Origin of the sequence: Listeria sp. LM90SB2, from assembly GCF_028867355.1 — a bacterium.
GTDB classification, from domain to species: Bacteria; Bacillota; Bacilli; order Lactobacillales; family Listeriaceae; genus Listeria; species Listeria monocytogenes_B.
This window is the reverse complement of record NZ_CP046449.1, coordinates 1,324,264-1,381,934: the sequence shown is the minus strand read 5'-3', so window position 1 is coordinate 1,381,934 and position 57,671 is coordinate 1,324,264. Positions and strand designations below refer to the sequence as shown.

Annotated in this window: 63 protein-coding genes and 1 riboswitch (2 of these 64 only partly in view); of the genes, 20 read left to right on the top strand and 43 right to left on the bottom strand. The window is 37.1% G+C overall.

Translation table 11 applies throughout. The annotated features are described in order from the left end of the window. From xseA to GL301_RS06875, 8 genes are all read right to left on the bottom strand, one after another. Window positions 1-869, bottom strand: partial view of an exodeoxyribonuclease VII large subunit gene (gene xseA / locus GL301_RS06910; protein ID WP_003727476.1) — the 5' portion only. 484 nt of this gene lie to the left of the window's left edge; only the first 869 of its 1,353 coding nucleotides appear in the window; its start codon is at window positions 867-869; its stop codon lies off the left edge, out of view. 18 nt (window positions 870-887) lie between these two features. Then, window positions 888-1,742: a bifunctional methylenetetrahydrofolate dehydrogenase/methenyltetrahydrofolate cyclohydrolase FolD gene (gene folD / locus GL301_RS06905; RefSeq protein WP_010958891.1), complete on the bottom strand. Its 855-nt coding sequence runs from the start codon at window positions 1,740-1,742 to the stop codon at window positions 888-890. Between the two features lie 96 nt (window positions 1,743-1,838). Next, window positions 1,839-2,225 (bottom strand): transcription antitermination factor NusB, encoded by a 387-nt coding sequence (nusB, locus tag GL301_RS06900; RefSeq protein WP_003722486.1) that lies wholly within the window; start codon window positions 2,223-2,225, stop codon window positions 1,839-1,841. A gap of 30 nt (window positions 2,226-2,255) precedes the next feature. Continuing rightward, window positions 2,256-2,663 carry an Asp23/Gls24 family envelope stress response protein gene (locus GL301_RS06895; protein WP_003722485.1) on the bottom strand — a complete coding sequence of 136 codons (408 nt, stop codon included), beginning with the start codon at window positions 2,661-2,663 and terminating at the stop codon, window positions 2,256-2,258. Window positions 2,664-2,666: 3 nt separating this feature from the next. Further along, window positions 2,667-4,031: an acetyl-CoA carboxylase biotin carboxylase subunit gene (accC, locus tag GL301_RS06890; RefSeq protein WP_003727477.1), complete on the bottom strand. Its 1,365-nt coding sequence runs from the start codon at window positions 4,029-4,031 to the stop codon at window positions 2,667-2,669. A 13-nt stretch (window positions 4,032-4,044) separates the two neighbouring features. After that, the gene (accB, locus tag GL301_RS06885) at window positions 4,045-4,524 is read right to left on the bottom strand and encodes an acetyl-CoA carboxylase biotin carboxyl carrier protein (RefSeq protein WP_003734506.1); all 480 of its coding nucleotides are present in this window, start codon (window positions 4,522-4,524) and stop codon (window positions 4,045-4,047) included. 158 nt (window positions 4,525-4,682) lie between these two features. Further along, on the bottom strand, window positions 4,683-5,240 hold the full coding sequence (gene efp, locus GL301_RS06880; RefSeq protein ID WP_003722482.1) for an elongation factor P: 558 nt from the start codon (window positions 5,238-5,240) through the stop codon (window positions 4,683-4,685). Between the two features lie 102 nt (window positions 5,241-5,342). Continuing rightward, window positions 5,343-6,404, bottom strand: coding sequence for a M24 family metallopeptidase (locus tag GL301_RS06875; RefSeq protein WP_003727480.1), 1,062 nt, complete (start codon window positions 6,402-6,404; stop codon window positions 5,343-5,345). Between the two features lie 179 nt (window positions 6,405-6,583). On the opposite strand from GL301_RS06875, the gene GL301_RS06870 reads away from it, so the two are divergent. The 3 genes from GL301_RS06870 (at window position 6,584) to GL301_RS06860 (ending at window position 8,276) form a co-directional block, all read left to right on the top strand. After that, window positions 6,584-7,549 carry a DUF1385 domain-containing protein gene (locus tag GL301_RS06870; RefSeq protein ID WP_003727481.1) on the top strand — a complete coding sequence of 322 codons (966 nt, stop codon included), beginning with the start codon at window positions 6,584-6,586 and terminating at the stop codon, window positions 7,547-7,549. 12 nt (window positions 7,550-7,561) lie between these two features. Then, complete coding sequence (locus GL301_RS06865; protein ID WP_003726159.1) at window positions 7,562-7,834, top strand: SA1362 family protein; 273 nt, start codon at window positions 7,562-7,564, stop codon at window positions 7,832-7,834. Window positions 7,835-7,895: 61 nt separating this feature from the next. Beyond that, window positions 7,896-8,276, top strand: coding sequence for a rhodanese-like domain-containing protein (locus GL301_RS06860; protein ID WP_003722478.1), 381 nt, complete (start codon window positions 7,896-7,898; stop codon window positions 8,274-8,276). A gap of 38 nt (window positions 8,277-8,314) precedes the next feature. Here GL301_RS06860 and gcvPB read toward each other — a convergent pair whose 3' ends face one another. Genes gcvPB through gcvT form a run of 3 tightly spaced genes read right to left on the bottom strand, consistent with a single transcriptional unit; the run spans window position 8,315 to window position 12,228 of the window. Then, a complete protein-coding gene (gene gcvPB, locus GL301_RS06855; RefSeq protein ID WP_003726158.1) occupies window positions 8,315-9,781 on the bottom strand; it encodes an aminomethyl-transferring glycine dehydrogenase subunit GcvPB in 1,467 nt (488 codons plus the stop codon). Beyond that, window positions 9,778-11,124 (bottom strand): aminomethyl-transferring glycine dehydrogenase subunit GcvPA, encoded by a 1,347-nt coding sequence (gene gcvPA / locus GL301_RS06850; protein WP_003726157.1) that lies wholly within the window; start codon window positions 11,122-11,124, stop codon window positions 9,778-9,780. Before gcvPA ends, gcvPB begins: the two co-directional genes overlap by 4 nt. A 15-nt stretch (window positions 11,125-11,139) precedes the next feature. Continuing rightward, the gene (gene gcvT / locus GL301_RS06845; RefSeq protein ID WP_003726156.1) at window positions 11,140-12,228 is read right to left on the bottom strand and encodes a glycine cleavage system aminomethyltransferase GcvT; all 1,089 of its coding nucleotides are present in this window, start codon (window positions 12,226-12,228) and stop codon (window positions 11,140-11,142) included. Window positions 12,229-12,311: 83 nt separating this feature from the next. Further along, window positions 12,312-12,403: riboswitch (glycine riboswitch) on the bottom strand. Window positions 12,404-12,766: 363 nt separating this feature from the next. Here gcvT and comGA point away from each other — a divergent pair. Genes comGA through GL301_RS06810 form a run of 7 tightly spaced genes read left to right on the top strand, consistent with a single transcriptional unit; the run spans window position 12,767 to window position 16,576 of the window. Next, window positions 12,767-13,789 carry a competence type IV pilus ATPase ComGA gene (gene comGA, locus GL301_RS06840; RefSeq protein ID WP_003726155.1) on the top strand — a complete coding sequence of 341 codons (1,023 nt, stop codon included), beginning with the start codon at window positions 12,767-12,769 and terminating at the stop codon, window positions 13,787-13,789. Continuing rightward, entirely contained in the window at window positions 13,767-14,798 is a 1,032-nt protein-coding gene (comGB, locus tag GL301_RS06835; RefSeq protein ID WP_003726154.1) for a competence type IV pilus assembly protein ComGB, read from the top strand. The genes comGA and comGB overlap by 23 nt, the downstream gene beginning before the upstream one ends. A gap of 14 nt (window positions 14,799-14,812) precedes the next feature. After that, complete coding sequence (gene comGC / locus GL301_RS06830; protein ID WP_003727484.1) at window positions 14,813-15,136, top strand: competence type IV pilus major pilin ComGC; 324 nt, start codon at window positions 14,813-14,815, stop codon at window positions 15,134-15,136. Beyond that, window positions 15,133-15,555 (top strand): competence type IV pilus minor pilin ComGD, encoded by a 423-nt coding sequence (gene comGD / locus GL301_RS06825; protein WP_003726153.1) that lies wholly within the window; start codon window positions 15,133-15,135, stop codon window positions 15,553-15,555. Before comGC ends, comGD begins: the two co-directional genes overlap by 4 nt. Further along, a complete protein-coding gene (comGE, locus tag GL301_RS06820; RefSeq protein ID WP_003726152.1) occupies window positions 15,548-15,832 on the top strand; it encodes a competence type IV pilus minor pilin ComGE in 285 nt (94 codons plus the stop codon). Before comGD ends, comGE begins: the two co-directional genes overlap by 8 nt. Then, window positions 15,795-16,262: a competence type IV pilus minor pilin ComGF gene (gene comGF / locus GL301_RS06815; protein ID WP_003727486.1), complete on the top strand. Its 468-nt coding sequence runs from the start codon at window positions 15,795-15,797 to the stop codon at window positions 16,260-16,262. The genes comGE and comGF overlap by 38 nt, the downstream gene beginning before the upstream one ends. After that, window positions 16,259-16,576: a hypothetical protein gene (locus GL301_RS06810; RefSeq protein WP_003726151.1), complete on the top strand. Its 318-nt coding sequence runs from the start codon at window positions 16,259-16,261 to the stop codon at window positions 16,574-16,576. Before comGF ends, GL301_RS06810 begins: the two co-directional genes overlap by 4 nt. A gap of 17 nt (window positions 16,577-16,593) precedes the next feature. On the opposite strand, the gene GL301_RS06805 is transcribed toward GL301_RS06810, so the two are convergent. The 6 genes from GL301_RS06805 to rpmG form a co-directional block, all read right to left on the bottom strand. Beyond that, on the bottom strand, window positions 16,594-17,685 hold the full coding sequence (locus tag GL301_RS06805; protein WP_003726150.1) for a YqgU-like beta propeller domain-containing protein: 1,092 nt from the start codon (window positions 17,683-17,685) through the stop codon (window positions 16,594-16,596). 145 nt (window positions 17,686-17,830) lie between these two features. Continuing rightward, entirely contained in the window at window positions 17,831-18,799 is a 969-nt protein-coding gene (locus GL301_RS06800) for an ROK family glucokinase (protein ID WP_003726149.1), read from the bottom strand. A gap of 24 nt (window positions 18,800-18,823) precedes the next feature. Further along, on the bottom strand, window positions 18,824-19,036 hold the full coding sequence (locus GL301_RS06795; protein WP_003726148.1) for a YqgQ family protein: 213 nt from the start codon (window positions 19,034-19,036) through the stop codon (window positions 18,824-18,826). Between the two features lie 12 nt (window positions 19,037-19,048). Continuing rightward, entirely contained in the window at window positions 19,049-20,587 is a 1,539-nt protein-coding gene (locus tag GL301_RS06790) for a rhomboid family protein (protein WP_012681278.1), read from the bottom strand. Between the two features lie 98 nt (window positions 20,588-20,685). Next, entirely contained in the window at window positions 20,686-21,225 is a 540-nt protein-coding gene (locus GL301_RS06785) for a 5-formyltetrahydrofolate cyclo-ligase (RefSeq protein WP_003726146.1), read from the bottom strand. Between the two features lie 55 nt (window positions 21,226-21,280). Next, window positions 21,281-21,430 (bottom strand): 50S ribosomal protein L33, encoded by a 150-nt coding sequence (gene rpmG / locus GL301_RS06780; RefSeq protein ID WP_003719608.1) that lies wholly within the window; start codon window positions 21,428-21,430, stop codon window positions 21,281-21,283. A gap of 197 nt (window positions 21,431-21,627) precedes the next feature. Here rpmG and GL301_RS06775 point away from each other — a divergent pair, with 197 nt between their 5' ends. From GL301_RS06775 to rsgA, 3 genes are all read left to right on the top strand, one after another. Continuing rightward, a complete protein-coding gene (locus GL301_RS06775; protein ID WP_003740295.1) occupies window positions 21,628-21,984 on the top strand; it encodes a hypothetical protein in 357 nt (118 codons plus the stop codon). A 27-nt stretch (window positions 21,985-22,011) separates the two neighbouring features. Then, complete coding sequence (locus tag GL301_RS06770) at window positions 22,012-22,491, top strand: endolytic transglycosylase MltG (protein ID WP_009917549.1); 480 nt, start codon at window positions 22,012-22,014, stop codon at window positions 22,489-22,491. A 162-nt stretch (window positions 22,492-22,653) separates the two neighbouring features. Continuing rightward, the gene (gene rsgA / locus GL301_RS06765; RefSeq protein WP_070298280.1) at window positions 22,654-23,694 is read left to right on the top strand and encodes a ribosome small subunit-dependent GTPase A; all 1,041 of its coding nucleotides are present in this window, start codon (window positions 22,654-22,656) and stop codon (window positions 23,692-23,694) included. A 38-nt stretch (window positions 23,695-23,732) separates the two neighbouring features. Here the strand turns inward: rsgA and pnp are convergent, their stop codons facing one another. The 19 genes from pnp to pyrH all read right to left on the bottom strand — a co-directional run bounded on the left by pnp (window position 23,733) and on the right by pyrH (window position 45,673). Then, window positions 23,733-25,904 (bottom strand): polyribonucleotide nucleotidyltransferase, encoded by a 2,172-nt coding sequence (pnp, locus tag GL301_RS06760; RefSeq protein ID WP_021496020.1) that lies wholly within the window; start codon window positions 25,902-25,904, stop codon window positions 23,733-23,735. 247 nt (window positions 25,905-26,151) lie between these two features. Next, complete coding sequence (gene rpsO, locus GL301_RS06755; protein ID WP_003719603.1) at window positions 26,152-26,421, bottom strand: 30S ribosomal protein S15; 270 nt, start codon at window positions 26,419-26,421, stop codon at window positions 26,152-26,154. 136 nt (window positions 26,422-26,557) lie between these two features. Then, a complete protein-coding gene (locus GL301_RS06750) occupies window positions 26,558-27,502 on the bottom strand; it encodes a bifunctional riboflavin kinase/FAD synthetase (RefSeq protein ID WP_003726540.1) in 945 nt (314 codons plus the stop codon). Window positions 27,503-27,571: 69 nt separating this feature from the next. Then, a complete protein-coding gene (truB, locus tag GL301_RS06745) occupies window positions 27,572-28,486 on the bottom strand; it encodes a tRNA pseudouridine(55) synthase TruB (protein ID WP_003726539.1) in 915 nt (304 codons plus the stop codon). 95 nt (window positions 28,487-28,581) lie between these two features. After that, complete coding sequence (rbfA, locus tag GL301_RS06740) at window positions 28,582-28,926, bottom strand: 30S ribosome-binding factor RbfA (protein ID WP_003719600.1); 345 nt, start codon at window positions 28,924-28,926, stop codon at window positions 28,582-28,584. A 16-nt stretch (window positions 28,927-28,942) separates the two neighbouring features. Beyond that, complete coding sequence (locus GL301_RS06735) at window positions 28,943-29,221, bottom strand: DUF503 domain-containing protein (RefSeq protein ID WP_003726538.1); 279 nt, start codon at window positions 29,219-29,221, stop codon at window positions 28,943-28,945. Further along, window positions 29,218-31,566, bottom strand: a complete 2,349-nt coding sequence (infB, locus tag GL301_RS06730) for a translation initiation factor IF-2 (RefSeq protein WP_003727494.1) — start codon at window positions 31,564-31,566, stop codon at window positions 29,218-29,220. Before infB ends, GL301_RS06735 begins: the two co-directional genes overlap by 4 nt. A gap of 22 nt (window positions 31,567-31,588) precedes the next feature. Then, window positions 31,589-31,888, bottom strand: coding sequence for a YlxQ family RNA-binding protein (locus tag GL301_RS06725; RefSeq protein ID WP_003722455.1), 300 nt, complete (start codon window positions 31,886-31,888; stop codon window positions 31,589-31,591). Then, window positions 31,881-32,165 (bottom strand): RNase P modulator RnpM, encoded by a 285-nt coding sequence (rnpM, locus tag GL301_RS06720; protein WP_003726536.1) that lies wholly within the window; start codon window positions 32,163-32,165, stop codon window positions 31,881-31,883. Before rnpM ends, GL301_RS06725 begins: the two co-directional genes overlap by 8 nt. Window positions 32,166-32,179: 14 nt before the next feature. Then, window positions 32,180-33,298: a transcription termination factor NusA gene (gene nusA / locus GL301_RS06715; RefSeq protein ID WP_003727495.1), complete on the bottom strand. Its 1,119-nt coding sequence runs from the start codon at window positions 33,296-33,298 to the stop codon at window positions 32,180-32,182. A gap of 29 nt (window positions 33,299-33,327) precedes the next feature. Continuing rightward, complete coding sequence (gene rimP, locus GL301_RS06710; RefSeq protein WP_003726418.1) at window positions 33,328-33,795, bottom strand: ribosome maturation factor RimP; 468 nt, start codon at window positions 33,793-33,795, stop codon at window positions 33,328-33,330. Between the two features lie 181 nt (window positions 33,796-33,976). Next, window positions 33,977-38,311: a PolC-type DNA polymerase III gene (locus GL301_RS06705; protein WP_003726417.1), complete on the bottom strand. Its 4,335-nt coding sequence runs from the start codon at window positions 38,309-38,311 to the stop codon at window positions 33,977-33,979. 105 nt (window positions 38,312-38,416) lie between these two features. Beyond that, a complete protein-coding gene (locus GL301_RS06700) occupies window positions 38,417-40,123 on the bottom strand; it encodes a proline--tRNA ligase (RefSeq protein ID WP_003726416.1) in 1,707 nt (568 codons plus the stop codon). Window positions 40,124-40,163: 40 nt separating this feature from the next. Further along, window positions 40,164-41,426, bottom strand: a complete 1,263-nt coding sequence (gene rseP, locus GL301_RS06695; RefSeq protein WP_010958886.1) for an RIP metalloprotease RseP — start codon at window positions 41,424-41,426, stop codon at window positions 40,164-40,166. A 13-nt stretch (window positions 41,427-41,439) separates the two neighbouring features. Further along, on the bottom strand, window positions 41,440-42,582 hold the full coding sequence (locus tag GL301_RS06690; RefSeq protein ID WP_003726414.1) for a 1-deoxy-D-xylulose-5-phosphate reductoisomerase: 1,143 nt from the start codon (window positions 42,580-42,582) through the stop codon (window positions 41,440-41,442). A gap of 14 nt (window positions 42,583-42,596) precedes the next feature. After that, complete coding sequence (locus tag GL301_RS06685; RefSeq protein ID WP_003727496.1) at window positions 42,597-43,385, bottom strand: phosphatidate cytidylyltransferase; 789 nt, start codon at window positions 43,383-43,385, stop codon at window positions 42,597-42,599. Between the two features lie 13 nt (window positions 43,386-43,398). Beyond that, on the bottom strand, window positions 43,399-44,157 hold the full coding sequence (locus tag GL301_RS06680; protein ID WP_003727497.1) for an undecaprenyl pyrophosphate synthase: 759 nt from the start codon (window positions 44,155-44,157) through the stop codon (window positions 43,399-43,401). 230 nt (window positions 44,158-44,387) lie between these two features. Continuing rightward, the gene (gene frr / locus GL301_RS06675) at window positions 44,388-44,945 is read right to left on the bottom strand and encodes a ribosome recycling factor (RefSeq protein ID WP_003723450.1); all 558 of its coding nucleotides are present in this window, start codon (window positions 44,943-44,945) and stop codon (window positions 44,388-44,390) included. Further along, complete coding sequence (pyrH, locus tag GL301_RS06670) at window positions 44,945-45,673, bottom strand: UMP kinase (protein WP_003723449.1); 729 nt, start codon at window positions 45,671-45,673, stop codon at window positions 44,945-44,947. Before pyrH ends, frr begins: the two co-directional genes overlap by 1 nt. 292 nt (window positions 45,674-45,965) lie before the next feature. Here pyrH and GL301_RS06665 point away from each other — a divergent pair, with 292 nt between their 5' ends. Genes GL301_RS06665 through GL301_RS06645 form a run of 5 tightly spaced genes read left to right on the top strand, consistent with a single transcriptional unit; the run spans window position 45,966 to window position 50,086 of the window. Next, window positions 45,966-46,340, top strand: coding sequence for a hypothetical protein (locus GL301_RS06665; protein WP_070298281.1), 375 nt, complete (start codon window positions 45,966-45,968; stop codon window positions 46,338-46,340). Next, a complete protein-coding gene (locus GL301_RS06660; protein ID WP_012681273.1) occupies window positions 46,318-47,523 on the top strand; it encodes an SNF2-related protein in 1,206 nt (401 codons plus the stop codon). Before GL301_RS06665 ends, GL301_RS06660 begins: the two co-directional genes overlap by 23 nt. Next, entirely contained in the window at window positions 47,513-48,817 is a 1,305-nt protein-coding gene (locus tag GL301_RS06655; protein WP_003726670.1) for a phosphoadenosine phosphosulfate reductase, read from the top strand. Before GL301_RS06660 ends, GL301_RS06655 begins: the two co-directional genes overlap by 11 nt. A 9-nt stretch (window positions 48,818-48,826) precedes the next feature. Next, window positions 48,827-49,333 (top strand): IbrB-like domain-containing protein, encoded by a 507-nt coding sequence (locus GL301_RS06650; RefSeq protein WP_003726669.1) that lies wholly within the window; start codon window positions 48,827-48,829, stop codon window positions 49,331-49,333. 21 nt (window positions 49,334-49,354) lie between these two features. Continuing rightward, a complete protein-coding gene (locus GL301_RS06645) occupies window positions 49,355-50,086 on the top strand; it encodes a class I SAM-dependent methyltransferase (protein WP_003726668.1) in 732 nt (243 codons plus the stop codon). A 48-nt stretch (window positions 50,087-50,134) separates the two neighbouring features. Here the strand turns inward: GL301_RS06645 and GL301_RS06640 are convergent, their stop codons facing one another. The 4 genes from GL301_RS06640 to yneA all read right to left on the bottom strand — a co-directional run bounded on the left by GL301_RS06640 (window position 50,135) and on the right by yneA (window position 53,386). After that, a complete protein-coding gene (locus tag GL301_RS06640) occupies window positions 50,135-50,374 on the bottom strand; it encodes a YneF family protein (RefSeq protein ID WP_003726667.1) in 240 nt (79 codons plus the stop codon). Window positions 50,375-50,594: 220 nt separating this feature from the next. Further along, the gene (gene tkt / locus GL301_RS06635; protein WP_003734516.1) at window positions 50,595-52,589 is read right to left on the bottom strand and encodes a transketolase; all 1,995 of its coding nucleotides are present in this window, start codon (window positions 52,587-52,589) and stop codon (window positions 50,595-50,597) included. Window positions 52,590-52,735: 146 nt separating this feature from the next. Beyond that, window positions 52,736-52,963: a DUF896 domain-containing protein gene (locus GL301_RS06630; protein ID WP_003734517.1), complete on the bottom strand. Its 228-nt coding sequence runs from the start codon at window positions 52,961-52,963 to the stop codon at window positions 52,736-52,738. A gap of 93 nt (window positions 52,964-53,056) precedes the next feature. Further along, a complete protein-coding gene (gene yneA / locus GL301_RS06625) occupies window positions 53,057-53,386 on the bottom strand; it encodes a cell division suppressor protein YneA (RefSeq protein ID WP_003734518.1) in 330 nt (109 codons plus the stop codon). Window positions 53,387-53,542: 156 nt separating this feature from the next. Between yneA and lexA the strand changes: the two genes are divergently transcribed. Beyond that, on the top strand, window positions 53,543-54,157 hold the full coding sequence (lexA, locus tag GL301_RS06620; RefSeq protein WP_003723438.1) for a transcriptional repressor LexA: 615 nt from the start codon (window positions 53,543-53,545) through the stop codon (window positions 54,155-54,157). A 30-nt stretch (window positions 54,158-54,187) separates the two neighbouring features. Continuing rightward, window positions 54,188-54,712: a GNAT family N-acetyltransferase gene (locus GL301_RS06615; protein WP_003734519.1), complete on the top strand. Its 525-nt coding sequence runs from the start codon at window positions 54,188-54,190 to the stop codon at window positions 54,710-54,712. A gap of 33 nt (window positions 54,713-54,745) precedes the next feature. Here the strand turns inward: GL301_RS06615 and GL301_RS06610 are convergent, their stop codons facing one another. From GL301_RS06610 to GL301_RS06600, 3 genes are all read right to left on the bottom strand, one after another. Beyond that, window positions 54,746-56,041: an arsenic transporter gene (locus tag GL301_RS06610; RefSeq protein ID WP_010958885.1), complete on the bottom strand. Its 1,296-nt coding sequence runs from the start codon at window positions 56,039-56,041 to the stop codon at window positions 54,746-54,748. A gap of 143 nt (window positions 56,042-56,184) precedes the next feature. After that, a complete protein-coding gene (gene glnA, locus GL301_RS06605) occupies window positions 56,185-57,519 on the bottom strand; it encodes a type I glutamate--ammonia ligase (protein WP_003723435.1) in 1,335 nt (444 codons plus the stop codon). A 70-nt stretch (window positions 57,520-57,589) separates the two neighbouring features. Continuing rightward, window positions 57,590-57,671: the final stretch of a MerR family transcriptional regulator gene (locus GL301_RS06600; protein WP_003719570.1), read on the bottom strand. 287 nt of this gene lie beyond the right edge of the window; only the last 82 of its 369 coding nucleotides appear in the window; the start codon falls outside the window, past its right edge — the gene reads right to left on this strand; the stop codon is at window positions 57,590-57,592.

Sequence of the window (57,671 nt, the reverse complement as noted above, 5' to 3'; positions counted from 1 at the left end):
CTTTCTAATGCTTGTCTGGTGACTGCGAGCAAGCGGTATTTACGTTCTGCTAATCGTTCTTCTAAATCGCGATAATCTGGAACAGCAAGTTCTGCCGCCGCAGTTGGCGTTGCGGCTCGTACATCTGCAGAAAAATCACTTAACGCAAAATCAGTTTCATGTCCGACCGCTGAAATTACAGGTACATCGGAATCATATACTGCTCGAACAACAGGTTCTTCATTAAAAGCCCATAGTTCTTCAAGCGAACCACCACCACGCCCAATAATCATAACATCAATATCATTTCGCTGATTAATCTTGCCAATGTTTTCGACAATTTTTTGAGCCGCTTTCTCCCCTTGAACAATAGTTGGATAAACAATCACTTCCACAGAAGGCATTCTTCGATGAATGGTGGTTAGTATATCACGAACAGCCGCACCAGTTTTGGACGTAACGACAGCGACTTTGGACGGGAAAGAAGGAAGCACTTTTTTATGCGTTTCCGCAAAAAGCCCTTCCTTTTCCAATTGCGATTTTAATTGCTCTAATTGAATATAAAGCGCTCCGACGCCATCTGGTTCCATATGTTCTGCATAGAACTGATAGCGACCAGCTTTTGTAAATACGCCAATTCGTCCTGTGATAAGGACATTCATACCATCTTCTGGGACAAAACCAATTTTTTGAACTGCTTTGTGAAACATGACAGAACGAAGCATCGCAAATTCATCTTTTACCGTAAAATATAGATGTCCACTCGCTGGTTGTTTTAAATTAGAAATTTCACCGCGCACAAAAACTTGCTTCATGTAGGGATCTACTTCAAACTTTTTTTCGATATATTTGGTTATTGCTGCTACCGTCAAATATTTATCTTGCTCCATCATTTCACATCCAATTAATCAATTCATTTTCCAAATGCGTTTTGCTGCTTTTAATGTGTTCGCAAGTAGCATTGTGATTGTCATCGGGCCAACGCCACCTGGTACCGGCGTGATAAATCCTGCTTCTTCTACCACATCATCAAAGTCCACATCACCGCATAACTTATTATTTTCGTCGCGATCCATGCCAACATCAATAACAACCGCACCTGGTTTGATATAGTCTTTTTTCACAAATTTAGCTAAACCTGTTGCTACAACAAGAATATCCGCTTCTTTCGCTACTTGTGGTAAATCTTTTGTACGGCTATGCGCAATGGTTACTGTCGCGTTTTCAATTAACAGTAATTGAGCTACTGGTTTCCCTACGATGTTACTTCTACCAATAACAACAGCGCGTTTGCCTTCTATTTGAGTGCCGGTCGATTTTATAAGTTCAATAATTCCTGCTGGTGTACAAGGAACAAAAGAATCTTTTCCGATGAATAAATTACCTACATTCACTGGATGGAAACCGTCAACATCTTTGTCATAGCTAATAGTATCAATTACTTTTTCTTCTGAAATGTGTTCTGGTAGTGGTAACTGCACGAGTATGCCATGAATAGTTTTATCTTCGTTAAGCTCCTCTACAACAGATAGTAATTTTTCTTCTGTTACATTTTCTGGAAGTTCAATTAAAACGGATTTCATCCCCGCTTCTTCTGTCCGTTTTTGTTTATTTCTTACATATGTACGAGATGCTTGATTGTCGCCAACGAGCACAACAGCAAGCCCTGGTTTCTTACCTTCTTTTACTAATTCAGCTACTTCTCTTGTTACTTTTTCTTGAATTTCTTTTGCTAACTTTTTGCCATCAATAATTTCTCCCATGAGTATTGCCCCCTTTAAAAATAAGTTGCACGTAATTATTCTTAAAAAATCACGAAATAAGGGAGTGCAAGAGATTTCCCTTGCACTCAATCAAGCTTATTTATCTTCCGGTGCAATATTAGCAAGTACGCCATTAATAAATTTACTTGATTTTTCATCACTGTAAATTTTTGCAATTTCGATGGATTCATTCAAACTAACTCTATTTGGCACATCATCCAAGTACTTAATTTCATAGACACTTAGTCGAAGTAAGGATAGATCGACTTTACTCAAACGATCCATGCGCCAATTATCTAAATTAGGCTCAATGATAGCATCAATTTCAGCTTTATTCGCCATTACGCCTTCGACTAATTTTTCCATATAGTCGTCTTGCTCGTCTTCCATGATGTTTTTAATAGCTTGATCTAGCGACATTTCGTTTAGCTCTATTTGGAATAGTGCTTGAAGTGCTTTCTCGCGCGCTTCTCTTCTTTTCATGTTAAAGCTGCTCCTTTTGTTCCTTGAATTTTATAGCTCAAAATCATCGAAGGAAAGTGTTTCTGTTTTTTCAAATTGTACACCAACGATATGAACGTTGATTTCAAGTACATTTAAACCAGTCATATTAAAAATGGTATCTCTGACAGCATCTTGAATATTTTGAGCAACAAGTGGAATAGTTGCGCCAAATAAGACTGAACAATAAAGTTCGATTAGAATTCCTTCTTCGGTTAGTTCTACTTTTACGCCCTTACGGTAGTTTACAGCACCACTGAATTTCTCACGCATTTCTGTTGCAAAGCCACCTTGCATATAAGCAACATTTTCAATTTCACTTGCAGCAAGTCCAGCAATTACGCCGATTACTTCAGGTGCAATCTCAATTTTGCCAAGCGGTGCATCATTTTGTTTACGCAAATCTTTTGTATAAGCCATTATTTAGCCCTCCTTAGAAAGATTCATTACATCGTTTTGCTCCAAGAATTTGGTATTGAAGTCGCCTGATAAAAACACATCATTATCTAATACACGTAAATGGAACGGAATCGTTGAAGGAATGCCATCAATGGCAAATTCGGACAACGCACGTTTCATTTTTTGAATCACTTCTTCCCGTGTTTCCGCATAACAGATTACTTTGGCAATCATCGAATCATAGTATGGTGGGATTTTGTAGTTTGGATATGCTGCTGAGTCAATTCGAACACCTAAGCCACCTGGAGGAAGATAAAATTTAATTTCACCTGGAGCTGGCATAAAGTTTTTCTCTGGATTTTCAGCGTTAATTCGACATTCCATCGCCCAACCTGTTAATTTCACATCTGCTTGTTTAATTTGTAGTTCTTCCCCAGAAGCAACTAGAAATTGTTGTTTCACTAAATCAACACCAGTAACAAGCTCGGTTACCGGGTGTTCTACTTGGATACGCGTATTCATTTCCATAAAGTAAAAATTATTTTCATGGTGATCGAAAATGAATTCAATCGTTCCTGCGCCAGAATAATTCACGGCTTTGGCAGCTTTAACAGCAGCTTTTCCCATTTTTTGGCGAGTTTTTTCATCAATGGCAGGTGATGGTGATTCTTCAATTAGCTTTTGTAAGCGACGTTGAATACTACAATCACGTTCTCCTAAATGAATAACGTTACCATGGTTATCAGCAAGCACTTGAATTTCTACATGGCGGAAATCTTGAATATACTTTTCTAAGTAAACGCCAGGATCACCAAATGCGGCTTCGGCTTCTTGTTGGGTAGTTTGAATGCCAGAAATTAATTTTTCTTCATTTTCTGCTACACGGATACCTTTACCGCCACCGCCAGCTGTTGCTTTAATGATAACCGGATAACCGATTTTCTTAGCGATTTTTTTGCCATCTTCTACATCCTTAACGATTCCCTGCGAACCAGGAACGATTGGAACACCTGCTTTACGCATCGTTTCGCGAGCAACATCTTTTGTTCCCATTTGCGAAATAGCGGAAGCACTTGGTCCGATAAAAGTAATATTACAGTCTTCGCATAACTCCGCGAAATCTGCATTTTCGGCTAAGAAACCATAGCCTGGGTGAATAGCATCACAGTTCGTTAAAACTGCAAGACTAATAATGTTGGACATATTTAAATAACTATCTTTTGTTGCTGCGGGACCTACACAATAAGCTTCATCCGCCAGCTGAATATGTAGCGCTTCTTTATCTGCTTCCGAATAAATCGCCACTGTCTCCACTCCAAGTTCTTTTGCAGCGCGAATGATACGGACAGCGATTTCTCCACGGTTCGCTACCAGTACTTTTTTAATCATGTTTTTCGACCCCTTATTTTTTTCTAACTTTGAATAGTGGTTGTCCAAATTCGACTAATTCGCCACTTGAAACAAGAATTTCTGCGATTTCTCCGTCAATATCAGCAGTAATTTCATTGAATAATTTCATTGCTTCTACAATACATACAACAGATTGCGCAGATACTTTAGATCCAACGCTAACAAAATTAGCATCTTCTGGTGAAGCAGACGCATAAAAAGTCCCAACCATTGGCGATGTAATGACTTCTAAACTAGCATCTTCCGCTGTATTTGCTTCTGTTTGAGGAGCAGCTGTTTGAGCTTGTGCTACTGGTGCTGCCTGAGCTGGTGCTTGTGTGATAGCAATTGGTGCTTCTTGAACTGCTGCAGCAACAACTGTTTTATTCTTTTTAAGCAAAATCTTACTATCTTTCGTTTCTAACTCAAATTCATCTAGGGTTGACTCGTCAATCAGCTCGATTAGCTGTTTAATTTCATCTATTGATAACATACCATTTACACTCCTTAATAATACTAAAAATAAAAAATTGCATGAATCACGCATTGTCCTTATTGTACCATACTTTTTATTCAAAAGGTGTACTGGAAGCGCTAAGAAATAGAAAAACAGCTGAAGAATTAACTCCAGCTGTAGTAAACGATTCTTGCTTACGCCCGAGAAACATACGCTGCTTCGGTTGTATTAATTACTAGTTTGTCTCCTTCATTAACGAAAAATGGCACTTGGACAACAAGACCAGTTTCAAGAGTGGCTGGTTTAGAACCGCCTGAAGAAGTATCACCTTTAATTCCAGGATCAGTTGCAGTAACAACTAATTCTACTGTGTTAGGTAAATCAATACCGATTGTTTCGCCTTGATACATGATAATATTAATTTCCATATTTTCTTTTAGGAATTTAAGTTCATGAGCAATTTGGTCTTCTGGAAGCTCAATTTGTTCATAAGACTCATTATCCATGAATACGTGATTTGTGCCGTCAGCATACAAGTAGGCCATTTTACGGTTGTCGATTTGCGCTTTTGCTACTTTTTCGCCACCACGGAATGTTTTTTCTTGGATTGCACCTGTACGAAGGTTACGTAATTTGGAACGAACGAATGCTGCTCCTTTTCCGGGTTTTACATGTTGAAAATCTAGCACACGCCAAATACCATTATCTACTTCTATTGTTAACCCTGTTTTAAAGTCATTTACTGAAATCATGTTTTTCCTCCTGTAATTTGCAAAGTATCTTTATTTGGAGCATATTAAAACTGCTCATTCTTCCTTATTTAACCATAAAACACACAAAGTTACAAAGGAATTTTATAAAATAATTAATTCTTTTGGTGAATGAATTAAAATCTCATTACCTGTTTCTGTAATTAAGAGATCATCTTCAATTCTAACGCCACCGATTCCTGGTAAATAAATTCCTGGTTCATCCGTCACAACATGTCCGACTTCTAGTTTTTGAGGGCTCTTAAAGGATAAATTAGGTCCTTCGTGAATTTCTAGTCCAATACCATGTCCTAAAGAATGTCCAAATGCATCGCCATAGCCAAAAGAAGCAATATAATCACGTGCAATAGCATCTGCTTCAATTCCAGTCATACCTGGTTTTAAGCTATCGATTACTTTTAATTGCGCATCTAACGTAATTTGGTAAATTTCTTTTAATTTTTCAGCAGGTTCACCGACCGCGATAGTTCTTGTCATATCTGAACAATAACCGTCATAGTAACAGCCGTAATCCATTGTAACGAAATCGCCAACTTCGATTTTTTTATCCGAAGCAACACCATGCGGTAACGCAGAACGAACACCAGATGCGACAATTGTATCAAACGACGAGGAAGTAGCTCCCGCACGTCTCATAAAGAATTCTAGTTCATTAGATACTTCGATTTCAGCCATGCCTGGTTTGATAAATTGAATGATATGTGCAAAAGCTGCATCAGCAATATCACAAGCTGTGCGGATTGCTTTTAGTTCACTTGCTGTTTTCACTTTACGCATTTCTTCAAAGAAGCCAGTAAGTGGGATTAATTGACGATTAAATACGCGCTCCATTTGTTTAAATTCAGATACGGTCACATAATCCGCTTCAAAATGTAGTGTTTTTGTATCATTTTTAATTAATAAATCTTCTACTGTATCAAAAATCGGACCAGTATGTTGTACAATTTCGTATCCTTCTGCTTGTTTTGCTGCTTGTTCCGTATATCTGAAATCAGTTACAAAATAAGCTTTTTCAGGTAAAATTAGCGCCACACCACTTGTTCCAGTGAAACCTGATACATACCTTCTATTAAACTCACTTGTGACAAGAACTGCTTCTATCTTTTCCTTGCCCAGCGTTTCTTGAATTTTAGTTAATTTAGACATTTTTATTCCCCCACTTTTATCAAATTTTAGGCGCGCAAAAATCGCATTATTAGACGCGTTCGAAACTATTTTATCACAATTTAGAAAAAATAACTTTTTTTAGGCGTTTTGCGCTATACGAAAAACTATTTTTAGCGTAAAATAACATATTAGTAAACATGAATAGGCTGGTGAAAACTTTGAGCAAACAAAACGTACCATCATATGGCGGTCAAGCTGTAGTTGAAGGCGTCATGTTTGGCGGCAGAAAACAGACCGTAACAGCAATTAGACGTATAGATGGTTCATTAGAATATTTTTATTTAGAAAAAAATAGTCCGGTTTGGGTTATGCGTATGAAGAAAATCCCTTTTTTAAGAGGAATTGTTGCATTAATTGAATCTAGCGCTATCGGTTCCAAACACCTCGCTTTTGCAACAGACCGATATGACGAAGATCCAAATAACCCAGTAGAAGAAGAAAAAATTGAAAAGAAAGAATCGAAAGTCGCGATGTGGCTTGGTGTTGCCGTCATCGGTATTTTATCTTTCGTCTTTGCAAAATTTGTCATGACGCTCATCCCTGTATTTTTAGCGGAATTATTCCGTCCTATCGTACCAGGTGATACGGCGCAAGTATTTTTAGAGAGTCTTTTCAAATTAATTCTTCTATTAACCTATATTTTCGCGGTTTCTCAGACCCCTATTATTAAACGAGTTTTTCAATATCACGGTTCTGAGCATAAGGTAATAAATTGTTACGAAGAAAAATTACCTTTAACGGTTGAAAATGTACAGAAACAATCGCGACTTCATTATCGTTGTGGTAGTAGTTTTATTTTATTTACAGTTATTGTTGGTATGTTTATTTATTTGTTAGTACCAACCGATCCTCTTTGGCTTCGTGTGGTCGACCGGATTTTACTTATTCCTGTTGTGCTTGGTGTAGCTTTTGAAGTACTTCAATTAACTAATAAATGCCGTAATATCCCAGTTCTTAAATATTTAGGTGTCCCGGGTTTATGGCTACAACTTCTTACAACAAAAGAACCGTCTGATGATCAAGTTGAGGTTGCCATTGCATCCTTTAATGAGCTTTTACGAGTGGAAAAAGAAGGTGCACCAGTAGATGTAACTGAGCCAGATAATCTGGAACTTTTAGAATAGGAGTGGATTAATTTGAAGAAGTATCCCCTCATAGTTATTATTTTACTTGCGCTTGTTGGTATTGGGCTTTTAATGGGTGGTTTTAAATCATTTTTCACCTTAATTATTTCCGTATTAATCGGGGCACTTATTTTCACCCTTCTACTGCGGTTTTTCACAAATAGAAAAACTGACAGTAATTACCAAAAAGCAGTAAAACAATCGAAAAATTTACATGATCCGAAGAAAAAAACGAAGAAAAAACGAAAATCTTCTTTCAAAGTGATTGATGGTGGCAAAAAATAAGTTATAATAGAAAAGGATGCTTTAAAAAAAGCAGTTTTCAGGATGAAAGGGGTTTACACAATTGATTAGTTGGATTATAGCAATTATCATTCTGGTTATTCTTCTAGGATACGAAATTTACCAGTTTGTAATGCGTCGCAAAGCAGTAAAAGTTTTAACAGAAGAAGAATTTAAAAAAGGTTATCGTAAAGCACAGTTAATTGATGTTCGCGAGCCAAATGAATTCGATGCTGGACATATTCTTGGAGCTAGAAATATCCCAGTTACACAAATGAAAAACCGGACAACAGAAATTCGTCAAGATTTACCAGTTTACTTATACTGCCAAACAGCACAACGTAGTAACCGTGCAGCAATTATGCTTTATAAACGCGGATACAAACAAGTTTATCAGCTTAAAGGCGGCTACCGTAAATGGACAGGAAAAACTAAATCTAAATAAGAAAAAACCTTGCTGCGGAAATTCACAGCAAGGTTTTTTTATACTTCTTTTTGATAACGTAAAATCGGTTTTCTAGCAGCACGTGTTTCGTCTAGTCGTTTTACATAGGTGCTATGTGGCGCTTCTTGGACGATTTCAGGATTTTCTTCCGCTTCTTTCGCAATTTTTAACATCGTATCAATGAAAGAATCTAGAGTTTCTTTCGATTCTGTTTCAGTCGGTTCAATCATGATTGCTTCACCAACAATTAGCGGAAAATAAACTGTTGGCGGATGGAAATTGTGATCTAGCAATCGTTTCGCAATATCAACAGTTCTTACGCCAAGTTTCTTCTGTCTATTACCACTTAAAACAAATTCGTGTTTACAAACTTGATCAAATGGTAAATCATAGGCTTCTTGCAGTTTACGCATCATATAGTTGGCATTTAAAACGGCATATTCTGTCACCAATTTCAAGCCATCCGGACCCATTGTGCGAATATACGTATACGCGCGAACATTGATGCCGAAGTTGCCATAATAAGGTTTCACTCGTCCAATAGAGTCAGGATAGTTATAATCAAACGTGTATCCTTCTTCTTTTTTCGTAAGGACTGGTGTTGGTAAGAATGGTATTAATTCCTTTTTCACGCCAATTGGGCCAGAACCAGGACCGCCACCACCGTGAGGACCAGTAAATGTTTTGTGTAAATTCAAATGAACAACATCAAAGCCCATGTCTCCTGGTCTAACTTTCGCCATAATAGCATTTAAATTGGCACCATCATAGTACAATTTCCCGCCAGCTTCATGAACAATTTCCGCCATTTCAACAATATCTTTTTCAAAAAGACCAAGTGTATTTGGGTTTGTGAGCATTAGTGCGGCCGTGTCTTCGCCTACTACTTTTTTCAAATCAGCTACATCGACAAGTCCTTTTTCATTCGATTTCACCGTCACAACATCGAAGCCCGCTACTGCTGCAGATGCAGGGTTTGTTCCATGTGCAGAGTCTGGGATGATTACTTTTGTGCGTTTTGTATCCCCATTCTTTTCATGGAATGCACGAATGAGCATTAATCCCGTCCATTCTCCGTGTGCTCCAGCAGCTGGTTGTAGCGTTACTTCATCCATTCCTGTAATTTCAACTAAGCTTGTTTGCAAATCATACAGTAGTTCTAGCGCGCCTTGGACAGAGCTTTCTGGTTGGTTTGGATGGATATTAGCGAAACCAGGAAAGCGTGCAACTTTTTCATTGATTTTTGGGTTATATTTCATCGTACAAGAGCCAAGCGGATAAAAACCAGAATCAACACCAAAGTTATGATTGGATAAATTGGTATAATGACGCATGATTTCAAGCTCGCTTAATTCAGGCAAATCTGCTGGTACAGAACGAATATACGCTTGTTCAAAATAATCACTGGCTTTTGTTTCTGGAACATCGCTTTCTGGTAAACTAAAGCCAATTCTTCCTGGAATAGAACGTTCAAACACTAATGGCATCGTTTCTTCTAAATTCATTTTGCACCCTCCAAGCTCGCCACAAAGGCATCAATTTCCTCTTTTGTCCGCATTTCAGTAACAGCTACAAGCATATGGTTTTCATATTTTTCCTCATAAAAACCAAGGTCATACCCACCAATAATCCCTTCATCTAAAAGTGATTCATTCACTTCTTTGATTGGTTTCGAAAGTTTTACAACAAATTCATTGAAAAAGCCATCTGAAAATAGAACTTCAAAGCCTTTTTCACGGAATTTTTGTTTGGCATAATGAGATTTATCTAAGTTTTGTTTTGCCATTTCTACAAGACCTGTTTTTCCAAGGGTTGCCATTGCGACAGAAGAAGCTAATGCATTCAATGCTTGATTGGAACAAATATTAGACGTCGCTTTATCACGGCGAATATGTTGTTCGCGTGCTTGTAATGTTAGTACATACCCGCGCTTCCCGTTCTCGTCTACGGTTTCCCCAACTAAACGTCCAGGAACTTTACGCATTAATTTATTTGTTACTGCAAAGAATCCACAATGCGGTCCACCAAATGATTCTGGGATACCAAATACTTGCGAATCACCCACAACAATATCTGCACCAAATTCTCCTGGTGGTGTTAACAAACCTAGAGACAACGGATTGCTCGATACAAGTAATAAAGAATTATTTTCATGCACTAATTTTTCAAGTTCAGCCAAAGGTTCCACTTGTCCATAGAAGTTTGGATATTGTACAACAAAACCCGCAATATCATCTGAAAGAGCTTTTTTTAGCGCCTCAATGTCTGTTTTTCCATCTAGTTCTGGAATAACTTCTACTTCAATGTGTTGGCCAGTTGCATAGGTTTTTAAAACATTGCTACTTTCCGGGTGAACAGCTCCGGAAATGAGAATTTTTTTGCGCTTTGTATGTCCACTTGCTAGCATCGCTGCTTCTGCAAGCGCTGTTCCACCATCATACATAGAGGAATTAGCCAAGTCCATTCCAGTAAGTTCCGCAATCATCGTTTGGAATTCAAAGATTGCCTGCAACTCTCCTTGAGAAATTTCAGGTTGATAAGGCGTATATGCTGTATAAAATTCTGAGCGAGAAATAACATGATCGACTACAGTTGGAATGTAATGACTATAAACTCCAGCCCCTAAAAAAGACGCATATTCAGTAGTATTAGCATTTTTAGAAGCAAGTTTCGATAATTCGCGTAAAAGTGCAGGTTCAGATTTTGCTGGTTTTAAATCATAATCTCGTTTAAATCTAATTTTTTCTGGAATATCTTGAAATAAGTCATCAATTGACTTAACCCCTATTACATCAAGCATTTCCTTTTCATCTTGCTCTGTCATTGGTAAATAACGATGTTTTGCCATATTACTTCCTCCTTTTTACTTTGCGCGTTTATAAAATGGTGTTGGTACTATTTTCGCTTTTATTTTTTTGTTTCTTATACCTACTTCTACTTCTTGACCTATTTCTGTGTAAGCTGTATCAATTAGAGCAAGACCAATATTTGTTCCAAGTGTGGGTGATTGGGTACCAGAAGTCACAATGCCAATTTCTTCCTCATTTAGAAATACTGGATAATCGTGACGCGGAATACCTCGTTCAATTAATTCAATACCAACTAGTTTTCTATTCAGCCCTGCTTCTTTTTGTTTAATAAGCGCTTCTTTACCTATAAAATCTGCTTCTTTTTTTAATTTAACAGCAAAATTAAGCCCTGCTTCAAGTGGTGTAATGTCCTTGCTCAATTCTTGCCCATAAAGCGCAAGTACCGCCTCTAAGCGCAATGTATCCCGTGCACCTAAACCAATTGGAGCTACTCCTTCAGCTAAAATTGCCTCAAAAACTTTTCCTGCATCAGCGCTTGGCATATAAATTTCAAATCCATCTTCTCCAGTATAGCCACTTCTTGAAATGATTGTTTTCACTCCTGCTACATCCGCATCCTCCACAAATCCAAAGAAGCTAATCGAACTTAAATCTACATCCGTTAGTTTTGCGAGAATTTTTTCTGCGCTTGGCCCTTGAAGTGCTAATTGTCCATATTCCGAAGATACATTGGTAACAGAAACATCCCCGCGAATATTTTTAACCATCCATTCAAAATCCTTGTCCGTATTTGCTGCATTGACAACAAGTATGTATTCCGTTTCTGATTTCTTGTAAACTACTAAATCGTCCACTGTTCCACCAGTTTCATAGCACATAATATTATATTGTGCTTTTCCGATTTTTATTTTTTCAATGTCATTGGTTAACAAATACTGTAAATAAGAAGTACTATCCGGTCCTTTTACTAGAATTTCTCCCATGTGAGACACATCAAATAGCCCTGCATCAGTTCGCACGGCCTCATGTTCTGCTTTTATACCAGCAAATTGTACCGGTAAATCCCATCCACCAAAATCAATGGTTTTCGCACCATATTTTGCATAAAGTGGATGAATCGGTGTTTTTAGTAACTCTGTCATAATTATATCCTCCTTTTTCACATAACAAAAAGGCTTATATGGTTCATAAGCCCTGTCGTAACACAAAAATGACTCCAGAGTTGCGTCCCGTAAACATCCTTTTGCCTGAGAGTTTCACATAATACATGCTTTCCCCGTCGGCGCCGCTTTTCGCAGTCTCTCTGCTTACATTCACCCGCTAATTCTATTATGTATTTGCCTTTTCTATAGCTTATCATGAGTTGTATTGTTCGGCAAATAATTAGTTTTAAAGCTTAAATTTTCTTTATTTTTGATATTGGTTCGGAATGTAAGGGCTTTATTGCGATATTACCGTTTAATTATACGCTTGTTATTCATTGCACATAGATTGTGAAAATCATCAAAATCGAAAAAAATTTTTTATTCACTTATTTGCTTCTAAAATACCACTTTCAATATTATTTTAGCTTGAAATGCTACTTTTGCATTTAGAAAATACTATTTTCGTTTTTGTGAAAGATTGGGACACAAAGGATTTTGTTTACTTTTGAGGAATATGACTTGTAAGGAGGTTCTTATGCCGCAAAAAATGACAGAACACATCATAACTCAAGCATTACGTGTCCATGCAAGTGATGTTCATATTCATCCACTCTCAAACCGTTACTTACTCCGTCTTCGGGTAAACGGGACATTGATTCCGCTTCTTTACCTTCCAATAGATGTAGGGGAAAAGTTAATATCTTTTCTTAAATTCCAAGCAGCTTTGGATATAAGCGAAAAAAGACGACCTCAATCTGGTAGCTTTGAAAAAAATACAAACACAGAAAAAATTGCTATACGGCTTTCTACTATGCCTAGCAAAGATTTTCATGAAAGCATGGTCATTCGAATTTTTCGTTACAAGTACCCTATCCCATTTTTAAAATCTAGTGTTTTTCCTAGATCCACTAATCAAATTCAACAACAGTGTAAAAACCAAACAGGCTTGTTTCTTTTTTCCGGTAGCACAGGTAGTGGTAAGTCCAGTTCTATGTATAGCCTTGTTTCTTCTATAGAAAATAAAGATGAACTGCAAATCATTACAATTGAAGATCCTGTTGAACATCATTCTCCCGGCTTTCTCCAAATCGAAGTGAACGAAAAAGCAAGCATTACCTATGCACCCATCATTCGCTCCGTCTTACGCCATGATCCTGATATTTTAATTATCGGGGAAATACGCGATGCAGAAACCGCTAAAATAGTTGTTCGTGCTGCATTAACCGGTCACTTAGTTTTAAGCACGGTTCATGCCGGAGATGCTTACGGAGTTTTATTAAGATTACTTGAATTCGGTATTAGCTCAGAAGAATTAGCGCAATGCTTACTAGGAATCAGTTTTCAGAAGCTGACACACCTAGTTTGCACCTTCTGCGGAGAAAAATGCCATCCCCTTTGTACACATTTGCACCGAAAAAGAACAGCTATCTATGAAGTTCTTACGCAACAAGAGATAAAAGCCTATTTCCAATCTAATAAACAGCAGATTAAGCCTAAATACCCTATTAAAAGAACATTCGAGAAAGGAGTTGCCTATGGTTTTTTTTCAGCGCACTAATTGGAAAGAGGACGGAGAATTTTTAATTAGAGTTGCCAGTTTACTCGAAAAGGGATTCTCATTAGATGCGACCATTAGCTATTTAAGCATTACTTCGCCCAAATATCGCAAAAGATATGAACAAATTATCACTTCACTTGCAAACGGAAATTCTTTTTCCTATGCTCTTTCAAAAAACGGATTTCCTGAATTCATTTGTTCACAACTTCATTATGCTTCTAGTCACGGTTACTTTTTGCAAACAATTCACGAAACCGGCGTCCATATGAAAAGAAAAGCGGAGGAAAAAAACGCATTAATGAAGACCTTCCAATATCCACTAGTCTTATTCTCTACTGTTATTCTGGTGTTCTTCTTGCTTCGAATTTTTCTCTTACCTAAATTCGAACTTTTATTTACACAATTATCAACTAACGGCACAGTCGGAACTAAATTCACTTATTTCCTGCTTGAAAAAATTCCAGTTTTATTAGGAATTTTTTTACTTAGCCTTTTTCTAATCTTCAGTTTCCTTATTCGAAAACAAAAGCAAAAAAATGCTTACGACCGAGCTTATTTTTATTGTCGAATTCCATATATTCGCCAATTTTCAAGAATTCATTATTCGCAATACCTTTCGCGCGAACTTGGATATCTGCTGAAAAGCGGTTTATCTATAACGCATATTATGCACCTCTTCGCGCAAGAAGAATCGCCCGCATTCTTTCAAGCAATCGCCAGGCAAATCCTTCCTACGCTTGAACAAGGATTATCACTAACAAAAGCACTAGAAAAAATGCCTATATTTGAAAGAGAACTTTATTACATTGCTATCCACGGTGAAAAAAATGGTAATTTAGCAGAAGAATTTTTATTTTATTATAACTTATGTCATCAGAAATCACTTCAAAAGACCGAAAAATTATTTTCATTTATCCAACCAATTGTTTTTATCGTTATTGGTATTTTAATTGTATCCATTTATTTATCCATTTTATATCCCATGTTTTCTATGGTAAATCAAATTTAAAAGGAGGAGTTTTAATGTTTAAAAAGAAAATTGATTGGCGAGATGAGCGAGGCTTTACTTTGGTGGAGATGTTAATTGTATTGTTAGTGGTTAGTGTTTTGTTACTCCTTACTATTCCCAACATAGTATCACAAAGTAAGTCAATCAACGATAAAGGATGCGAGGCCTTTATTTCAATGGTTCAAGGTCAAGTTCAGTCCTACCAATTAGATAAAAATTCAATCCCTTCTGTAGCTGATTTAGTAAGTGGAGGTTATCTAAAAGCTAACCAAAAAACTTGTCCTAATGGAAATAGTATCAAGATAGATAGCTCAGGAAATGTTTCTGAGAAAAAATGAAAATAAATGGATTTACTTTATTAGAAATGTTACTTGTACTAACTATCAGCTTTACACTAATCACATTAACCATCTTTCCTATTTCAAGTACATTATCCACGCTTAGGGAGAAACAACTACTAGAAGAAATAAAAGCCACCATTTACTATGCGCAAATAAATGCTGTAGCAACAAAGCAAGATACGTTTATTTCATTTGATCCAATGAGAAACCAACTCATCACATATACTAACTCAAAAACACTTGCTATCCTTCCATTCTCACAGACGTTAACTTTAACACAACCAAAAATAGGAAATTTTCGTTTCTCGAGTACAGATGGATCCATTAATCGTTTTTCAACAATTCACCTGACAAGTTCGACAAATAACTACAAGCTAATATTTCAAATCGGAAAGGGGCGTTTTAGAATTGAATAAAATTAACGGATTCTCTTTAGTTGAAAGCATGGTTTCACTTCTCCTTTTTTCAATGGTTTGTAGTTTTCTATTACCCACAGCAATGACTATTTTTGAAAAACTAGACTATCAAAAAGAAACTAGCAGAGTCTATCAAGAAATTTACGAACATAGCGAACTATTACGGCACAAAAGCGTTCCAGTTAACTTTAAGGATGAACGTATCGAAAGTTTCCATTATCAAGGAGGTATCCAAATTTGTGCAAAAAATAAATCGGAAGAAAAATGTATCTTTTAGAAATGGCTCACCTGCTTTCACTCTTCTTGAAACAATCTTGTCTATTACGATCATTTTAAGTATTAGCTCGCTCATTCCATTATTTTTTCAATGCTATAACAAGACTATCCAGATTAGTAACATTGATCAGACAACAGAATGGCAACTTTTTCTCATTCAAACTCGTCTAGAATTAGAAAAAGCGACTAATATTCAGATTGATAGGAATAAGCTTTCTTTTAGTAATGGCAAAGATCTTATCACCTATTCCAAATATAATGATTTAGTTCGTCGACAAGTAAATGGAAAAGGACATGAACCATTGCTTACTAATGTGAAAGATTATCAATTAATCAAGAAAGAAAAACAACTTCATTTAACGGTGCAAGACTCTAATACTCAGATATATACATCTGTATTCGCATTACCAGAAGTGGTATCCAATCCATGAAGACTAATGCATTTACGCTCCCATTTACCATTTTCATTGCGCTTATTTCAATTTTAATCGTTACTGGTACTGCTTCTATCTTTAAGACACAAATACAATATGAAAAAATGATTCAAAATTATTATTTAGCCTCCACTAAACTAAATTTAGCTTTCATAGAAATTAAGGAAACATCCTCACTTTCACATCAATTTAAAATAAATTTCAAAGGCGCAAAGATAGATTGCCAGGCGACGGATAATCAACTAACAGAATTCAACTGTCAAATCACACTAGAAAACGGCTATACATTAGCAAAAACAACGAGCCCTTAAAGAAGGAACTCGTTGTTTTAAAAAGATTTAGTTGGTGTATTAATTAAATTATACATTTTACCTGTTTTCGTATCGATTACCTTATCAAATAAATAACCATAGAGAACTAAATCCCCTTTTTCATAAGATAAAATAGGTTGGTTATCCATTAATTCCAAGATAGTCGATTCTTTTTTGTTCGTTGGATCAATTTTTACTAACTTATACTCTTTTGCTCCGCTGCCAATTTTAGCGCTTTTATATGGAACAAATGTTAGAAAAGTATTCTTATCAAAATTTGTATCAAAATACGGAACAAAAGTCCCTAATTCATCGTATTCTCGTGCAGCATTATACGAAAAGAAATTTTGAAATCCCAGTGTTCTAAAATCGTATAATAATTTTTCATCAGAGTTTTTTTCAATAGTAAGCAGTACATTATCGTGAACAGCAAATTGCATAATATTAGCTACAATTAAATTTTTAGTAGCGTTATCTCTAATGTCTTGTAAATAAAGGTTTCCTAATTCATCATCCGGTTTGTCTTTATTGTTCGAAATCACCAAATTATCTCCGTACCAGGAAATAAAAGGTGACGCGACATCTATTTTATGCAGTTGATTCAACGTATAGTCCCAATTTTCTATTTGAAAATTCCATTCTGGACTATATGAGACAAACATGATTTTTTCAGGTGACTCATCATTCCAATAAAATGTCGTCGTTAGAGGCTTTGTTGAACGTGAAGCAACAGTTGAACCATCATTCAAAGCGATTATTCGCATCGTGGCTTTTTCAGCTGATTCAGCAGAATAAAGTAAGATATTTCGATAGTCTGGACTAATTTGCACTTCAGAAATAGATTCCTTCGTATTAAAGATTGGTCTTTTCTTTTCATTATATATATTCAATTCTTCAAAATACGTAACTCCAGATTTTTTGGTTTGCAGCAAAACAGAATCTTTTGACAACCAACCAACTACTCGCTGGAATTCTTTGGTTTTGATTTGAACACCTTGTACTTCTTTTGCAGTCTTTTTTGGCGTTTCTTTTTCCTCCGAGCAACCAAAAGAGATAAAAACCAATCCGACTAATAAGGTAATCAGCAAAAAAACATTTGATTTTTTCATCTCTGGCCTCCAATCTCTCTATGCTAAAATTTTACCCTTTTCAAAGGAAGCTAAAACAATGCGTTATAGAAAGATTAGCTTTATAAAACAAGCTACAATAATGGAGTGTTATTGTAGCTTATACAAATTAAAATTAATATTAATATTAATCTTCACTTGGTAGTGCTAACCATGCAGCTCCAATTATCCCTGCGTCATTCCCTTTTGTCGCAATAGATAATTTAGTGGATTCTTTAACAGCTGGGAAAACCATTGTCTCAAAATAAGTTTTAACCGGTGTTAATAATTGATCGCCTGCTGCTGAAACGCCACCACCAATAATAATCTTCTCTGGATTTAACATGTTTCCAATATGACTGAGCGCTAAAGCCAAATAGAAAGAAATTTTATCAATTGTTTCATTTGCTAAAGCATCATCTTCTGCTCCTAGTTCAAAAATCAATTTAGAAGTAATTGTTTCATCGTTGTTTATTGCATCTTTAAGTGCGGATTTACCAGTATACTCTTTCGCTAAATCTTTCGCTACTCGAACGATTCCTGTTGCTGATGCGACAGTTTCTAAACAGCCTTTTTTGCCACAGGTACAATCATAACCATTCTCAGGAACTACTGTTACATGCCCAATTTCACCAGCTGCTCCGCGAATACCATGTAAAATTTTGCCTTCTGCGAAAATTCCGCCGCCAACGCCTGTTCCAAGTGTTACGAAAACGACATTAGCCCCACCTTCGCCTGCGCCTTTCCAGCGTTCACCAAGAGCTGCAACATTAGCATCATTATCTAATATGATTTTTAAACCAGTAATATTTTCTAAATCTTGACTAACATTTTGTTCATCTGCCCAGCCTAAGTTGTACGCACCTTTTACAGTACCTGTTTCATAATTTACAGTACCTGGAGTTCCCATACCAATACCATAAAAAATATCATTATCCAGTTGTAAGTCCGTTAATTTTTGATTGATAGAATCCCCAATGTTTTTAACAATGTGGGCGCCCTTATCTTCAATATTTGTATCAATTGTCCATTTTTCTTCAATGTCGCCTTCTTTTGTTAAAATAGCTAATTTTGCTGTTGTCCCGCCTAAATCTACACCAATTAATTTTTTGTTCATTCTGCTGTTCTCCTTATAATCAATTTAATTTAAACTACTATTTTTTCGTTGTTCTTTAATTAATTCTTGTTTCAATATACTTCTAGCTCTAGCAAAAGTTTCTCTATCTAAAATATTATGTTTAAAAAGTTCTGTTATCTCATATTCCATCATTTCGATGTCATATTGTCGTTTTCCTAAATAAACAATAATGCCATGCTTTCTTAGTAATTGGGCAACATCATAAACTGTTTTCACATTAAAAACCTCTTATTCTTTGATTTTTTCTAACTCATCGTAATAAGAATCAAAAAATGGATTGCTTGATAACTCTCTAGCGCTGTTCGCTTCTTTAATTGCATTTGGCATATCGCCTTTTACTCTATAGCAAACAGATAAATAATAATGAGCTTCTGGGATGTCTTTGTCGATATTAATTGCTTCTTTAGCCATTGTTTCTGCTTTGTCTATTTGCTTATCTTGTAAAGCGATAGATGCAGCATACGTATATGAATAGCCGTCAGCACTTCCGCTAGAAATTAAATTATCGGTAATCTTGGTTGCTTCTTTTTTATTTTGTTCTTGAAGGTATTGTTGTACTGCTACATTAGCCTGCATCGGATCATATGGTTGTTCTCCTTTTTGGTAGCCAAAATACAAAAATAAAACAGCTACACCAAAAAGTGAAATGCCATATGCAAGTCGTCGCCAATGGAAAAATTGTTTTGGTAACGATAATGCTCCGGCAAGCAAGAAACCACCTACAAGACCACCAATATGTCCAGCAATATCAATCTGGCTAGAAAATACATCAATTAACAAATTAATTGCGACAAGTGACGCGATACTGACGCCAATTGTTTTTGCATAAAGATTTGGTTTTAAAACAACCAAATAAAGTAACGCGCCCATTACTGCAAATACTGCAGTACTTGCACCAACAGATAAATTCATATTTAATGCAAAACTGGCTATGTTTCCGCATATTCCTCCTAAGAGAAGAATTAGAACATATCGCCATTTACCATAAATACGCTCTGCCCAAGCACCTACAATATAAAGCATAACTGCATTGGAAGCTAAATGCATTAATCCACTATGAAGAAAAATCGGTGAAATAAAGCGCCACCATTCCCCAGCATATATAAGTGGGTTGAATTTCCCGCCCCATTTAATTAAGTTAAATGAATTGGTAGTTCCACCTTGGAAAGAAAGCCACAAAAACGCTACAACCAAAAGACCAATGAACGTATACGTAACTATTGGTTTTGAATTCCTAGCAACTTTTTGTTCTTCATTTACTTTAGTAGTAATATACGAGATTACTTGCTCTCGTTCTTTTGCTACTAGCTCTTTCGTTATTTCATTTGGAAGAACAAATGCTTCTTCTGGTAATTCTAAAGTTTTAACGAGTGTGTCTAGATGATCTCTCATTTGTTCGTTCGCGAGTAAAATATTTTCTAATTTCACTTTTTCATTTGGAGAAGCAATTGACTGCCCAAAAAAAGGCGAAATATCACCCATTGGTTCAAATGGTGTTATATAAATATTCACAAGAGGCAATTTCAAGCGCCCCATTTGCTTACGAAGATTTTCGGTAACGTGTAAAGTGTGTGTCACATCGCGTTCCACCACATTAGCCCAACTTAATTCTTTCATCTGTATACGGATGACTGGTCTTTTTTTCTGGCTTGTATTTTCCAACCAAAGTTCTTGTTTCTCCTCGTGAAGATGGATTAAACGGTATTTTTCAACACCCAAGAAATAATTAGTTAGGCGCCAGAAGACATATTGTTCTTGGAAGCTCAAAAAATTCCCTGCTTTCATTACAAATTATATTTACTACTATACGCAAAAAAAAGGGTGTTGTAAACAATCCACCCTATTTTCTATAGAATTATTTTTCCTTATCCTCCAATTAAAATAGAAACTGGTTCGTCATGCTTTTCAGGTGTAAACTCTATTTGTTGTTCATAAAGGTACAAGGACACTGTATGTCCTTGAAAATCCGTTAAAAATCTATCGTAAAATCCTCCGCCAAAACCGATTCTATAATGATCTTTATTAAAGGCAACTCCAGGAACAATTAGTAAGTCAATTACTTTTTTATCAACTGTTTCTGCTAATTCATTTGGTTCTAAAATACCAAACTTAGATTTTATTAAAGGATGTATCGAATCCATCTTTTTAAACTCCATTTTTTTGCTAGGATAATATGTTTTTGGAATTAAAATGGTTTTCCCTTCTTTTTTTGCTTGTAGGATGATTGCTTCTGTTTCGATTTCAGGGTGTCTTGCTAATGTGATACCAACAACCTTTGCATTTTCCCATTCTGGTAATAAAAATAGTTTTTCCGCTAATCTAATAGAACGTTCGCGATGTTCTACTCTATCAAGGCTATTCAAATTCCGTAAGATTTTCTCGCGTATCAGTCGTTTGTCTTCCATTTTGGCTTCCCCCTTTTTGTTAATAAAAAAAGCAACAGAATGGAGATCCTGCTGCTTACTTAGTTTCGCGGTGTAAAGTTACACGGCGTAATCTTGGACAATATTTTTTTAATTCAATACGTTCCGGATTTTCACGCTTATTTTTAGTAGTGATGTAATTACGATCACCGCATTCAGTGCATTCTAAAGTAATATTAACGCGCATTATTTTTCCCTCCAACTCCGACTGACGAATTTATTTACTAAACCTGTATAATAATATCATTTTTAATCAGTTGTTGCAAGGACTCTATGCATTTTCTTTTTATTTTCTTTACAAAACCTTATTTCGGATGGTGTTTTGAGGTAAATTATGCTATAACTAGTAGTAGAGTTTATGGAAGAGAGGTGTGTATAAAACCCATGACCACAGTCATAATTATCTTACTAATTGCTGCTATTGCGCTGTTTGTTATTTCATTTCTACAAAAGGGTGACAATAAACAATTAGAAAAAGAACTGGAAGATGTTGCTGCTCAGTGGATGCAAGAAAACTTTGAACTAAAACAACGTATCTCTGAACTAGAAAAAGCAATGAAAATGGATAGCCCAAGCATTGAAGCTGAGCAAGTTCCTGATAGCCCGAAAGTTCGTGAATTAATGAAAAAACAAGTGATTACACTTTATACTTCTGGAATCGTAACTTCAGAAATTGCTGAACAGTCATCTTTACCTAAAGAAGAAGTGGAAAAAATCATTGAAGAATATTTAAAACATTGATTTAAATTTTAAAGGAGGAGCCTATCTGTGAAGAAAAACTTACGGATGTTGGCGCTAGGTTTCTTAATATCTGCTGTTGTCTTACTGGTGTATAACCAGTTTTTCTCCACACAGACCAAAGCAGATGAAACAAAAGCCGCATCAACAAAAGCTGGTTCTGATGAAAATTCAAGCACATGGAAAAATAAATACGAAAAATTATTAGCTCAGCAAGAAGTGGACAAAGCAACGGAAGCTGAAGCAAAGAAAAAGGCTGAAGAAGATGCTAAAAAGAAAGCAGAAGAAGCAAAAAAAGTAAAAAGTTATACTTTAAAGATTTCTAAAGGAGATCCTTCTTCTAAAGCTGGTGACGAACTTCAAGCAAATGGTATTATTAAAAGTGCTTCAGATTTTGATAAATATTTACGAGATAATAATTATGAAAAGTACATTCGTGATGGTAGTTATAATCTCAAAAGTGATATGAGCTATGAAACGATTGCTAAAATTTTAACGCATAAAAATTAATACAAAAAAAGGAAATAAGTCTAGAGCTTGTTTCCTTTTTTGTGTTATTATTTAAGAAAGAAAGGATGATGAATTATGGCAATTGTAAAAATGGAAAACCTCATAATTAATACGGGGGTATTTTACCTATAGAATGCTCCCACCTACAAAGGAGCGAAAACATTGACATTAGAACAATACGGTTTTACAAATTTTTTTAAAGAACAAAAGATAGCTGCTACCTCCTCTTATGGTAGAGTTACGGCGGTATTTAGAGATTATTATCGCGTTATTACGGAGAATGAAGAATTTTTAGCATCATTGAAACGTGGAAATTTTTATGAACTATCCTCTACTTCCCTTCCCGCTGTTGGTGATTTTGTAGAGGTCAGTAGCGATGCGCAAATACTCTCTGTACTAGAGCGTAAAACGGTCTTTTCTCGGATGAATAAAGACTCAGAGGAACAATTGATTGCAGCGAATTTTGATTATGCTCTCATTGTGATGAGTTTGAATCATGACTTTAATTTGAATCGATTAGAGCGTTATTTGACGGTTGCTTGGGATAGTGGTGCAACACCGATTATCATTTTAACAAAAGCAGATTTAGTGGAGGATTTAACAGCCTTTGCTCAGCAGCTCGAGACAGTTGCTTATGGCGTTCCAGCATACTATGTGGATAATTTATCACATCATGGTTTTGAAGCTTTAGAACGCGATTTAAAGCCGAATAGTATGCTTGTTTTGCTTGGCTCTTCCGGTGTCGGAAAATCTTCTTTTATTAATTCGCTTGCAGGTACTGATTTAATGAAAACTGCTGGTATCCGCGAAGATGATAGTAAAGGAAAACATACGACGACACATAGGGAAATGCATTTGCTTACGAATGGGTGGATTGTGATTGATACACCTGGAATGCGTGAATTCGGTGTTGGTTTTAACCAAGCTGGATTAGAAACCACTTTCTCGGATGTAGAGGAATTGGCTGAAGGATGTCGTTTTCACGATTGCTCTCATACACAAGAACCAGGTTGCGCTGTAAAAGCAGCATTAGAAGATGGCACTTTAACTATGCAACACTACGAAAATTGGTTGAAATTGCAGCGAGAAATGGCTTATCACGCTCGAAAAAATAGCCCTGCTCTCGCAAGACAAGAACGTGACCGCTGGAAAGTTATTCAAAAATCACTTCGGACACATTTAAAAACACGTCCAAAAAAATAGTAAAAAAAGCAAGTAGCTCAGGCTACTTGCTTTTTGTATTATTTAGATTCTGGTTTTTTCGTTTTAGGATAGAATTTTTTCTCTGCTTGTGGTTTTTTATCGCCTTCTGGTTGTTCTTTTTTCTCAAGCAAAGCTTTACGTGATAAGTTAACGCGACCTTGTTGGTCTACTTCGATAACTTTAACAGTAACTTCATCACCTAGTTTTAGGATATCTTCTACTTTACCAACACGTTCATGTGCTAATTCAGAAATGTGAACTAAGCCATCTGTACCTTTGAATAATTCAACAAATGCGCCAAATTTTTCGATACGACGAACTTTTCCAGTATAAACTTCTCCCACTTCCACTTCACGAACGATGTCTTCGATGATAGCAATTGCTTTACGGTTCATTGCTTGATCTTGAGAAGCAATGTACACTGTACCATCTTGTTCGATATCAATTTTTACGCCAGTTTCATCAATAATTGCATTGATTTGTTTTCCGCCAGGTCCAATAACATCTTTGATTTTCTCAGGTTTGATGTTAAGTGTAATGATTTTTGGAGCATAAGCAGAAAGTTCTTCACGTGGTTCGCTAATTGTGCTAGTCAAGTGTTCTAGAATGTGTAGGCGCCCTTCTTTTGCTTGCGTTAATGCTTCGTCCAAAATTTGGCGGCTTAAGCCATCAATCTTGATGTCCATTTGAAGTGCTGTGATACCATCTTTTGTTCCAGCAACTTTAAAGTCCATATCGCCAAAGTGATCTTCCATACCTTGGATATCAGAAAGAATGGTGTAATCATCGCCAAGTTTGACAAGACCCATTGCGATACCTGCAACTGGCGCTTTAATTGGAACACCAGCATCAAGCATTGCAAGTGTAGAACCACAAATACTTGCTTGCGAACTAGAGCCATTAGATTCAAGAACTTCAGATACTAAACGGATTGTGTACGGGAATTCCTCTTCGGAAGGAATAACATATTGTAACGCACGTTCACCTAATGCACCGTGACCGATTTCACGACGACCTGGAGCACGACGAGGACCTGTTTCCCCAACACTAAATTGCGGGAAGTTATAATGATGCATAAAGCGTTTGTACTCTTCTGTCCCTAAACCATCAATGATTTGGTGTTCACGAAGCGGTGCCAGTGTACATACACTTAGAGCTTGTGTTTGACCACGAGTGAATAAACCTGAACCATGGACACGAGGAAGCATACCAACTTCAGAAGAAAGTGGACGAATTTCGTTTACTTTACGACCATCTGGACGGATTTTATCTTGAGAAATTAAACGACGCATTTCGTCTTTTTCGATCATTTCAAGAATATGAGCTACTTCGCTAAGAATTTCTGCTTCGTTTTCTAGTTCTTTTGCTTTATAGCTTTCTAAAATTTCTTCTTTTACATCTTCAATTGCTGCTTCACGTGCTTTTTTCTCTTCTGTTTTGATAGCTGCTTTCATTTTGCCTTCACTTGCTCCTTTTACTTCTGCTTCAAGTTCAGGATCGCTTACGAAAAGTTCAATTTCGCGTTTTTCTTTACCAACTGCAGCGATAATTTGTTGTTGGAATTCACAAAGACGTTTAATTTCTTCGTGACCGAACATGATTGCTTCAAGCATTGCTTCTTCTGAAACTTCTTTCGCTCCAGCTTCTACCATGTTGATTGCATCATAAGTTCCTGCAACGGTTAAGCTAATATCACTTTTTTCTGCTTGTTCGATAGTTGGGTTGATAACGTATTTTCCATCGATACGACCCACATCCACACCAGCGATCGGTCCTTCAAATGGAATATCGGAAATAACTAATGCAACAGAAGAGCCAAGCATTGCTGCCATTTCTGGAGAACAATCTTGATCCACACTGAAAACAGTAGATGTAATTTGAACTTCATTACGGAAACCTTCTGCAAATAATGGACGGATTGGACGGTCAATTAGACGCGCTGTTAATGTCGCACGGTCACTAGGACGTCCTTCACGTTTTAAAAATCCACCGGGAACTTTACCAACGGAGTACATTTTTTCTTCATAGTTAACTGTTAGTGGGAAAAAGTCGCCTGGACGTGGTTTTTTAGAACCTACTGCTGCTGTTAAAACGACCGTATCGCCGTAACGAATTAAGGCTGCTCCACTTGCTTGTTTTGCTAATTGACCTACTTCGACAGATAATGTCTTACCTGCCCATTCTGTTGAAAATACTTGTTTTTCAGACATATTTTAATCTCCTTTGATTAGGAAAAACACGAACCAGAAACTTTACCATGCATAAGAATGTTCACGCACACTTTAGATTTTCTAAAGCACACATGAATCCAAAAACCTGCTAAAAATAGCGATTTTTGAAGCACGTTTTTGGATTCATGCGATAAAGTTTCATTTCTTCGGCGTGTTTTCCAAAATTTAGTATAGTTAATACTCAAAAAAAAGCGGGAACTTTTGGTATCCCGCTTTCGTCTGGTTTTTATCGACGTAAACCTAAACGTTTGATAAGTTCGCGGTAACGTTGAACATCTTTTTTACGTAGGTAAGTTAATAGGTTACGACGGTGACCTACCATTTTCATTAATCCACGGTAAGAGTGATGATCTTTTTTGTGTACGCGAACGTGTTCATTTAAGCTATTGATTTCAGCAGTTAATACAGCGATTTGTACTTCTGGTGAACCAGTATCTGTATCATGGACACGGTACTCTGCAATAATTTCATTTTTGCGTTCTTGAGTTAAAGCCATTTCTTTCCACCTCCTTCTAAAATATCCCCAATTACTGAGCCAAGCGTCGGTGAGTCGCAAAAGCCAAGTAATGGTTCTGTTCGTACAGATTTAAAGATACACTATTTAGGCTCTAAAAGCAAGCAGAAATAGTCGTTTAATCCTCTAAATTAGCAAAAAATGCTCTTGTATCTTGTTCGTCTTTTTCTAACTGAGCAATTAAACCTTCTACCCCATTAAATTTAAGTTCTGGTCGGAAAAATTGATACCATTCAATTTCTGCTTCTTCGCCGTAAATTTCGCGGTGAAAATCTAGAATATATACTTCAATGGACAGCGCTTGATCGTCTTTAAACGTGATATTGTAGCCAATGCTAGCCATCCCCAAATGAGTTTCCCCGTTCACGCGAAATTTTACTGCATAGACACCAAGTTTCGGAATCAAGTAATCTTCATTTACACGGATATTCGCTGTTGGAAAACCAATTGTTCTACCTCGTTTATCTCCGTGAATGACGGTTCCTTTTGTTGTATATGGATAGCCTAGTAGTTGATTTGCTTCTTCTAACTCGCCTTCTATAATCGCACGTCTGATATTTGTTGAGCTAATTTTATCACTTGCAGCAGTTTGTTTATCAACAATCGTAACTTCAAAACGACCATCAGCATATTTAGCCAAATCAGTCATTTTCCCTTCGCCTTTTTTACCGTAAGAATAGTCGAAACCAGCTACCACATGCTGTACATGCAAAGCGACTAAATAATTATCCACAAAGGCTTGCGGAGATAGCTCGGAAAACTGTGTTGTAAAGCGAACTACATACATAATATCTACGCCAAGTTCAGCCATTTTTTCCGCTTTATCTTCAAGTGGTGTGAGGTATTTCACTTGTTTGCGGATATTACTTAAAACAACGGATGGGTGCGGATCAAAAGTTAATACTGCTGTTTGAAGGCCTTTTTTTTCAGCAATTTGTTTCGCTTTTTTAATGACAGCTTGATGACCTAAATGCACGCCATCGAAAAAGCCAAGTGCCATTACTTTGTTTATGTCAGTCCACTCGTCCGTTGTAATCGGATGATGTAAGTAAATCGTCTTCATTTTTGCCACTTCTCCTCTAAATTCGAATTCCTCTCATATCATAATATAAGAAAGCTATAGTCGCAATAACTATGCTTGATGTAACTCGATGACTTTTTCTGGTTTCCAAAGTTCATTTTTCTCTGGATGAGGTTTGTAAATTGCTGTTAATTTATCATTGAAGATAAGTGCGGCACGAGGCTCATTCTCTACCTCTATAAATAATGATTTTGGTAAAAGGCCGCCATTTAAAACTTTCGCATGGATTTCTTCATCAATCACTAATTTGGCCATGGATTCAATGCCTTTTTCAAGTGGATATAAAAAGCTGCTATCACTCGCTTGCATCATTTCGTCAATTTCTGCCAGTGTTAAGCAATCTTCTTTTTTGAAAAAGCCGCTACGAGTCCGTTCTAGTTTGGACATGTGCGCTGGATATCCTAATAATTCACCAATCATAACTGCAAGTGTGCGAATATAAGTACCTTTTCCACAAGATATTTCTAACTGAAAAGTCGGATTCGCTTCATTTAGCGTAGCCTCGCCATCTAAGCGAGTTAACGAATAAATATCCACTTGCCTGGATGGGCGTTCCACCTCTATACCAGCTCTTGCATATTCATACAATTTCTTGCCATTGACTTTTACAGCAGAAAACATAGGGGGAATTTGAGTAATTTTTCCAGTCAATTTAGTGAGCGCGGCTTGAAGTTCATCAGCGGAAATGTCTGCTAATTCCTTGGTCATAACCGTTTCACCAGTCGCATCTTCCGTTGTAGTCGATTTGCCTAAAGTTATTTCTGCTACGTAGACTTTTCCTTCATCTGTTACGTATTCTGCTAGTTTCGTCGCACGGCCGATACAAATTGGAAGTACACCCTCTACTTCTGGATCCAGCGTGCCAGTGTGTCCAACTTTTTTCGTATGTAAAATCTTTCTTAATTTAAAAACGCAATCATGACTTGTCATCCCGCGTTCTTTCCACAGTGGGATAATGCCGTTCATCAAGCTCCTCCTTTTAAGAAAAAAAGTTTAAGACAATTCCCACTTATATCCCGTTTGAATGAGAAGATAAAGGGACTGCCTTAAACTTTTATTTATTATTGATCGTTATTTAAGTCGCGAAGCAATTCATCGATTCGATTTCCGTAAGCGATGGAATTATCTATTTCAAAAGACATTTCTGGAACTTTACGAAGTCGAATACGGCGACCGATTTCAGAGCGGATAAAGCCATGCGCTTTCGCAAGTGCGAGTAACGTATTTTCTTTTTCCTTATCTGTACCAAGAATGGAAATGAACACCTTAGCTTCTTGTAAATCACCAGTAACATCAACTCCTGTTACAGTAACAAAACCTAAGCGCGGGTCTTTAATTTTACGATTTAAAATATCGCCCAATTCTTTTTTCATTTGCTCACTGACACGATTTGCTCGAACGTTCAAGTGTATTCACCTCTTTTTATAACTTCTCCATAACTGTCTCGGCGCGTTCCCACTCAGGAAAAGAATCAAGAAAAGCAAGTACTTCTCTGGCTTCTTTTTCTGCTTGGATGTGCGAGGAAGATACGATAGCAAAGCTAATTTCCGCTCGCTGCCATAAATCCTGATAATCCGTTTCAGCAATGGAGATATTGAATTTTTGTTTTGCTCTCGTTACTATTCGTTTCAGGATAGCTCGTTTTTCTTTGAGGTTTTGCGGTTCCTGCATGAAAAATTCACTAACGACTGATTGAATCATTTTCTTTCAATTTCTTCCATAACGTACGCTTCAATGACATCATCTTCTTTGATATCGTTGAAGTTTTGTACTGTGATACCACATTCGTATCCTTTTGCAACTTCTTTCGCATCATCTTTAAAGCGTTTAAGTGTAGCAATTTCGCCTTCAAAGACAACAATTCCGTCACGGATAATACGAACGCCACTATCACGAGTAATTTTACCATCTGTTACGTAACAGCCGGCAATTGTACCCACTTTGGAAACATTGATTGTTTGACGAACTTGCGCTTGACCAATAATTTTTTCTTGGAATTCTGGATCAAGCATCCCTTTCATCGCTGCTTCAATTTCATCAATGGCTTTATAGATAACACGGTGTAAACGAATGTCTACACTTTCGTTTTCTGCTGCTTCACGAGCTTGAGCGGTTGGACGAACATTAAATCCAATAACAATTGCATTAGAAGCTGCAGCAAGTGTGATATCTGATTCATTGATAGCACCAACAGCAGTATGAATAATTTTAACGTTAACACCCTCTACATCAATTTTGCGAAGAGATGCAGCAAGAGCCTCTACAGAACCTTGAACGTCTGCTTTAATAATAACGTTAACTTCTTTCATTTCGCCAGCTTTCATATGTTCAAATAAGTTGTCTAAACTTACGCGGTTGGTTGCGGAACGTTGTGCTACTAACGCACGGCTTGCACGAGTTTCACCGATATTTCTTGCTGTTTTTTCATCTTCAAAAACAACAAAGCGATCGCCAGCTTGCGGCACATCATTTAATCCAGTGATTTCAACTGGTGTACTTGGACCAACTTTTTTCACGCGACGGCCTAAATCATTGACCATTGCACGAACACGACCAAACGTGTTACCAACAACAATTGGGTCTCCAATATTAAGCGTTCCATCTTGTACTAGTAGAGTCGCAACTGGACCGCGGCCTTTATCAAGTTCTGCTTCGATAACAGAACCGATAGCACGACGATCTGGATTTGCTTTTAATTCTTCTACTTCAGAAACAAGTAAAATCATATCTAACAAGTTTTCAAGACCTTCACCGAATTTAGCTGAGATTGGCGCGAAAATTGTATCGCCACCCCATGCTTCAGGAACTAATTCATATTCTGTTAGTTCTTGCATTACGCGGTCAGGGTTTGCTTGTGGTTTATCAATTTTGTTGACAGCAACAATAATTGGCATTCCCGCAGCTTTTGCGTGGTTGATTGCTTCAATTGTTTGTGGCATAACACCATCATCTGCTGCTACAACTAAAATCGTAATATCCGTGATTTGTGCACCACGAGCACGCATTGCAGTAAAGGCAGCATGTCCCGGTGTATCAAGGAAAGTGATTTTTTTGTCATGGATTTCAAGTTGGTAAGCACCGATATGTTGGGTGATACCACCAGCTTCTCCTAAAGTAACTTTTGTATTACGAAGGGAATCTAGTAATGTTGTTTTACCATGGTCAACGTGTCCCATAATAGTAACAACTGGTGGGCGTTCAACAAGTTTAGACTCGTCAACCGCTTCATTTAGTTCATTTTCAAAGTACACATCTAAATCTGTTACATCGACTTTAATTTCTTCTTCTACTTGCACACCGTAGTCATCACAAATTAGTTCGATTGCATCTTTATCTAATGATTGGTTAATCGTTGCAACAACACCAAGCATAAATAGTTTTTTGATTAGTTCAGATGGTTCTCTGTATAATTTTTTCGCTAATTCCGCTACTGTTAGAGATTCGCTGAACACAATTTTTTCAGGAAGTTCTTTTGGTTTTGGCGGAGTTGGCGGTACTGTACTGTGGTTTAGCTTCCCTTTCTTCTTCGTGTTACGACCTTTATTATTAAAATTGCCGCCACGATTCGGGCGATTGTTACCGCCTGGACGGTTTGGATTGCCGCCGCCTGGACGATTGCTGTTGTTATTGTTGTTGCGTTTTTGTCCGCCAGCTTGTTGTTGGTTACCACTTGATTGTGTTTGTTTACTTGTATTTGCTGGTTTGTTTGTCGCTGGTTTTGCACCTTGGCTTTTGTTTGCAGTTGCTGGTTTATTAGCTTGCCCTGCTGGGTTATTTGGTTTATTCGATTTTTCATTACTATTTGTCATATTTGGTTTGTTTGGCCCCTTACTATTTCCATTTTCGTTGCTAGTAGTTTCTTTCTTTGGTGCTTCGGCTTTTTTATTTGTGCCATCAATGGCATTATCTAATTGTCTTAATGCATTTTCATTAATCGTGGACATGTGATTTGCCACTTCAATACCTAAGTCTTTTAATGCTTCAATGACTTTTTTGCTTGATACTTGATGTTCTTTTGCGTATTCATATACACGAACTTTACTCATGTCGTACACCTCCGTATAAGATTCAACCGAGTAATTCTGCTAATTTAACAGCAAATCCTTTATCAAGTATGGCAACTATTGCACGTGTGTCTTTGCCGATTGCACCCCCTATCATTTCCCGGGTACCGGCTTTTTTCACGACAACATTGTAGTATTCACACTTGTTGCGGATTGTTTTCTCGGTTTTTTCGGATATATCTTCTGAAATGAGAACCATTTTTGCTTTCCCATTTCTAACTGCTTTTAGTACTAATTCTTCACCAGTGGTAATTTTACGTGCTCGGTTAGCGAGGCCTAATAAGGAAAGTGCTTTTTTATCCATTCGTTGGTTCCTCGAGAGACTTCACATAAGTAATTAACTCATCATAAAAGGACTCTTGTTCCGGCATTTTTAGTTGATGAAAAATGGCGTTTTTCTTTTTCGCTTTTTCGCATACTTCTACACTTTTAATAATGTAGAAACCGCGTCCAGGTGCTTTGCCTGTAGGATCTATCGTAAGCGCTCCGTCTTTCGAATACGCAATACGAAGAAGTTCGCCTTTTGGCAAGCGTTCACCGGTAATAATACATTTTCGAAGGGGGATTTTTTTATTACGCATGATAATTCTCCTTTTTACTCTTCATCTTCTGTATAAGTTTCGCTCTCTGCATCTTCCACTTCTGGCGCTTCTACGTCATTACGAGGATAGATGCCTAGTTCAGTTGCAACTGTTTCACTTTTAATATCAATTTTCCAACCAGTTAGTTTTGCTGCTAAACGGGCATTTTGACCACGTTTACCAATTGCTAGTGATAACTGATAGTCTGGTACGATTACCGTTGTTGCTTGGTCTGCTTCGTTCACAATAACATCTAACACTTTGGAAGGGCTAAGTGCATTGGCTACGAATGTGAAAGGATCTTCTGACCATTCAACGATATCGATTTTTTCGCCTTTAAGTTCATTGACGATCGTTTGGACACGTGCGCCTTTTGGTCCTACACATGCGCCAACTGGATCTACTTCTTCATTTGCAGTGTAAACAGAGATTTTAGAACGATCTCCTGCTTCGCGTGCAACAGACTTGATTTCTACAACGCCGTCATAGATTTCAGGTACTTCCATTTCAAAAAGACGTTTCAGTAAACCAGGGTGTGTACGGGATACAAAAATTTGCGGCCCTTTTGTCGTCTTTTCTACTTTTGTTAAATATACTTTGATGCGGTCATGTGCATGATAAGTTTCGTTTGGCATTTGCTCGTTTTGGGACAAAATTGCTTCGATTTTACCAAGGTTTACATAGATAAAACGAGAATCTTGACGTTCAACAATACCAGTCATAATATCATCTTCGCGATCGATAAATTCATCGTAAATGATGCCACGTTCCGCTTCACGAACACGTTGGGTTACAACTTGTTTCGCTGTTTGAGCTGCGATACGGCCAAAATCTTTTGGTGTTACTTCAAGCTCCACGACGTCACCTGGTTTGTATACTGGATTCAGTTTGTGTGCTTCTTCCATAGAGATTTCAAGGCGAGAATCAAATACTTGTTCTACTGCTTCTTTTCTAGCTAAAACACGGATAGAACCATTTTCCATATTTAAATCTACACGTACGTTTTGTGCATCTTTGAAGTTTCTTTTATACGCGGATGTAAGAGCAGCTTCAATTGCTTCTACTAAAACCTCTCTTGAAATACCTTTATCATGTTCTAACACATGAAGAGCATCTAATAATTCTGTGCTCATTTTTTATTCAGCTCCTTATTCTTTGCTTTTTAAAATTGAATTGCGAGTCTTGCTTTGGCTACTTTGTCTTTAGGAATTTCACAAGTGATTTTGCGTGTTTTGTCCGTGATAGTAATAACGAGTGTTGTCCCGTCATAACTAACAAGCGTTCCTTCCCACATTTTACGGCCATCAATTGGTTCATATGAAGTAACGTGAACATATTTACTTACCGCATTTTCAAAATCTTGCTCTTTCTTCAGTGGACGTTCAGCCCCAGGAGAAGATACTTCTAAAAAGTAGTTTTGTGTAATGGGGTCATTTTCGTCCATTTTTTCACTAACTTTTTCGCTCACGGCTGCGCATTCATCGATATCTACGCCACCATCTTTGTCAATAAAAATTCGTAAAAACCAATTTGGACCTTCTTTTTCAAAGGCAATATCTACGAGTTCTAGTTGAAGTTCATCCGTGATTGGTGTAACAATTGCTTCTACTTGTTCTAGTACTTTACTCATTTCAGCCTCCTTAAGAGATACGCTTTTCCAGCTAATTCGTCCCCTACTTCTGCCACAGGTGACTCTTTGACAGATTTGCAAAACGAAAGCGTGGGCATTGGCCCACGCTTGGCTGAGTTATCGTAGTATTTCTTAAATAAGTTTATCACAAATTGTGACTACAAGCAAGTTTTGCCCATTTTTAGAATAGTGACAACTGATTTTGATCAGGCAATCCTTCCAAGCATCCTTGATCATCCATGTACTGAATGATTGTTTTGGATACTTTTCCGCGCTGTTGTAAGTCTTCTTTCGACAAAAACTCTCCATTTTCACGAGCGGCAACTATTTGTTTTGCTACATTGGTTCCAAGACTTGGAATCGCATTGAATGGCGGAATAAGTGAGTCTCCGTCAATAATGAACTCATCAGCAGACGATTTATACAAATCAACTTTTTGGAAATGGAATCCTCGAGCTAGCATTTCATTCGCAATTTCTAAAACGGTTAATAAGTTTTTCTCTTTCGTTGAAGCTTCCATCCCTTTATCATTTACTTCTTTCATGGTTGCTTTCACGGCTTCTTTTCCGTTTACCATCGATGTTAAATCGAAATCATCGGCACGAACGGTGAAATAAGTTGCATAAAAATATAGTGGATAATGTACTTTGAAATAAGCAATCCGGACTGCCATTAAAACGTAAGCGGCAGCATGGGCTTTGGGGAACATGTATTTGATTTTTTTACAAGATTCAATGTACCAAAGTGGCACTTTATTCGCCATCATTGCTTCTTCCATTTCTTCCGTTAAGCCTTTCCCTTTACGCACAGACTCCATGATCTTAAAGGCTAATGAACTTTCTAGCCCTTGATAAATTAGGAAAACCATAATATCATCACGACAACCAATTACATCTGGCAGTTCGCATGTTTTGTTTTTGATTAATTCTTCCGCATTTCCAAGCCAAACGTCCGTCCCGTGGGAAAGACCAGAGATTTGTACTAGCTCAGAAAATGTTGTTGGTTTAGTTTGTTCTAGCATTTGTCTTACAAAACGCGTCCCAAATTCAGGGATTCCTAATGTTCCTGTTTTTGAATCAATATCTGCAGGCTTAACACCAAGTGACTCTGTAGACCCAAATAGTTTCATGACATCTGGATCATCGGTTGGAATCGTTTTTGGATCGATACCGCTTAAATCCTGTAACATCCGGATAGCAGTCGGATCATCGTGTCCAAGTATATCTAATTTTAATACGTTATCATGAATCGAATGGAAGTCAAAATGGGTCGTTTTCCATTCTGAGTCCGTCGCATCAGCTGGGAACTGCACCGGTGTAAAATCGTAAACATCCATATAATCTGGGATAACGATAATACCACCTGGATGTTGCCCGGTAGTTCGTTTAACGCCTGTACACCCAGCGACGAGTCGATCAATTTCTGCCCCGCGAATAGTCATATTCATATCGCGTTCATAATTTCGAACATAACCAAAAGCGGTTTTCTCTGCAACGGTACCAATCGTCCCCGCACGGAAAACGTAATCCTCACCAAAAATTTCTTTTGTATAAGCATGGGCTACCGGTTGATAATCCCCTGAGAAGTTCAAGTCAATATCGGGTACTTTATCCCCTTTAAATCCTAAGAAAGTTTCGAAAGGAATATCTTGGCCTTCTTTTTGATAAGGGGTTCCGCAGTGCGGGCAATCTTTATCCGGTAAGTCAAAACCAGAACCAACCGAACCATCATCAAAGAACTCAGAATCCTTACAATTCGGGCAAAGATAATGTGGTGGAAGTGGGTTTACTTCGGTAATTTCCGTCATTGTAGCAACGAAAGAAGAACCGACCGATCCCCGCGAACCAACCAGATAGCCATCTACAAGTGATTTCTTAACAAGCTTATGTGAAATGAGATAAATAACTGCGAAACCATGGCCGATAATACTTTTCAGCTCTTTTTCTAGTCTAGCTTCCACGATTTCTGGCAGTTTCTCACCATAAAGTTGATGTGCCATCGCATAACTCATATTTCGAACTTCGTCTTCTGCACCATCAATTTTTGGTGTATATAATTCGTCTTTGATTGGTTTAAGGTCTTCCATCCAATCAACGACTAAATTCGCATTAGTTACAACAATTTCTTTTGCTTTTTCTTCACCAAGGAAGGCAAATTCTTTCAACATTTCATCCGTTGTACGGAAATGAACATCAGGTAATTCAGCCCGATTAAGCGGATTTGCTCCTCCTTGCGAATGGATTAAAATTTTACGATAAATTTTATCCACTGGATCTTTGTAATGTACATTACCTGTTGCAACGACAGGTTTTCCAGTTTTCTCACCGACGCGGACGATATTTTTCAATATTTCTTCTAAAGCTTTTTCGTCACGAACTAGTTCACGTTCAATAAGCGGTGCATAAACTGGCTTCGGTTGAACTTCAATGAAATCATAGAACTCCGCTACTTTTTCTGCAGCTTGCATCCCTTTTTGCATCATTGCTTCAAATAATTCTCCTTGGCTACAAGCAGTTCCAATAATTAAGCCTTCGCGTAATTTTTTTAGCTGCGAGCGAGGAATACGTGGTACCCGGTAAAAGTAATTAATATTGGACATCGTAATTAATTTAAAGAGATTCTTCAAACCAACAGCCGTTTGTGCGTAAATTGTGGCGTGGAATGGTCGCGCGCGCTTGTATGCGTCGCCTTCTCCCATATAGTCATTTAAAGAATCGTGAAAATCGATGTTGTGCATTTCTTTCGCATCTTTAATTAACTTCCAAGCCAAATACGCTGTAGCTTCCGCATCAAAAACAGCCCGGTGATGTTGTTCAAGAATAATATTGAATTTCTTTGTCAAAGTATTCAAGCGGTGATTTTTAAAATGTGGGTAAAGAAAACGTGCTAATTCTAATGTATCGACAACCGCATTTTCTGCTTTTTCTAGTCCAACTTTTTCATAAGCAGTGTTAATAAAACCCATGTCAAAAGAAGCATTATGGGCCACAAGAATATCATCACCGCTCCATTCTTTAAATCTTTTTAAAACAACATCAATTGGATCAGAACCTTTTACCATGTCATCTGTAATACCAGTTAAATTAATAGTGGTTGCAGAAAGCGGGTGTCCAGGATCAATAAAAGCTTCAAATTTATCAATAATTTCACCATTTTTCATTTTTACGCCAGCAAGTTCGATAATCGTATCATAAACGGCGGATAAACCTGTTGTTTCAACGTCAAATACGCAATATGTTGCATCTTCCAAAGCAATATGTTGATCGTTATAAGCGATTGGCACACCATCATCTATAAGATTTGCTTCGATGCCAAAAATAACCTTTAAGCCATACTTTTGCCCTGCTCCATACGCTTCTGGGAAAGATTGGGCAACAGAGTGATCAGTAATAGCAATCGCTTTATGTCCCCAATCAGCAGCTTGTTTGAACAGTGAATCAACAGATGAAGTGGCATCCATTTGACTCATTGGAGAATGAAGATGTAGTTCTGCGCGTTTTTCTTCAGCAGTATCAAGACGCTTCACTCCAGCGATTTCATTGACATCTTGCGCCATCATGATTAAGTCCCGCACGAATGTATCGTTTTGAACGCTTCCTCTAACTTTAACCCACATACCTTTTTTCAAATTCTGGAACATCGCCGCATCCTCGTTATCACGAGAAAACATTTTTATAATCATTGAACTTGTATAATCAGTAATTTTGAATTGTAACAAACTACGACCACTGCGAAGCTCTCTAATTTCTGTCGCGAAGATTAAGCCTTGAACGGTAATACGTCGCTCCTCATCATAAATGTCCCCAAGACGTTTAACTTCTTCATCGTCTTTAATTTTATAACCAATTTGGAACGGACCAGTTAGTGGAGCAGCTCCACCGCCACCGCTTTGCCCTTCTGCTTGTCGTTTTTGCATAACTTGCACAGCTTCAGCGGCTTTTTTCTGATCTTCTTCTTGTTTGGCCAGTGCAAAAGCTTTATATTCCTCTGTTTCAGACTGGTCAAGCAAGTGCATTTTCATGGCAAGGCGTGGAAATCCAGCTTTCCCGTAACTTTCAATAATTTTCGTCTGGAATCGTTGCTGAATAGTCGCTTCTTCCATGTCATTATGAACCGCTACTTCAATAAAATGAGGTTCTTTAAATGTAGGTTTTTGCTCCATTAAAAGCTTTCCAATCATCGGTGACTGCTTCCCAATTGGCTCTACGATTAAGTTCCAATAATCCTGAATGAGTGTTTCGTCAATTGTTTGATTTTCTGGAACAATTTGCATTTCTGTTTCCGCAATTTGGCTGAACGCACGCTTCATTCCAACATCCATCATATGGAAAAGTGCTGCTGGAAAAATTTGTGGAACGTGTAAATGAAATTGCCATGTTTTATTTTTCTTGTCGGCAACGAGTTTTTCGATTTTAGCATCTTTTGTAAATTCTTCGTAAGTTGTTACATCTTGTAAACCGATTTGTGTCATTAACAGCTGAAATCGTTCTTGTTTTTCTTCCTCTTTTGCAGTCATTCCGAATAACACCCCTTCATTTAAATTTATAAAAGCCAGATGTCCCTCATAACCCGTTTTTATAGGAACGAGTGAAGTTTCATCTGGCACGAATTGCTCAATAAATTATTTATCTCCAAAGAGTATAGGCAGCGTGTTTAGTAACTCATCTTGACGAACTTCAATCATTTCGCCAGTTTTTCTGATTTTCACTTCAACTACGCCTTCTGCTGCTTTTTTACCTACTGTAATACGAATCGGTAAGCCAATTAAATCTGCATCAGCAAATTTAACTCCAGCACGCTCTGCACGATCATCGATTAACACACTGAACCCAGCATCTTGTAAAGAGCTATAAAGTGTTTCGGCAAAAGCAACTTGCTCTTCGCTCTTCATATTAACGGGAATTAAATGTAAATCAAATGGGCTAATTTGTTTATCCCAAACAAAACCATTTTCATCATTTGATTGTTCAGCAATGGCAGATAAAATACGTGATACGCCAATTCCGTAACAACCCATAATAATTGGCTGTGCTCGACCATTTTCATCTAAAATAGTTGCATTCATTGCTTCACTATACTTCGTTCCAAGTTTGAAAATATGCCCAACTTCGATGCCTTCAGCAAACTTGATTACGCCTTGACCATCTGGAGATAAATCACCAACTTGAATCATCCGTAAATCAAAATAGCTAGTAACGGAGAAATCGCGATCTGGATTCACGTTAATATAATGGAAACCATCTTCGTTTGCACCAACTACCGCATTAACGATATCTTTCACAGCATTATCTGCAAAGACGCGCGTGTTTTCAGGAACATTGATTGGTCCTAGGGAACCAAAATTAGCTCCTAATAGTTCAACAGCAACAGCTGGATCCACTAATTCTACATTGGTTGCATCTAATGCGTTTTTGATTTTAATATCATTTACTTCATGGTCACCGCGAACGAGAACCATTATGACTTCATCATCGACTTGATAAAGCATCGATTTCATTGTTTTTTCAATTGGTACTTCTAAAAACTCAACGATATCAGCAATCGATTTTTGATCAGGAGTCGCAACTTTCTCCATATCTTTTTCTAGTTCATGCGATTTTTTCTCCATATATAAAACTGGAGCCATTTCTGTGTTGGCAGCATAATCGGAAGCATCGCTATAAGCAATTGTATCCTCGCCAATATCAGATAATGCCATAAATTCTTTTGATTCATTCCCACCGATAGAACCAGAATCCGCAATAACAGAACGGAACTCAAGACCACATCTAGTGAAGATATTCGAATAAGCTTGGTGCATTAAGTTATACACTTCATCCAAACTTTCACTGGTTGCGTGGAAAGAATAGGCATCTTTCATTATGAATTCGCGACCACGTAATAGACCGAAGCGTGGACGTTTTTCATCCCGGAACTTAGTTTGAATTTGGTATAAAGTAAGCGGCAAACGTTTGTAAGATTTAACTTCATCGCGTAAAAGTGCAGTTATAACTTCTTCATGGGTTGGCCCAAGCGCAAAGTCGCGAGAAGCGCGGTCTTTTAGGCGCATTAATTCTGGGCCGTAATCGTTCCAACGACCAGATTCCTGCCAAAGTTCCGCAGGCTGAAGCGCAGGCATTAACAGTTCTGCAGCGCCAATTGCTTCTAGCTCTTCACGAATAATTGTTTCGATTTTTCGTAACATCAATGTTGCAAGTGGTAAATAACTATAAATCCCACTAGCCGTTTGTCTTATAAAACCAGCACGAAGAAGTAATTGGTGACTCTTTACTTCTGCATCCGCTGGTACTTCTTTTAATGTTGGTATAAATGTCATCGTTTGACGCATTTAAAACACCCCTTTTTCCCTTTATTAGTCTATCTCTTTTTTAGAAAAATGCACGTTGAATATCGTTCCATGTCACAAGAATCATCAGAACCATTAAAAGTGCAAATCCAGCAAAATGGATAATGCCTTCTTTTTTAGGGTCAATTGGTTTGCCGCGAACGAGTTCGTATAAGAAGAACATTAAACGTCCGCCATCTAGTGCTGGTAACGGTAGTAAGTTAACAATTCCTAAGTTAATACTTAAAACAGCCGTCCAGTTTAGTACAGTCATAAAGCCATATTGAACGACTTGTTGCGTACTTGTGTAAATCCCTACTGGGCCATTTAGCATATCGAGCGAAAATCCGCCAGTAAACATGTTTCCTAGAATCGAAAATATTTGTACAATCCAATTCCATGTTTGCGTAAATCCATTCGTAATTTTAGCAGTAAAAGAGGAGTCCATTGGTGTCTCTACACCGATTTTTCCTACGTCTTTGCCATTTTCTTTTTGTGTTGCGGGTTTGACATCGATATCTTGTGTCTTGCCCTCTCGCTCAATTTTGAAGTCAAGTGTTTTTCCGGGGTTTTCCGAAACACTTTGAACAATATCGGTCCAAGATTTCGTTTCTTTTCCATTGATGGAAAGAACCTCATCCCCTTTTTTTAGACCAGCTTCAGCAGCAGCCCCGTCCGGTAGAACATTCCCAAGCGTATTATCGGTGCTTGGAACGCCCCCTTGTACAAAAGCAAGTGCTGTGAAAATTAAAATAGCTAAAATAAAGTTAAAAAGCGGTCCAGCAAAAATGGTCATTGCCCGGTTTCCTAATGATTTAGCATTAAAAGAACGGTCATATGGCGTAATCATCGTTTCGATTTTACCATCAATGACTAAGGCATCACGCTCTACCTGATAGCGAACTTTCTTGGTGTCATCGTAATCTTCGTAGCCTTCAATGAAAAGTTCTTTCTCTAAATCACAGAGAGAAACTTCTATTGGCTGCGCGTTTACATATTGATCTTTACCATTAACAATGATTTTGCTAACCGTTTCTTCCGGAGTTAATTCTAGCCCTACTCGGTAACCAGGTTTTAGCTCGATTTCCTCGCCATCTTCCCCAGCCATCCGAACGTAACCACCAATCGGCAATAAGCGAATCGTATATTGCGTTTCTTTTTTACGATAAGCAAAAATTTTCGGTCCAAAACCAATTGAAAAGTCTTTTACCATAATTCCAGCACGTTTTGCAAAAAGAAAATGTCCTAGTTCATGGAAAAATACAATCAGTCCGAATACGAAAATAAAAGCAATAATAGTTGTCAAAATAGCTTCACCTCTATAAAAGTGTCTTTACATACGCGCGTGTTTCTTGATCGACTTGTAAAATGGTATCCAAGTCAGGGTCAGAAATGCTAGTATGACGATTCATTGCATTCTCAACAAGTGCTTCAATATTATAAAAAGCCACCTGTCCATTTAAAAAGCCAGCCACAGCAATTTCATTTGCCGCATTCAAAACTGTCGGCATTGTTCCACCTATTTTACCAGCATTATACGCGAGTTTCAATGCCGGAAATCTTTCATAATCCACTTTTTCAAAATGAAGTGCGGAAAAATCAGTAATCCGGAATTCTTTTTCATACGGTATATAAAGTCTGTCGGGATAGGTTAAAGCATATTGAATTGGCATCCGCATATCTGGCGTTCCAAGTTGTGCGATGAAACTTCCATCCACAAACTGCACCATAGAATGGATAATACTTTCGCGCTGGATAACGACTTCTATATCATCGTAGTCCACACCAAACAGCCAGTGCGCCTCCATCACTTCTAAACCCTTGTTAAACATCGTCGCTGAATCAATTGTTAATTTATTCCCCATATTCCAGTTCGGATGTTTTAACGCTTCTTTCACCGTAACCTCGCTGAGTTGTTCCCTCGTCTTATCTCGGAAACTTCCACCGCTCGCTGTCAAAACTAGTTTTTCGATTCTTTCCGTATTTTCTCCGTTTAATGCTTGTAAAATAGCAGAATGTTCGCTATCAACAGGTAATAGTGAAATGTTTTTTTCTTTCGCCGCACGCATGACTAAATGTCCAGCCGTAACAAGCGTTTCTTTATTAGCAATTGCAATGGCCTTCCCAGCTTCGATTGCATCTAATGTCGGAAGTAAGCCAACGCTCCCCATAACTGCATTTAAAAGCACATCTCCATCTAAATAGGTCGCTACTTCTCTAAGCCCTTCTAAACCATTAAAAAATTTCACGTTTGGGAATTCTGCTTCTAATATCACACGATCTCTCGTATGCCAAACAGCGACCATTTTGGGTTTAAATTCTTTTATAATCGCCCTACCACGTTCCATATTACGCCCAAAACTAAGCGCAACAATTTGAAATTTTTCAGGGTTTTCGCGAATGATTGCAAGCGTTTGTGTTCCAATAGAACCAGTTGCACCTAGCAAAATAATTTTTTTCATTATCCCATCTCCAATTAAATAATTTGAAGTATATGTAGCAGAGGTAAAACGAACAACAAGCTATCAAAGCGGTCTAAAATACCACCATGCCCTGGTAAGATTTTCCCAGAATCTTTTACACCATAAAAGCGTTTCAAAGCAGATTCGACCAAGTCTCCCAACTGTCCAAAAATAGAAAGAAAGACTAAAAGCGCTAGTACGAGTGCAATATTTCCTGGTAGCTCAGCAAAATAATAAAAGCCCCCAGCAATGACAAGTGCACATACAATCCCGCCGATAAACCCTTCCACCGTTTTGTTTGGGCTAACATTCGGAGCTAATTTGTGTTTTCCAATCGCTTTTCCAATAAAATAAGCCCCTGTATCAGTTGACCAAACAATAAATAAAGCAAAAAGTACATACATTAACCCAGCTTCACGAGTTAATGCCAAGTAATGGAAACCAAATCCTGTATAAAAAGCGGCAACCATACAAATACCAACTTGATCAAAATGGAATTTATTTCGTGAAAATACAGTATTAGCGAGTAATAAAGCCATTAAAATAAAAATAACTTCCATTTCAGTAATATGCAGTGTATCTAAAAAGTCCAAATATCTATCTGGCACGACAACTAACCACATTAATAGTAAAGTAATTATTCCATTCATCGAAAAAATTCGTTGTTTTGTCATTACAAGTACTTCATATAAAGCAATCGTTGCTAGTAAAATACTTAATAGTTCAAATGGAATTCCTCCGTAGACAACGAATGGAATAAAAAATATAAGCGCAACAACTGCAGTAATAATTCTCGTTTTCAATCTTTTTTCCTCCCTAGAGCCCTCCAAAACGACGTGACCGGTTTTGATATTCAATAATTGCCTGTAAAAAATCTTCTTTTGAAAAATCAGGCCAATGTGTATCCGTAAAATAAAACTCACTATACGCCAGTTGCCAAAGCATAAAATTACTTAATCTAAGCTCCCCACTCGTCCGAATCAACAAGTCAGGATCACCCAAACCGCTACTCATCAAATGATCATTTAATTTTTCTTCTGTCAGATCATCTGCACTTTTCCCTTCAAGCTCTAATTCTTTCATCGCTTCTTTGGCAGCAGTAATAATTTCTGAACGTCCACCGTAGTTAAGTGCAAAGTTAAGCGTAAGCCCTGTGCAATGCGCTGTATCAGCTATGGCTTTCTCTACGGCACGCATCGTATGATTAGGTAAATTTTCTCTGTACCCCATCACATTAACACGAACATTTTCTTCAATCAACTCTGGTACAAAAGAGTCAAAAAATTCTACAGGAAGTTTCATTAAAAAATCCACTTCATCTGTAGGTCTCTTCCAATTTTCAGTTGAAAATGCATAAAGCGTTAAAACATCGATGCCAATTGCATTAGCATAACGTGTCACTCGCTTTACGACATCCATACCTTCTTTATGCCCAGCAATGCGCGGCAAAAAACGTTTCTTCGCCCACCTTCCATTCCCATCCATGATAATAGCTACATGGCGCGGGATAGGTAAATCTTCTGCAAGTTCACTATTTAATATATTTTCATCTTGTCGAAATAGCTTTTTAAACATCATAAATCCTCCAATTGATACACTTCTTAGAGCATGTCTATACCTATAATAACAAAAAAGAATCAATTAATGTACTAAAAATTCCATGTGAACAGATGAGAGTTTCATGAGAGCGATGGAATTGCCCATTAAAAAACATTCCTAACCCAACACATATGGAAAGAATTAGGAATGTCGCTTCAACTTAAAAGGTGTTTAACCCTATTTGTTACTATTTGTAAAAGTATCAATTAAACTTCTAAGATTTCCGCTTCTTTGTCTTTCGTGATGCTATCGATGTTCTTGATGCTTTCATCTGTTAATTTTTGAACGTCTTCACCATAAGAACGCAAATCATCTTCTGTGATGTCGCCATTTTTTTCTAGTTTTTTCAATTCTTCATTAGCTTCACGACGAATGTTACGGACAGCAACTTTCGCTTCTTCAGCTTCTTTTTTCACTTCTTTAACCAACTCTTTACGACGTTCTTCCGTTAATTGTGGAATAGATAAACGTAGTACAGAACCATCATTATTTGGAGTCAAACCTAAATCTGATTTCAAAATTGCTTTTTCAATTTCACCTAAAATAGTTTTATCGTAAGGTGTAATTAGTAACATTCTAGCTTCAGGAACGCTGATAGAAGCCATTTGGTTCACTGGGGTAGCTGCTCCGTAATAATCTACAGATAAACGGTCAAGTAGTGATGCATTCGCACGACCAGCGCGGATTGTACCTAATTGTCTTGTTAATGCTTGTTCTGCTTTTTCCATTTTTTCTTTGGATTTCGATAATACTTCTTTACTCATTATTTTTTCCCCCTAACAGTAGTCCCGATTTTTTCACCTAAAATAACACGTTTAATATTATTGCCTTGTTCTGTAAACGAGAAGACGATTAATGGAATATCGTTGTCCATACTTAGAGAGGACGCAGTTGTATCCATAACTTCCAATCCTTCTTTAATCACATCAAGGTAAGATAACTCTTCGTATTTTTTCGCATTTTCATCTAGTTTTGGATCAGCATTGTAGACACCATCTACATTATTTTTCGCCATTAAGATAACATCTGCTTCGATTTCAGCCGCTCTAAGTGCTGCCGCTGTATCTGTGGAGAAGTATGGGTTACCTGTTCCACCTGCAAAAATAACGACGCGACCTTTTTCAAGGTGGCGAATCGCTTTTCGACGAATGTAAGGCTCAGCAATTTGGCGCATATCAATGGAAGTTTGCACACGCGTTGCTACTCCAATGTTTTCAAGGGAATCTTGTAAAGACAAGGAATTCATGATAGTCGCAAGCATACCCATTTGGTCGGCCGCTGCACGGTCCATTCCCATTTCACTACCAAGTTTACCGCGCCAGATATTCCCGCCGCCAACAACGATAGCTACCTCTACTCCTAGTTCTACTACTTCTTTGATTTGAGCAGAAATCAAATTGACCACGCTCGGATTAATTCCAAAGCCATCATTTCCGGCAAGTGCTTCACCGCTTAATTTTAATACAACTCGTTTATAATCTGGGGTATCCATAATAGCCTCCAATTTCATATTCTATTCATAGATAGAAGAGTTTTCCATCCACCATTATCTATTCTACTAAAAAGCTGGCTATTACAAAAGTGTTTTCTACCAAAAAATAAAAAAACATTTAAATTTACTCCTAGTCTTCCTTTTTTTATGCGTAATTTTTATTATTTATAATAATTTTTCCATCCATTTAAACAGTTTTATCCTTAACTTTAATATTATTTGTGATAAAATAAACGCATAAATAGATAAAAGTGAACGAAAACGACAAAACACATAGGAGCATTAGATATAAATGGTAAAATGGCACAAAATTTATACATATAGCGAACGAGTAGAACAATGGGATAATCAAACAATTATTGAAATGCCCTCTGAAAGTGAATATGAAGGTTATTTTTTCTTGCTACCTAAAAAGATGGTGTATTCACTTACACCAGAATATAGTTATTTTTATTTTCCAGATACATGGAACTTCTTTTTAAAAAAACACACAGAAAAGAAAGAACTAAGTGTCTCCAATATGATTCTTTACTTTAAAAAAGAAAATGACGAGATAATGCAGTTTTTCCACACAAAAAAAGTAAACGATAGCATTGTCAAAGTGCGTACCCATATTCCTAAAAAAATAGAAAAAGATGTGATAATTGAAAATGACCTTATTAGATAACCAGAAACAAGCATTAATAAAACTCAAAAAATATAAGGTTGGCGCTCTATTTATGAAACCAGGAAGTGGGAAAACACGGGTAGCTTGCGAGTTAATAAATGATGTAAACCCAGATTATGTTTTATGGATTACCCCTTTTCAAACTAAAGAAAATCTCGAAATTGAAATAAGCAAATGGGGTTATTCATTCCCTCAAGAAATTATCGGCATTGAGTCTCTCTCCAACTCAGATAGATTATACCTGTATTGCCGAAACAAACTCAAAAATTCCACCAATAGTTACATTATTATGGATGAAAGCCTAAAGATAAAAAATATCCATGCACTTCGAACACAACGAGCGATTAAACTTTCTCGTCTGGCTACCTATAAATTAATTATGAACGGAACACCTCTTAGTCGTAATATTTTGGATTTATGGTCACAGCTAGAATTTCTATCTCCTAAAATATTAAATCTAAGTTTTTCCCAGTTCAAAAAAACTTTTTGCGAATACGTCACCATTACACAACTAACACAAAGTACGCAACAATCAATGGATATCATTAAAAAATATCATAATTTAGAGTACTTATATAAATTAATCACCCCTTTTATATTTACTTCTTCGCACGAATTAGCCGTCAAATGGCATTATATTCGTCATGATTTTTCCATTGATGAGGAACTTTTAAAGCAATATTATGAAATAAAAGAAGACTATCTCCAAAAAGCTGCCGCATATACAATCAACATTAATTTTTTAGAAATGTCTCAAGTAATGCAACATTGTTACTGTCTTTCTTCTGAAAAATTTACTATTACAGAATCATTAATTGCCGGAAAAGAAGAAACAACGATTATTTTTTGCAAATACAGACGTTCAGAAGAAGCATTGCAGCAAGCATTTCCAAATGTAAAAATTACTACTTTTGCCAAATCTTCTTACGGACTCAATTTGCAATTTTATAATCAAATTATTTATTTTGATAAAACGTTTGATTATTCTCAGCGTGATCAATCAGAAAGGCGGATTTACAGAACTGGGCAAACACAAGACTGCTACTATCATGATTTAAGCGGTAATGTCGGTCTGGATTCTCTTATTGATACAAATATTTCTAAGAAAACAAGCTTATTGCAAGAATTTAAAAAAGAACTCTCACAAAAAAATTCTTTTGAGGTGATAATGGATGCTTTCTAGAACAGTCTTTGATGCTTCCCAAGAAAGAATGGAAGCGATTTTTTCTGAATTCGATAATATTATTGTGTCGTTTTCGGGTGGTAAAGATAGCGCAGTAATGCTCCATCTCATGATTGACTACATGCGGAAAAATAATATTCGCAAGAAAATATATGTATATCATTTAGATTATGAAGGTCAATACAGCGCTACAACTGATTTTGTTACTGAAATGCTTACAACTAATTTAGATATCATCGAACCACTTTGGTGTTGTCTTCCCATCGCGGCACAATCAGCTGTTTCGATGTTCACCGACCACTGGAAACCGTGGGAAAAGACCAAGCAAAACATCTGGGTTAGAGATATGCCCACCTTTCCACACGTGATTAATGAAGACAATGCCCCGTTTGACTTTGATTTTGAAAACCTTTGGGATTATGAATTTAATAAAAAAATAATTAACTGGTTACATACTAAAAATAACGCCCAAAAAACCATTGCTTTGATTGGTATAAGACAACAAGAATCTCTTAATCGCTATAACGCAATTCATAAAAAAGAACGAATGTATAAAACATACAATTGGACGACCGAAATTTCCAAAAACATTTACAACGCCTATCCAATTCACGATTGGCAAGTAGAAGATATATGGGTCGCAAATGCAAAGTTCAATTGGTCTTATAATAAAATTTATGATTTATTTTATCATGCTGGCCTAACTGTGCACGAGATGCGTGTCGCCAGTCCTTTTAACGATGCTGCTACAGAAAGTCTTAAACTGTACAGGGTCATCGAACCTGCGCTTTGGTCCAAATTAGTCGGCCGGGTGAATGGCGCCAATTTCACTGCCATATACGGTGGCACTTCCGCAATGGCTTGGAAAGAAATTAAACTACCTAAAAATCATACTTGGAAATCATATTTGGAATTTTTACTCACAACTTTACCAAGTTACACTAGAGAACGCTATTTAAAAAAATTCAAAACAAGTATTACCTATTGGACCGAAAAAGGTGGTGCTTTAAAAGTAGAAATTGTAGAAGAATTAAAAAATTTAGATATACAAGCAGACTTCCTAGGTAAACCACAAAATAACCGAGTATATACTAATCCAATGGAAATCGTTCGTTTTAAGGAGTATCCAGACGATTTGAAAATCAAAGAATTCGCAAGCGTTCCTACCTACAAACGCATGTGCATAGCAATATTGAAGAATGATTATACCTGCAAATATATGGGATTCGGCCAAACAAAATTGGAATTAGAAAAAAGAAAAAACGCATTAGAGAAATATAATAATATTTTATGAGGTGAACTAATGAATTACAAGAGCCCAGTATATAGCGTTACTCCCATTCACTACACAAAATTACAAGCAAATAATTATAATCCCAACACTGTCCCCGCAACCGAACTCAAACTACTTGAAAAATCAATTTGGGAAGATGGGTTTACGCAACCAATTGTTTGTTATCCCTTGGAAGACAGCGATAAATATGAAATAATAGATGGGTTCCACCGTTACACTATCATGAGAACCTCTAAACGAATTCGAGAACGAGAAAATGAATTCTTACCAGTAGTCATCTTAGAAAAGGACACCGTGAATCGAATGGCCTCTACAATACGTCATAATCGTGCGCGCGGATTTCATAATGTCGAATTAATGTCCAACATTGTTAGTGAACTTGTAGATAGCGGGATGTCCGATAGTTGGATTATGAAAAATATTGGAATGGATGCTAATGAAATCTTACGCTTAAAACAAGTGAGCGGACTTGCTCACCTCTTCTTAGATAAAGAATTCAGTCACACATCTGATTAATTGATGAAAAGAGGTTTAATAATGAAAGAAAATAAATACGATGACAAACATTTTTTCGAACAATATAGCCAAATGCCTCGCTCGAAAGAAGGATTAAAAGCAGCTGGTGAATGGCATGAACTTAAAAAAATGCTTCCTGATTTTAACCAGAAAACAGTCCTTGATTTAGGGTGTGGCTTTGGATGGCACTGTATCTATGCAGCTGAACATGGTGCAAAAAAAGTACTTGGTATCGATTTATCCGAAAGAATGCTTACTGAGGCTAAACGAAAAACTACATCGCCAGTGGTTTGTTACGAGCAAAAAGCCATAGAAGATATAGCTATTGAACCAGATGCATACAATGTTGTTCTGAGTTCCCTTGCACTTCATTACATTGCTTCTTTTGACGACATTTGTAAGAAAGTCTATATTAACCTAAAATCTAGTGGGTCTTTCATTTTCTCTGTAGAACATCCGGTATTTACGGCAGATGGAAGACAAGATTGGTATACGGATGAAACAGGTAACAAATTACATTGGCCCGTTGACCGATATTTTAATGAATCTATGCGAACAAGCCATTTTCTTGGAGAAGATGTCCAAAAGTATCACCGAACAGTTACTACTTACATCCAAACATTACTGAAAAATGGCTTTCAAATTAATAGTGTTATCGAACCGGAACCAGCTCCTGAATTAAAAGATTTACCCGAAATGCAAGACGAATACCGCCGCCCAATGATGCTACTCATTTCAGCAACGAAACAATAATAAAAAACCCCTTCTAAATCAATAGAAGGGGTTTACTTTGTTAAAATATTATTTCTTAGTTTTCTTTGGTTTTTCTTTTTCTTGCTGTTTGTTCATCGCACTCATCATTTGATTGATTTTCTTTTGTGATGGTTTTTGACCCATTTGTGCCATCATCATTTGTAACATTTGTTCGTTAATTGGCGGATTGTTTTTTAAATAGCTCATCATGTAACGTCTTGCAATAAAGAATCCTCCCGCAAGACCAGCTAGTAAACAAATAATGCCGACAAGAATGTAAATCCACATAGTCTCTTTTCTCCTCCTTGAAACAAAATCCTCTTTTATTGTACTTGATTTATATTAAACAGACAATACTTTTCAAGAAAACTTATCATCTAGATCAATTTATCAATAAAAGCTGCAAACAACCTCGTAATTATACCATTAATGGTACTACGGCGCAATCTAAAAAAAGCATAAAAAAACAGACCGCTCTAGAAAAATTAGCAACGGTCTGATTGTTTAATTAAAGTGATTTTACTGTATTAACTACGTTTTCAACAGTAAAGCCGTAATTCTTAATAACTGTTTCACCTGGAGCAGAAGCACCAAATTTGTCAATTCCGATAACTTTACCATCTAAACCAACATAACGTTCCCATCCAAAGCTAGCGCCCATCTCTACTGCTACACGTTTTCTAACAGCATTCGGTAATACACTTTCTTTGTACTCAGCAGATTGTTGCTCGAATAGATCAAATGATGGCACACTGACAACTGATACATCTGTTCCTTGAGCTTGAAGTTCTTTTTGCGCTTCAATAGCTAAGTTAACTTCAGAACCACTCGCTAGGATGATTGCTTCTGGCACGTCACCTTTAGCTGGGGAAATAACATAAGCACCTTTTTTAACGCCTTCTGCAGTTAATTTAGCAGAATTTGGTAGTGTTGGTAGGCCTTGACGAGTAAGAACAAGTACATGCGGTGTAGATGTAGAAGTGATAGCAAGTTTCCAAGCCTCCACAACTTCATTTCCATCAGCAGGACGAATAACAGAAAGCCCTGGCATTGCACGTAAGCTTGCAAGTTGTTCGATTGGCTCATGTGTTGGGCCATCTTCCCCAACTGCAATACTATCATGCGTCATTACATAGGTTACTGGTAAATGTTGAATAGCTGATAAACGAATAGCAGCACGTACATAGTCAGAGAATACGAAGAATGTACCACCGTATACTTGTAATCCGCCGTGAAGTGCCATACCATTTAATGCAGCGCCCATCGCAAATTCACGAACACCAAACCAAATGTTTCTTTCAGCTGGAGTCGCTTTTGTAAATTCACCGTCTGTTTTAATTGTTGTATTATTCGAACCTGCAAGGTCAGCAGATCCGCCAAAAATAGTTGGGATTTTTCCAGCTAACGCATTGATAACTTCTCCACTGGAAGCACGGCTAGCAAGTGCTTTTGAATCATCATATACTGGAAGATCCTCATCCCAATCAGCTGGTAACTTGTTGTTCAAGCTATCTTCTAATTGTTTCGCAAGCTCTGGATATTCTGCTTTATAGGAAGCAAATAACTCATTCCAAGCTGTTTCTGCTTTTTCACCACGTTCGCCAATTGTTTCTTTAAAGCGAGCAGTAACTTCTTCAGGAACAAAGAATTTCTCTTCGTAGTTCCAACCATAAGCTTTTTTCGCTTCTAAAATACCTTCATCGCCTAGTGGAGCACCGTGAACTTTACTTGTACCGGCATTTGGAGCACCAAAACCGATAACAGTTTTCACTTCAATCATAGTAGGTTGAGAAGTGTTTTGTTTCGCTTTTTCGATTGCTGCTAAAATTTCAGCTGTATCATTACCGTCTTTTACTAATAAATGTTCCCAGCCATAAGCTTCAAAGCGTTGTTTTACATTTTCAGAGAAAGATTTGTCTAAATCACCATCAAGAGAGATATCATTGGAATCATAGAGAACAACTAATCTTCCTAATTGTTGATGACCTGCATAAGAAGCCGCTTCTGAAGCAACACCTTCCATTAAGTCACCATCTCCGCATAGTGCATAAGTATAATGATCCACTACCGGGAAACCATCTTTATTATATTTCGCTTCTAAATGTCTTTCTGCCATAGCCATACCAACAGCCATCGCAATACCTTGACCAAGTGGACCAGTAGTTGCGTCTACACCATCTGTATAACGATATTCTGGGTGACCAGGAGTTTTACTTTCCCATTGACGGAAATTTTTAAGATCTTCTAATTCTAATTTGAATCCACTTAAGTGTAATAAACTATATAAAAGCATTGAGCCGTGTCCAGCAGAAAGTACAAAACGATCTCGGTTAAACCAATGTGAATTCTTAGGGTTAGTATTTAATACACGCGACCAAAGTGCGTAAGCCATTGGTGCTGCTCCCATTGGTAATCCTGGATGACCAGAATTTGCTTTTTGAATTGCGTCCATTGATAATGTACGAATTGTATTCACTGCTAAACTATCTGTGTTATCGAACAAATGAAACATCCTCTCTTCAATATAATTTTAACTACTTTTAATAATAAGCCTAAAAAGCAATTAACACAACTAATAATTGCTTTAAATTGCTTAATTGATTGGTATTTTTGTTCATTTGCTCATTAATGTTTATTTGGTACTAATTATTAGTGCTTATTTTTTCTAAGTTGTTTCACTTTATGCGGCGTTACATCTGTTCCATTTGGGTCGATTATCGTTGTATTTTCTATTGTCCCCTTCATATGCGTACGAAAAGACTTGATGTATTCTTTTCTTAATTTATCTTGCTCCACTTTTTCTGTAGCAGTTAATGTTCCGGCTTTTTTCTTTTTAGAAAGCTCATTAATACGATCTATTTTAGCTTTTTCTAGCATCGTTATTCTCCTTTTCTTCTATAGAATAAAAATAAGAAAGCAGCATAATCGCTACTCTCTAATATTATATCATAAACGGCCACTAAATCGACCTTACTGGTTTGCTAGTTGAATCGTACTATCACTCTTTATTAATTTTGTTTTGTGTACAGGAATAACTACTGATTCTCCTGCTTCCACATGACCGTCAGCTAAATTATTTTCTTTTTCTACCCAGCTAACAAAATCTGCTTTTGCCATATCACTTTTCCCTGCATATTGATCTGCTAATGCCCATAAAGAATCCCCTTCACTTACGTTCACTTCTGAATAGTCGTTTCCCCCGCCAACTACAGTACACATTAAAATGATTCCTAGTACGATGCAAGTAAGTACAAATATAATAGAAACATAAAATTTATCCCAAATTAATTTCATAGTCATTAATAATCCCTCCAAAAAGAATGTATGTTCGCTTTTCTATATTATAGAACAGCCGTTCGTGTATGTCAATAAAAAAACGAACCTTTGTTTGCATATTGGTTTTTCTTTTGCTATACTTGAATTATAAAATAACCATTAAATCAATGAGGTGAAACCATGAAAATATCTAAACGCCAACAAGATATATATGAATTTATAAAATCAGAAGTAAAAGAAAAAGGTTATCCACCTTCCGTCCGCGAAATTGGTGAAGCAGTTGGCCTTGCTTCCAGCTCTACTGTTCATGGACATCTTGCTCGCCTTGAAGGTAAAGGCTTAATTAGACGGGACCCAACAAAGCCTCGTGCGATTGAAATATTATCTTTAGAAGACGAAGCAGAGACACCCAATGTTGTAAATATTCCTATTATCGGGAAAGTAACTGCTGGAATGCCCATCACTGCAATTGAGAACATTGATGAATATTTCCCACTACCAGAATACATGGCAGCTGGCGAAACCAATGTCTTCATGTTAGAAATCGACGGCGAAAGTATGATTAATGCCGGAATCCTTGATGGTGATAAAGTAATCGTTAGACAACAAAGTTCTGCAATCAATGGCGAAATCGTTGTAGCGATGACAGATGAAAATGAAGCTACATGTAAACGATTCTACAAAGAAGCTAATCATTTTAGATTACAACCCGAAAACGATGCTTTGGAGCCTATCCTTTTAAACAACGTAACAATTCTAGGAAAAGTAATCGGACTTTATCGAGATATTCGCTAATTTTATTCGTTTGAACAGGTGGTTGAGAACATGATTTATTTTGAAACTGAACGGCTTATTGCAAGAGATTATTTAACAAACGATTATCTTCCTTTTAGTCAAATGAATGCAGATGAGCAAGTAATGAAATACTTCCCAGCCAGATTAACTCAAAACGAAAGTAATGCATTTCTTGATAGGATTCAAGAAGAATTAAAGTCACTTGGATATGGTCTCTTTGCTATTGAAGTTAAATCGACTGGCGAATTCATCGGTTTTACTGGATTTCATGAGGCTACTTTTGAAGCTACATTCACTCCATGCACGGAGATAGGTTGGCGATTAAAACATAGCGCTTGGAACCAAGGCTATGCCACCGAAGCCGCACTTGGCGCGTTAGCACTTGCTGAAGAAATCAACACTATTAACGAAATATACAGTTTTACCGCCGCACTCAATAAACCTTCAGAAAATGTCATGAAAAAAATCCATTTAACAAAAATAGCTACTTTTGAACATCCCGCTTTAGTAAATGGCGATCCACTAAAGCCCCATGTTCTTTATAAGAAGGCATAATAAAACCCCCTGTACATTCTGGTACAGGGGGTTTTAATTCCAAATAAGCAGTGAAAAATATAGTCCGACGAGCGTTATGAATAAAACTGGAATAGTAATCACAATGCCAATTTTGAAATAAGAGCCCCAGCTTATCTTTATCCCTTTCTGCGCTAGAACATGTAGCCAAAGTAAAGTTGCTAGCGAGCCAATTGGTGTTATTTTCGGACCTAAATCAGAACCAATGACATTTGCATAGACTAACGCTTCTTTCATCACGCCTGTAAATGACGTATGATCGATTGCAAGTGCATTTATCATTACTGTTGGCAAATTATTCATGACAGAAGACAGTATTGCAGCAATAAATCCCATTCCAACTGTTCCCGCAAATAAACCAAAGTGCGCAACATATGTAATTGCTTCTGATAATAATTTTGTGATACCGACATTTTGCAAACCATATACAACTACATACATACCAACCGAGAAAAACACAATATTCCAAGGTGCTCCTTTTAAAATAGCTTTTGTCGAGACCGCATGACTTTTTGCACTGACTAACAAAAAGATAACAGCAACTAGCAAGGCAATAAATGACACTGGAATATCTAAAAAACTACTCAAAAAATAGCCTGCTACAAGGATGATAAGTATTCCCCAAGAAACACGAAACATCTTTTTATCTTTAATTGCAGAAGCCGGCTCTCGAATCACTCGCGTATCATATTTTTTAGGTAATGCTTTCCGAAAATAAAAATATAAGATTAAAATACTCGCAACTAAAGAGAAAAGCGTTGGAATCCACATAATAAGCGCATACTGCGAAAAACTAATGCCGAAAAAATCAGCCGAAACTATATTGACTAAATTACTAACTACGAGCGGCAAGGACGTCGTATCTGCTATAAAACCGCTAGCAATAATAAATGGAAATACCTTTTTCTCATCAAAATTCAGCGCTCGCACCATCGCTAGAACAATTGGTGTCAAAATTAGCGCCGCCCCGTCATTAGCAAACAACGCAGCAACGAAAGCTCCCAAAATAGAAATAAGAATAAACATTAATAACCCATTACCTCTTGCTAATCGCGCCATATGTAAAGCCGCCCACTCAAAAAAGCCAATTTTATCTAAAATCAATGAAATAATTATAATAGCAATAAAAGCGAGCGTCGCATTCCAAACAATTCCAGTAACTGTTGCGACATCTGATAAAGTGACGACGCCAAGTAATATGGCAATTAGCGCACCTCCGCAAGCTGACCATCCGATTGATAATTTTCTTGGTTGCCAAATCACAAAAAATAATGTGAAGGCAAATACTAAAATAGCTAAAGTAATCTGCATTTCTTCCCCTTTCTCTAATGAAAACCTCCCTTTCACTAGCACATTTTTAAATATATGCCTCTATTTGCCAAACATCAAACATTTGAAACCGATTTTCCAATAAAAAAGCACGTTTCCATCTATAGGAAACGTGCTTTTGACTATTAATAAATTTCAAGATATTGTTCGCGTTCCCAAGGGTGAACTGCTGTGCGGAACATATCACACTCAATTGTTTTTGCTTCAATAAAGTGTTCGAAAATGTGCTCACCTAAACCAGCTTTGATAATATCGTCTTTTTCAAGTTCGATTAAGGCGTGGCCCAAGCTTTCTGGTAGATCATAAATGCCAGTTGCTTCACGTTCTTCTTCGTTCATGCCGTAAATGTTACGATCAACTGGTGCCGGAGGAGTTAATTCATCTTTAATTCCAGATAAACCAGCTTTAAGTAGTACCGCCATTGCTAAATATGGATTAGCAGATGGATCGACGCTACGTAATTCAAGACGAGTGCTTAGTCCACGAGAACTTGGAACACGAACAAGCGGGCTACGATTTTTACCTGACCACGCAATGTAACATGGTGCTTCATATCCTGGAACCAATCGTTTGAATGAGTTAATGGTTGGATTTGTAACAGCTGTATAGCCACGGGCATGTTTTAACATCCCTGCTAAGAAATGATAAGCTGTTTGGCTCAATTCTAGTTCTCCGCTTTCATCGAAGAAAGCATTTCCTTTTTCATTAAATAGTGACATATTGAAATGCATTCCAGAACCATTTACACCAAAGAGCGGCTTCGGCATGAATGTTGCGTGTAAACCATGTTTACGAGCAATTGTTTTTACGACTAATTTAAATGTTTGGATGCTATCACACGCTGTAACGGCGTCTTCATATTTAAAGTCAATTTCGTGTTGTCCTGGTGCCACTTCATGGTGAGACGCTTCGATTTCAAAGCCCATTTCTTCTAATTCAAGCACAATATCGCGACGACAGTTTTCACCTAAGTCGGTTGGTGCTAAATCGAAGTAACCACCACTATCATTTAGTTCAAGTGTCGGACGACGATTTTCATCTAATTTGAATAGGAAAAATTCTGGCTCAGGTCCTAAGTTGAACTCTGTGAAACCTAGTTCTTCCATTTCTTTAAGTACACGTTTTAAGTTAGCACGTGGGTCTCCAGCAAAAGGAGTCATGTCAGGATTATAAATATCACAAATCATTCTTGCAACTTTTCCTTTTTCAGCTGTCCAAGGGAACACAACCCAAGTGTCTAAGTCTGGGAATAAATACATATCAGACTCTTCAATTCGTACAAAGCCTTCAATGGAGGAACCATCAAACATGATTTTGTTATCTAGTGCTTTCTTTAGTTGGCTAACAGGAATTTCCACATTCTTAATAATCCCGAGGATATCCGTGAACTGTAAACGAATAAATTTTACATTTTGTTCATCTGCGAAGCGGAAAATGTCTTCTTTTGTATATTTTGCCATAATCTAAATTCCTCCTAAATAATCTAATTATATTAACTTCTAAATAAAGTAAATACCTCTTCTTGTCTTTTTAAAACCTTGGTAATTGTTGTTTCCCTGTCGCATCTTGCTTTACAAAGCGACCAGCTTGTTGCATTTCTTTTCTAAGTATT

Excerpts from the sequence above, each read along its gene's own strand:
- comGB (WP_003726154.1), top strand. The coding sequence starts at position 13,767 with ATGGTTTTTTTTCAGCGCACTAATTGGAAAGAGGACGGAGAATTTTTA.
- glnA (WP_003723435.1), bottom strand. The coding sequence starts at position 57,519 with ATGGCAAAATATACAAAAGAAGACATTTTCCGCTTCGCAGATGAACAA.
- infB (WP_003727494.1), bottom strand. The coding sequence starts at position 31,566 with ATGAGTAAAGTTCGTGTATATGAATACGCAAAAGAACATCAAGTATCA.
- GL301_RS06640 (WP_003726667.1), bottom strand. The coding sequence starts at position 50,374 with ATGTGGATTTACATTCTTGTCGGCATTATTTGTTTACTAGCTGGTCTT.
- GL301_RS06615 (WP_003734519.1), top strand. The coding sequence starts at position 54,188 with ATGATTTATTTTGAAACTGAACGGCTTATTGCAAGAGATTATTTAACA.
- rimP (WP_003726418.1), bottom strand. The coding sequence starts at position 33,795 with ATGAGTAAAGTACTAGAACAAGTAGAAGCAATTGTTACACCAATCACG.
- lexA (WP_003723438.1), top strand. The coding sequence starts at position 53,543 with ATGAAAATATCTAAACGCCAACAAGATATATATGAATTTATAAAATCA.
- comGA (WP_003726155.1), top strand. The coding sequence starts at position 12,767 with ATGCCGCAAAAAATGACAGAACACATCATAACTCAAGCATTACGTGTC.
- rpsO (WP_003719603.1), bottom strand. The coding sequence starts at position 26,421 with ATGGCTTTAACTCAAGAACGCAAAAATGAAATTATTGCAGAGTACCGT.
- rnpM (WP_003726536.1), bottom strand. The coding sequence starts at position 32,165 with ATGCGTAATAAAAAAATCCCCCTTCGAAAATGTATTATTACCGGTGAA.
- GL301_RS06690 (WP_003726414.1), bottom strand. The coding sequence starts at position 42,582 with ATGAAAAAAATTATTTTGCTAGGTGCAACTGGTTCTATTGGAACACAA.
- frr (WP_003723450.1), bottom strand. The coding sequence starts at position 44,945 with ATGAGTAAAGAAGTATTATCGAAATCCAAAGAAAAAATGGAAAAAGCA.
- efp (WP_003722482.1), bottom strand. The coding sequence starts at position 5,240 with ATGATTTCAGTAAATGACTTTAAAACAGGGTTAACAATAGAAGTAGAT.
- GL301_RS06725 (WP_003722455.1), bottom strand. The coding sequence starts at position 31,888 with ATGGATAAAAAAGCACTTTCCTTATTAGGCCTCGCTAACCGAGCACGT.
- GL301_RS06705 (WP_003726417.1), bottom strand. The coding sequence starts at position 38,311 with ATGACTGCAAAAGAGGAAGAAAAACAAGAACGATTTCAGCTGTTAATG.
- GL301_RS06665 (WP_070298281.1), top strand. The coding sequence starts at position 45,966 with ATGGTAAAATGGCACAAAATTTATACATATAGCGAACGAGTAGAACAA.
- folD (WP_010958891.1), bottom strand. The coding sequence starts at position 1,742 with ATGGGAGAAATTATTGATGGCAAAAAGTTAGCAAAAGAAATTCAAGAA.
- yneA (WP_003734518.1), bottom strand. The coding sequence starts at position 53,386 with ATGACTATGAAATTAATTTGGGATAAATTTTATGTTTCTATTATATTT.
- nusA (WP_003727495.1), bottom strand. The coding sequence starts at position 33,298 with ATGAGCACAGAATTATTAGATGCTCTTCATGTGTTAGAACATGATAAA.
- GL301_RS06785 (WP_003726146.1), bottom strand. The coding sequence starts at position 21,225 with ATGGAAGACAAACGACTGATACGCGAGAAAATCTTACGGAATTTGAAT.
- GL301_RS06655 (WP_003726670.1), top strand. The coding sequence starts at position 47,513 with ATGCTTTCTAGAACAGTCTTTGATGCTTCCCAAGAAAGAATGGAAGCG.
- accB (WP_003734506.1), bottom strand. The coding sequence starts at position 4,524 with ATGTTATCAATAGATGAAATTAAACAGCTAATCGAGCTGATTGACGAG.
- GL301_RS06750 (WP_003726540.1), bottom strand. The coding sequence starts at position 27,502 with ATGAAGACGATTTACTTACATCATCCGATTACAACGGACGAGTGGACT.
- GL301_RS06700 (WP_003726416.1), bottom strand. The coding sequence starts at position 40,123 with ATGCGTCAAACGATGACATTTATACCAACATTAAAAGAAGTACCAGCG.
- gcvPA (WP_003726157.1), bottom strand. The coding sequence starts at position 11,124 with ATGGCAAAACATCGTTATTTACCAATGACAGAGCAAGATGAAAAGGAA.
- GL301_RS06800 (WP_003726149.1), bottom strand. The coding sequence starts at position 18,799 with ATGAACAAAAAATTAATTGGTGTAGATTTAGGCGGGACAACAGCAAAA.
- GL301_RS06775 (WP_003740295.1), top strand. The coding sequence starts at position 21,628 with ATGACCACAGTCATAATTATCTTACTAATTGCTGCTATTGCGCTGTTT.
- GL301_RS06805 (WP_003726150.1), bottom strand. The coding sequence starts at position 17,685 with ATGAAAAAATCAAATGTTTTTTTGCTGATTACCTTATTAGTCGGATTG.
- GL301_RS06810 (WP_003726151.1), top strand. The coding sequence starts at position 16,259 with ATGAAGACTAATGCATTTACGCTCCCATTTACCATTTTCATTGCGCTT.
- GL301_RS06650 (WP_003726669.1), top strand. The coding sequence starts at position 48,827 with ATGAATTACAAGAGCCCAGTATATAGCGTTACTCCCATTCACTACACA.
- gcvT (WP_003726156.1), bottom strand. The coding sequence starts at position 12,228 with ATGACAGAGTTACTAAAAACACCGATTCATCCACTTTATGCAAAATAT.
- comGD (WP_003726153.1), top strand. The coding sequence starts at position 15,133 with ATGAAAATAAATGGATTTACTTTATTAGAAATGTTACTTGTACTAACT.
- GL301_RS06875 (WP_003727480.1), bottom strand. The coding sequence starts at position 6,404 with ATGTCTAAATTAACTAAAATTCAAGAAACGCTGGGCAAGGAAAAGATA.
- pnp (WP_021496020.1), bottom strand. The coding sequence starts at position 25,904 with ATGTCTGAAAAACAAGTATTTTCAACAGAATGGGCAGGTAAGACATTA.
- accC (WP_003727477.1), bottom strand. The coding sequence starts at position 4,031 with ATGATTAAAAAAGTACTGGTAGCGAACCGTGGAGAAATCGCTGTCCGT.
- nusB (WP_003722486.1), bottom strand. The coding sequence starts at position 2,225 with ATGAAAAGAAGAGAAGCGCGCGAGAAAGCACTTCAAGCACTATTCCAA.
- GL301_RS06610 (WP_010958885.1), bottom strand. The coding sequence starts at position 56,041 with ATGCAGATTACTTTAGCTATTTTAGTATTTGCCTTCACATTATTTTTT.
- GL301_RS06630 (WP_003734517.1), bottom strand. The coding sequence starts at position 52,963 with ATGCTAGAAAAAGCTAAAATAGATCGTATTAATGAGCTTTCTAAAAAG.
- rpmG (WP_003719608.1), bottom strand. The coding sequence starts at position 21,430 with ATGCGCGTTAATATTACTTTAGAATGCACTGAATGCGGTGATCGTAAT.
- GL301_RS06645 (WP_003726668.1), top strand. The coding sequence starts at position 49,355 with ATGAAAGAAAATAAATACGATGACAAACATTTTTTCGAACAATATAGC.
- comGC (WP_003727484.1), top strand. The coding sequence starts at position 14,813 with ATGTTTAAAAAGAAAATTGATTGGCGAGATGAGCGAGGCTTTACTTTG.
- GL301_RS06735 (WP_003726538.1), bottom strand. The coding sequence starts at position 29,221 with ATGATTCAATCAGTCGTTAGTGAATTTTTCATGCAGGAACCGCAAAAC.
- gcvPB (WP_003726158.1), bottom strand. The coding sequence starts at position 9,781 with ATGAATTTAGAAGAAACGATGCCATTAGTGTTTGAACGTTCTATTCCA.
- GL301_RS06895 (WP_003722485.1), bottom strand. The coding sequence starts at position 2,663 with ATGGCTTATACAAAAGATTTGCGTAAACAAAATGATGCACCGCTTGGC.
- truB (WP_003726539.1), bottom strand. The coding sequence starts at position 28,486 with ATGAACGGCATTATCCCACTGTGGAAAGAACGCGGGATGACAAGTCAT.
- pyrH (WP_003723449.1), bottom strand. The coding sequence starts at position 45,673 with ATGGATACCCCAGATTATAAACGAGTTGTATTAAAATTAAGCGGTGAA.
- GL301_RS06680 (WP_003727497.1), bottom strand. The coding sequence starts at position 44,157 with ATGTTTAAAAAGCTATTTCGACAAGATGAAAATATATTAAATAGTGAA.